Origin of the sequence: Pseudonocardia sp. NPDC049635, assembly GCF_040659795.1 — a bacterium.
Lineage (GTDB): Bacteria > Actinomycetota > Actinomycetes > Mycobacteriales > Pseudonocardiaceae > Pseudonocardia.
Genome location: NZ_JBFAON010000004.1, coordinates 1 through 56,731 on the forward strand (window position 1 = coordinate 1; position 56,731 = coordinate 56,731).

The following is a 56,731-nucleotide window of genomic DNA, read 5'->3' on the forward strand; positions in this document are numbered from 1 at the left end:
CGCATGACGTTGATGACGTGGTCGCCGATCTCGTCGAGCCGCTCCGGCGAGTGCGCGCCGTCGTCGAGCGCCCTGCTGCTCGACCGCGGTCGCCTGGTCCGGCGTCGACGGGGTCGGTTGGGCGTCGAACTCGCGTGCGGCGAGCGCCCGGACGATCCCGGCCCGCCCCTCCGACACCAGCCGGCGCAGGGCGGCCGGCTTCGACTCGTCGGCCAGCCAGTGGTCGGCGGCGTCGACGGTCTGCTGGTCCACCGCCCAGGACGGGAACAGCCCGACGACCACGTTCTGCGCCAGCTCCGAGGTGCGACGTGCCCACACGCCGTCGATCTCGGCGAAGTAGCGCTCCACGTAGCCACCCAGCAGATCCCGCTGGGCCGGGTGCGAGAAGCCGGCGATGATCGACTCGTTGACCGCGTTCGGCAGCGTGTCGTCGTGCACGGCGCGCTGCCACGCCCGCTCCTTCGCCTCGGCGGTCGGCATCAGCGCGCGGGCCCGCTCGGCGTGCCGGGCCCCGGTGGAGGTCGGGTCGCGCTGCTCCTCCTCGGCGATCTCGGTCTCGCCTGCCTTCCCGTGCGCGACGAGCGCGTGCAGCAGCCGCCAGCGCAGGTCGGTGTCGACGGTCAGCCCGTCCGGCACGCGGACGTCGAGCAGCCAGCCCTTCATCGAGTCGAGAGTGTTCTCCGGCAGCACCGACGCGGTGAGCGCGTTGACCACCGCGAGCTGGATGTCCGATCCCCCGGGGCTGGTGTCCAGCCGGAACCGCAGTGCGTCGGTCAGCAGCGGCCAGCCCCGCTCCGCCGCCCACTCCGGGGTGCAGTACGACGCCGTGGCGGTCTGCGCCTGCAGCAGCAGCCGCTGGACGACCCCGATCTCGGACTCGGTGTCGAAGCCACCGGCGACCAGGGTGACGAAGTCGCGGGCCTTCAGCTCGGCCTCGCGGGTCATCTCCCACGCCGAGGACCAGCAGAGGGTGCGCGGCAGCGGATCGGCGATGTCACCGATCCGGTCGACCAGGGTGGCCAGCGAACCCGGGTCCAGGCGCAGCGCGCAGTAGGTGAGGTCGTCGTCGTTGACCAGCACCAGCTTGCCGCGGGGCAGCCCGACCAGCTCGGGGACCGCGGTGCGTTCGCCGGAGACGTCGAGCTCCACCCGGTGGGTGCGGACGAGCTTGCCGGTCTCCGGGTCGTCGTCGTACACGCCGACGGCGAGCCGGTGGGTCCGCAGCTCGCCCGCACCCGGCCGGGCGCCGCCCTGCACCACCTCGAAGCTGGTGAACTTCCCGGCCTCGTCGACCCGGAAGGAGGGCCGCAACAGGTTCAGCCCGGTGGTGCGCAGCCACTGCGCGCCCCAGTCGGACAGGTCCCGCCCCGACGCCTTCTCCAGCGAGCCCAGCAGGTCGTCGAACGTCGCGTTGCCCCAGGCGTGCGCGGCGAAGTAGTCACGCAGCCCGGCCAGGAACGGCTCCAGCCCGACGTAGGCGACGAGCTGCTTGAGCACCGACGCGCCCTTGGCGTAGGTGATGCCGTCGAAGTTCACCTCGACGGCCTGCAGGTCCGGGATGTCCGCGGCGACCGGGTGGGTGGAGGGCAGCTGGTCCTGCCGGTAGGCCCAGGACTTCTCCAGGTTCGCGAACGTCGTCCACGCGTTGGTGTACTCGGTCGCCTCGGCCTGGCAGAGCACGCTCGCCCAGGTCGCGAACGACTCGTTCAACCACAGGTCGTCCCACCAGCGCATGGTCACGAGGTCGCCGAACCACATGTGCGCCATCTCGTGCAGGATGGTCTCGGCGCGCCGCTCGTAGAGCGTGCGGGTCACCCGGGAGCGGAAGACGTAGTCCTCCAGGAAGGTGACGGCGCCCGCGTTCTCCATCGCGCCCGCGTTGAACTCCGGCACGAACAGCTGGTCGTACTTGCCGAACGGGTAGGTCACCCCGAAGTTGCGGTGGTAGAACGCGAAGCCCTGCTTGGTCTCGGTGAAGATCCGCTCGTGGTCCATGTGCGGGGCCAGCGAGGCGCGGCAGTAGATCCCGAGCGGGATCTCGCCGAACTCGTCGCGATAGGTGTCGTGCCAGCTCTCGTAGGGCCCGGCGATCAGCGCGACCAGATAGGTGGAGAGGATCTCGGTCCGGGCGAAGCTGTGCACGGCGGCGGCGCCGGTCGTCTCGACCGTCCCCGGCGCGTTCGAGACGACCTTCCAGTCCTGCGGCGCGGTCACGGTGAGGGTGTAGCGCGCCTTGAGATCGGGCTGGTCGAAGCACGGGAACAGTCGCTTGCAGTCGGCGGTCTCGAACTGCGAGTACAGGTAGACGGCGCCGTCCACCGGGTCGACGAAGCGGTGCAGCCCCTCACCGGTGTTGGTGTAGAGGCCGGTGGCCACGATCGTCAGCTCGTTGTCGGCGGCCAGACCGGGCAGCGCGAGGCCGTCGGACTCGGTCCAGGCGGAGACGTCCAGGGCAGTGCCGTTCAGCACGGCGGAGGTGATGTCCTCGCCCACCCACTCGATCCAGGTGCTCCCACCGGGCTCGGTGGCGGTGAAGCGGACCGTCGTGGTGACCGCGAACGTCCGCTCCGACGGGGCGCCCGCGCCGTCGGTGAGGTCGACCGTGATGTCGTAGGTCGACACCGCGATCTGCGCCGCGCGCTGCTCGGCCTGGGTGCGGGTCAGGTTGGGCGGGGTCATGGAGGTGATCGGGTCCTCTCCGGGATCGGTGTCGCTGGGCATCCAATCACGTGCCCCCGGCGCGCGGCCCGCGGAATCTCCGGCCGGGGCCCGGCGTTGCTCCGATCATGACGACTGCTGCTGACGGACGTGCCCGGATCGACATCTGGTTCGACCCGCTCTGTCCGTGGGCCTGGCTCACCTCCCGCTGGGTGCTCGAGGTCGAGAAGGTCCGTGATGTCGAGGTGCACTGGCACGTGATGAGCCTCGCCGTGCTGAACGAGGGCCGTGAGCTGCCCGAGGAGTACGTGGAGATGATGCGCAAGGCGTGGGGGCCGGTCCGGGTCGCCGTCGCCGCCGCCGAGCAGCACGGTGAGCAGGTGCTCGCCCCGCTCTACACCGCGCTCGGTGAGCGGATCCACAACCAGCAGAACAAGGACTTCGACGACGTGATCGCCGGGGCGCTCAAGGAGCTGGAGCTGCCGGCGTCGCTGGCCGAGGCCGCGCACAGCACGGAGTGGGACGAGAAGCTGCGGATCAGCCACCACGAGGGCATGGACCCGGTCGGGCTGGACGTCGGCACCCCCACCATCCACGTCGACGGCGTCGCCTTCTTCGGGCCGGTCATCTCCCGGGTGCCGAAGGGCGAGGACGCGGGACGGCTGTTCGACGGCGCCCGGCTGCTGGCGGAGAACCCGCACTTCTTCGAGCTGAAGCGGACCCGGACCGAGGACCCGTCGTTCGACTACTGAGCGGCCGGGCGTGTGAGTATCGGGGAATGAGCACTCTGCAGCACTTCATCGACGGCGCCGCCACCGCAGGCACGGCCGGTGAGCGGATCGAGGTGACGGATCCGGCGACCGGTGCGGTCGTCGGGTCCGTCCCGGCGGGCACCGCCCAGGACGTCGACCGCGCGGTCGCCGCCGCCCGTGCCGCGTTCCCCGGTTGGTCCTCGACCCCGGTGGCCGAGCGTGCGGCGGTCGTGCAGCGCATCTCCGAGGGCATCGCGGGCCGGGCCGGCGAGATCGCCGCCTCGATCACCGCCGAGATGGGTTCGCCGATCACCTTCTCGCAGAAGGTGCAGGTCGCGATGCCGGTGGGTTCGTCGGCGGCGTTCGCCGCGCTGGCCGCGGACTTCGCCTGGACCGAGGAGATCGGGAACTCGCTGGTCGTCCGGGAGCCGATCGGGGTGGTCGGCGCGATCACGCCGTGGAACTACCCGCTGCACCAGATCGTCGCGAAGGTCGCCCCGGCGTTGCTGGCGGGCAACACGGTCGTGCTCAAGCCGACCGAGGTGGCGCCGCTGACCGCGCAGATCCTCGCCGAGATCACCGTCGCGGCGGGCCTGCCGGCCGGCGCGTTCAACGTCGTGCACGGCACCGGCCCCGTCGTCGGCGAGGCGATCGCGGCGCACCCGGACGTCGACATGGTCTCGTTCACCGGCTCCACCGCCGCCGGGAAGCGGGTGTCGGTGGTCGCGTCGGACACCGTCAAGCGGGTCGCCCTGGAGCTCGGCGGGAAGTCGGCGAACGTCGTGCTCGACGACGCCGACCTGACGAAGGCGGTCAAGGTCGGGCTGGGGAACGCCTGGATCAACGGCGGTCAGACCTGCACCGCGTGGACCCGGATGCTGGTCCCCGCCGCGCGCCAGGAGGAGATCCTGTCCGAGCTCGTCGCGGCGGCGCAGCGGTACACCGTCGGTGACCCGACGGATCCCTCGACCCGGATCGGGCCGATGTCCTCGGCCGCCCAGCAGGAGCGGGTGCGCTCCTATGTCGAGCGTGGCGTCGCCGACGGCGCCCGGGTCGTGTTCGGCGGGCCGGAACCGGTCGAGGGCCTGGACGGTGCCTACGTGCGCCCGACGATCTTCGCCGACGTCGATCCGGACTCGGTGATCGCGCAGGAGGAGATCTTCGGGCCGGTGCTGTCGGTGATCCCCTACGCCGACGAGGAGGAGGCCGTCGCGATCGCGAACAACACCGTGTACGGCCTGGCGGGGGCGGTCTTCGGGGAGCAGGAGCACGCGCTCGCCGTCGCCCGGAGACTGCGGACCGGGCAGGTCGACGTCAACGGAGGGGCGTTCAACGTGCTGGCGCCGTTCGGCGGGTACAAGCAGTCCGGGAGCGGCCGGGAGCTCGGCCGGTTCGGGCTGGAGGAATTCCTGGAGACGAAGTCCATCCAGCGCTGACCAGGGACGGTCATGATCGCCGTCGTGGTGCGGGAGACCGCGTGATCCGCGGACCTGCGTACCGCGACGGCGATCACCGGGGTGCGATCGCGAACCGCGTGCGCGGATCGGCCGCGGTCACGCGTGCGGGTCGGCAGGGTGCCCGGCCGTGGACACCTGGTGGGAGCGGCACCGGCCGGCGTCGGTGCTCGGAACCGTGTTGCTGGTGGTCGGCGCGCTGACGGGCGCGCAGATGGCGGTGGGGGCGGTGGCCGACCCCGGATCGGGGGAGGATCGGGCCCGGTCGGCGCTGAGCCCGTACTCCGACGGTGCCTTCACCGTCCGGGCGGCGTCGGTCGATCGGAGGGTCGACATCGCGACCGCAGAGGACGGCTCCTACGTGCTGGGGCACACCCCGGCGGGTAGTGACGTGGTGCTCGACCTGGATCTGATCGAGGGAGAGGCGGCCCGGCCCTGGTGGGTCGAACCGGTCAGCGGCCGGACGATCGAGCTCGGCACCCTCGAGAGTGCCGGGGTGGCCCGGTTCCCGGTCCCGGACGGTGGCGGCGCGGCCTGGGTGCTGGTGGTCGACGACGCCGCCGCCGGTTACCCGATGCCCGACGCCGAGGCGATCGCCGAGTTCGTGGCCGATGCGGTGCACGCCGCGACGGGGGCCGACCCCGGCACGGCCGGGGTCGGGTCCGGCGACGCGACGCCGGCGTCGGGGGAGGAGCGGCCTTGGGAGGCCCGGCCGGACCGCCCGGACGGAGACGGTGCGGACAGCGGGAACGGCTCAGGCGGCTCAGGCAGCGGGGGTGGTGCGGGTAGCGAGGACGGCTCAGGCGGCTCAGGTAGCGGGGGCGGCGCGGGGAGTGCCGGCGAGGCCGACCCCGGCAACGCGGCGCACCGCGGTGCCGAGGAGCGCGCGGCACGCGCCGGGGACGCTCCGGCGTCGGGTCGCGACCCGGACGACCGGGAGTTCCGCGCCGGCGGACCCGCCGGGGAGCCGGACGAGCGGCGCGACGACCGGTCGGGCTCCGGCTCCGACCACAGCGGTCCGGGAGCGGGAGCCGCCCCCGAGCCCGGACACCGGGACGGAGCAGGGCACACCGAGTCACCGGAACGTCGCGAACCACCGACATCACCGCAACCACCGGGATCCCAGGAGCCGGCCGAGCCCCAGCGGCAGGACCCGCCCCGCCCCGACGCCACCGCCGAGTCCACCTGGGACCGGCTCGCCCAGTGCGAGTCCTCCGGCGACTGGTCGATCTCGACCGGGAACGGCTACTACGGTGGCCTCCAGTTCGACCGGCCCACCTGGAGCGAGTTCGGCGGCACCGCCTACGCCCCGACCGCCGACGGCGCCACCCGGGAGCAGCAGATCGAGATCGCGACCAAGGTCCGGGACGCCCGCGGTGGTTACGGATCGTGGCCGGCGTGCTCCCGGAAGCTCGGTCTTCCGCGCTGAGGGTGGCACGGTGGCGTGGCCCTCGAACCGTGGAAGCGCTACCGGTCAACGCGTAGGCTGGAAGGTCCTCCGACCGGATGTCCGGGGTGGGTGCCCTGGTGGCCGTCGCCCCGGTCCGATTCCCTACCCTTGGACCCCATGAGCTCGCCCACCCCCGAGGCCCACCGGATCGGGAACCGCTATCGGCTCGACGAGCGGATCGGTGCCGGTGCGATGGGTGCCGTATGGCGTGGAACCGACGAGCTCCTGAACCGGACCGTGGCGGTCAAGGAGCTCCTCGCCGCCGCGCTGCCCTCGGCCGAGCAGCTCGAGGAGTCCCGCCAGCGAATCCTGCGCGAGGGCCGGATCGGTGCCCGGCTCCAGCACGCGCACGTCATCAGCATGTTCGACGTCGTGGTGCACGACGAGCGGCCCTGGCTGGTCATGGAGTACCTTCCGTCCCGCTCGCTGGCCGCGGTACTGGCGGAGAAGGGGCCGATGAGCCCGCGCGAGGCCGCCGCGATCGGCCGCCAGGTCGCCGACGGGTTGGCCGCGGCCCACGCCGCGGGCGTCGTGCACCGGGACATCAAGCCCGGCAACGTCCTGATCGCCGAGGACGGCCGGGCGAAGATCACCGACTTCGGCGTCTCGCGCGCGGTCGACGACGTGCAGCTGACCCGGACCGGGGTGATCGCGGGCACGCCGGCCTTCCTCGCGCCCGAGGTCGCCCGCGGCCAGCAGCCGACCGCCGCGTCGGACGTCTTCGCACTCGGCGCCACGCTCTACGCCTCGGTGGAGGGGGAGCCGCCGTTCGGTCTGGACGACAACGCCTACGCGCTGCTGCACAAGGTCGCGACCGGTGCCATCACCCCGCCCACCCAGGCCGGGCCGCTGACCGCGCTGCTGATGCGGTTGCTGTCCAACGATCCCGCGGACCGGCCCAGTGCCCCGCAGGCCCGGGACGCGCTGGCCCGGATCGCTGCCGGGCAGTCGGTCGCGGGGCTGGCCACGCCGGCGACCGCGACCGCGATGATGGACTCCGGCGACGACGTCGCGGCCGACCGGGCCGGCGGCACCGTCGTCGGTGCCCCCGCCGTCCCGGCACCACAGGTCATCCCCGGCAGGGCCGGCGCCGCCCACGGGCGGCGCACGCGGCTGCCGATCGTGCTGGGCGTGCTGGCGGCGTTGCTCGTCGTCGGCGGCGGGGTCGCGTTCGGGGTGCTGAGCACCCAGCAGTCGCAGCAGCCACCGCCGGTCGCCGCGCCGACCACGCAGGCGCCGCCACCGACCAGCGCGCCGCCGACCTCGTCACCTGCGCCCACGACGACGAGTGCCACGCCGACACCGACGCCCGCACCCACCGGCACCGGCGAGGTGCGCGATCCGGTGTCGTTCGTGCAGAACTACTACCGGATGCTGCCCGACGACATCGACGGCGCGTTCGCGCGGCTCAGCCCGGAGGCGCAGTCCCAGTCGCAGGGGATCGAGAGCTACCGCGCGTTCTACAGCGGGATGCGCACCGTCTACGCGGAGAACCTGCGCAACGCGGGGCCGAACACGGTCACCGCGACGGTGGTGTTCCTGCGCAACGACGGCACCGAGTCCCGGGAGAACTACCGGTTCGTGGTGGGCACCGACGCGCAGGGCCGCGAGGTCCTGCAGTCGTTCAGCCAGGCCTGACGCCGGTCACCTCGATCACCCACCGGACGATCCGGTCGTTCGTCGCGGCCCGGGTGTGCCGGTCGTGCACCTCGTGGCCCTCGTCCGCCATCCGCAGCAGCTCCACCGGCGCTCCGCGGGCCTCGAGCGCGGCGTGCACCGCGAGCGCCTGCCCGAGCGGCACGTTCGTGTCGTGGTCGCCGTGCACCACGAGCAGCGGCGCCCCGATCCGGTCGGCCCGGTGCAGCGGGGACAGCTCCTCCAGCAGGGCGCGGTCGGTGCGCGGGTCGCCGTACTCGGTGCGGGCGGGCCCGGCGATCCACGGCTCGGTCCCGGCGTGGAACGCGACCAGGTCCGCGATGCCGCAGACGTCGACCCCGCCGGCGTAGAGCTCCGGGAAACGAACCATCGCGGCGAGCGTCAGGAACCCGCCGTAGGACCGCCCGGCGACGACGACGCGGTCCGGGGCCACGTCCGGTATCCCGGCGAGCAGCCGCGTCGCCGCGCGCACGTCGGTGATCGACGACGGCCGCAGCGGACCGTCGTCGAGGCGGGCGAACGTCCGGCCGCGGCCGGACGAGCCCCGCACGTTCGGGGTCAGCACGGTCACACCGGCGGCGACCAGCTCGTGCAGCAACGGAGCCCAGCCGGGCCGCTCCTCGGACTCCGGGCCGCCGTGCAGCCACAGCAGTCCGGCTCCGTTCGGTGACGGCGGCCGGTGCAGCCATCCGGTGAGCCGCAGCCCGTCCTCGGCGGGGAACACGACCGGCTCGGGCTGCGGCGTGACCGGCGCGACCGGGGCGCCGCCGAGCAGCGGGGTGGCCGCACCGCCCCGCACCGGCAGCCGGACGACGTGCGGCGGGATTCCCGGGGAGTGCCCGGCGACCAGCAACGACGCGTCGTCGCGGGCGAAGCTCACGTTCGTGACGACGTCGCAGGGCACCAGCACCCGCTGCGGTCGTCCGCCGCGCAGGTCGGCGATCTCGATCTCGCTGCGCCCACCGGTGTTCCACACCAGTGCGGCCCGGGCACCGCCCGGGTCGAGCGCGACCACGTCGAGATCGGCGCCGGGGCGCACGGCGACCGGGCGGGCCGGCGCGATCAGCTCGTCACCCGCCTGACCGAGCGCCACGGCGAGCAGCGCCGAGCGCTCCCGGTCGGCGTCGGTGTGCACCCAGAGCGTGCCGGGCGCCGCACCGAACCGGGCGGTCGCGTTCAGTGCACCACCCGGGCCGCCGATCAGCTGGTCCCGGGACCCGGTGTGCAGGTCCACCAGCTCCAGGCCGCGTTCGCCGCGCCGTCCGGTGCGCAGCACCACCCGCCTGCCGTCCGCCGAGATCGCCTGGACGAGAGCGGCCTGGCCGGTCCCCAGCACCACCGACGAACCGTCCCGCACGTCGACCAGGCAGGCGGTGCCGTCGCCGTAGGTGTCGGAGTCCGGGTCACCGGTGTCGGTGAGCACCGTGATGCCGAGCCACCGGCCGGTCGGGGCCCACGCGCCGAGCACGACCGCGGTCGCGGCCGGGGCGATCTCGACCGGGGGGCCGCCGTCCGGGTCGAGCAGCGCCACCCGGGTCCGGTCACCCCCGGAGGGGGCGATCTGGACGGCGATCCGGCCGCCGTCCGGCGACCAGGCCAGCGCGGTGACGTCCGGGTGCTGCCCGCCGACGCCACCGGTGTCGAGCACGGTCGCGGTGTCGAGGTCGATCGGGCCGCGCGCAGGCAGTGGGGCGACGTGCAACCGCGGGCGACCGGTCAGGTCGGAGATCCACGCCAACCGCGTGCCGTCCGGCGACACCTGGGGAGAGTGGTGCCCGACTGCGGCACCTGGCCGGTCGCACCGATCGGCCGCGGTGGCCGTCGCCGGGGACGACGGCCCTGCGGGGCCCGGGGGTGCGGTGCGCGCCACCTCCACGCTCATCACCTCCGTCTCCGACCGTCACGACGTCCGTGGGCCTCCTGCCGATCGGCGCGCGGCTGCGCGCCGATCATCTCGTCCGGGATCCGGCCACGGCTCCGGACGGCCGGTAGGCGAAGGTACCGCCGCGCCGGGCGCCGCAGACCGGGGGCCGACGGAGATCACCGGACCCGGCGTGGCGCGGCGGCCCCGGGGGCACGGACGTCGTCGTCCGGGGACGGGCGGCGTCCGGGTGTCATGGCCGGTTCGCCGAGGTCGGGTGGATCGTGGTCGTGCACATGACCCACCTCACGTCCGTCCGGCGGCGGCCACAAGACCGCGGAGGTTTCGGGGGTGTAAAGCCTCGGGCCGGGCCCGGAGGTGCTGTGCCGGGTCAGGCCGCCTGCTGGGCGCCCGTGGTCAGCAACGGCTTCACCCGCTCGCCGAACTTCGTGATGCCGTCGACGAAGTCCGGCCACGTCAGCAGGGCTCCGTCGATCCCCGTGGTGGCGGCGATCTCGTCGAACTGGCGGGCGACCGACTCGTAGGACCCCTTGACCACCGGCAGCGACAGGAAGGCCATGTTGCCCTCCTCGGCGGGCCGGGCGAGGCTGGCGAGCAGCTGCGCGGAGGTCCCGTCGGCGTTGGTGTCGAGCGCGGCGCCGCCGAGCATCAGCGAGATCGCCTCGGTGTCGGCGTGGTCGAGGATGTGCTGGCAGAGCCGGTCGGCCTCGGCGTCGGTCTCCTCGGCGATCACGCAGTAGAGGGCGAAGGTGCCCACGTCGCGCCCGACCTGCTGGCCGAGCTGCTTCACCCCGGATGCGATCGAGGCGACCTGCGAGCGCTCGGCCATGATGAAGTTGCGGTCGCCGTGCTCGGCGGTGAACCGCTGTCCCTTCGTCGACTGTCCGGCGCAGACGATCGGGATGTCGTGCAGCGGCTTGGGCCGGACGTCGCAGTCGGTGAGCGTGAAGTACTCGCCGCGGAAGTCGGCGTTGCCCTCGCTCCAGAGCATGCGCAGGACCTGGACGTACTCGGCGGCGTAGGCGTAGCGCTTGTCGAAGTACTCGTCGCCGGGCCAGAGCCCCATCGACTCGTACTCGGGCTTGTTCCAACCGGTGACGATGTTGAGCCCGCACCGCCCCTGGCTGATCTCGTCGATGGTGGCGACCATCCGCGCGGCGAGCACCGGGTGGGTGGCCAGCGTGGTGACGCTGGGGAACAGCTGGAGCCGCTCGGTGTGCGAGGCCAGCGCCGACATCAGGGTGAACGACTCCAGGCAGGCTCCCCAGAAGTCACTGCTGCCGGGGATGCCGTGGTGCTTCATCATCGAGAGCAGGAAGTCGAGGCCCTGCTTCTCGGCCTCGTGGGCGATCGCCAGGTTGTGCGCGAAGCTCGGCCGGTACTGCGGGCTGCCGGTGGAGATGATGTAACCGTTGGTGGCGTTGGGGATGAACACGCCGTACTGCATGGAGGGCCTCCTGGTCACCTGAGACGGGTCAGGACGTCGTCGAGGTCGACGACGTCCGCGTACTTGGCGTCGAGGTCGGTGAGGTTGCGCTCGTGCAGGTCCGGGTCCCGGTCGGCGCAGGCCTGGCGGACCACGAGCGGTCGCAGTCCGTGTTGCAGGCAGTCGGTCGCGGTGGCCCGCACGCACCCGGAGGTGGACACCCCGGTGACCAGGACGCTGTCCGCGCCGAGCGCGGTCAGGGTGGCGGCGAGCGAGGTCCCGGCGAAGGCCGAGGCGTACTGCTTGACCACGACGGTCTCGCCGGGCGCCGGATCGATGCTCAGTGCCCCCCAGCCACCCGGGGCGCCCTCGGCGAACGCGGCCAGCGCGGGCACCTTCCGCACGAAGAGCCCGGCGTCGGCGAGATCGGCGGTGTAACGCACCACCGACCACAGGACCGGAACCCCGGCGGTACGGGCGGCCTGCACCAGGGCCCGGGTGGCAGCCACCGGCGGATCGGGTAGCGCGAACGGCCCGTCCGGCTCGGTGTAGGCCCGGACCAGGTCGACCACCAGGACGGCGGGGCGAGCGCCCCAGCCGACCCGGCCGGAGAAGGCGGCACCGTGAGGTCGATGCGGCCCGGTCACGAGGCGCTCCGGAGCATGACGGCGCGGGCGTTGCGCAGGTGGGCGACCATGACCGCCGCCGCCCAGTCCCCGTCCCGCACGCGCAGGGCGGCGACGAGCTCCTCGTGGTGGGCGAGGCTGCGGTGCAGCGAGTCGTCGTCGTAGCGGTGGAAGTTGCGCAGCACCACCGGCGGGCGGACCGCCCCGGCCAGGGCGGCGGCCAGCGCCGGTGAGTCGGCGGCGGCGACGATCAGGCCGTGGAACCGGCGGTTCAACGCCGCGAGCTCCTCCAGGTCCTGTCCGGGCCCCGGCGGTCCGCTGCGCAGCATCCGGTTGCTGAGCCGGGCGAGCTCGTCGGTCTCCTCCGGGGTGATCCGGTCGGCGGCCAGCGCCGCCAGCCGGGGCTCGGTGGCCTGCCGGACGTCGAACAACCCGGCCAGCTCGGCCGCGGTCCAGGTGCGGACCCGCGCACCGCGGTGCGGGACCAGCTCGATCAGCCCCTCCGCGGCCAGCCTGCCCAGGGCCTCCCGGACGGGGGTCCGGCTCACGTCGAGCCGCGCGGCCAGCTCCGCCTCACCCAGGCGCGAGCCCGCGACGAGCTCCCCCCGCAGGATCAGGTCGCGGAGGGTCTCGAGCGTGCGATCGGACTGGGTCGACTTCATTGTGTGCAATGTAGGGACCGGATGAGCTGGTCGCTAGACGTCAGCCGGACATTGCATGCAAACTGCGTGTTACGGCAGTTTTCGGTACGACTACTCGCTGACCGGCGCGATCCGGACGTCGACGAGCCGCCGGTCGGCGGGTCCGATCTCGTGCACCGGCCCGGTGAGCTCCACCGTGGACCGCAGCACCGGATCGGCGCAGGAGGTGCCGATGAACAGCTCGACCCTCCCCGGTTCGACGACGTGGCGCATCGCCCGGTCGTAGAGCGCCACCCGGTGGGTGGGCACGTCGAAGCGCACCTCGGCGGTGGCGCCCGGCTCCAGCTCCACCCGGGCGTAACCGAGCAGCACGACGACCGGACGGGTGACCGAGGCGACGACGTCGGTGCCGTAGAGCTGCACGACGTCGGCGCCGGCCCGGTCGCCGTCGTTGCGGACCCGGCAGCTGACGGTGAAGGAGCCGTCCGTCGGCACCCGGTCCTCGGGTACCTGCAGGTAGGAGTGGGTGAACGTGGTGTAGCTCAGGCCGAAGCCGAACGGCCGCACCGGTGCGGTGTCGACCGCGGTGACCGGGCTCGCCGCACCGAGCCGCGGATGCAGGTAGCTGTAGGGCTGGGCGCCCGCCGAGCGGGGCAGGCCGATCGGCAGCCGGCCGGACGGGTTCACCCGGCCGGACAGCACCCCGGCGACCGCGCCGGCGCCCTCCTGGCCGGGGAAGAAGGCCTGCACCACCGCGGCGCACCGCTCGAGCTCGCGGTCCAGCACGTAGGGCCGCCCGACGAGCAGCACCAGCACCACCGGCGTCCCGGTGCCGAGCACCTCCTCGACGAAGCGGCGCTGCACGCCGGGCAGCTCCAGGGTGTCGGTGTCGCAACCCTCGCCGGAGGTGCCGCGGCCGAACAGCCCGGCCCGGTCACCGAGCACGACGACGGCGACGTCGGCCTCCCGCGCGGCCGCCACCGCATCGGCGAACCCGGAGGTGTCGTCGGTGTCGACGTCGCAGCCCCGGGCGTGTTCGATCGGCGCGCCGGGCAGCTCGGTGCGCAGCGCGTCCAGCACGGTCGGCACGTCCAGCCCCAGTTCGACGCCCGGATGGTGCGGCAGCACGTGGTTGGCGAAGCTGTAGCAGCCCATCAGGGCGGCCGGGTCGTCGGCGTTCGGGCCGAGCACCGCGATCCGGCCGGGGGCCGCGGCGAGCGGGAGCACGCCGTCGTTGCCGAGCAGGATCACCGACTCCTCGGCGAGCCGGGCGGCCAGCGCCCGGTGCGCGGGAGGATCGAGATCGACCTCACCGGTGGGCAGCGTGTCGACGTAACCGGGATCGAGCAGGCCGAGCCGCTGCTTCTGCTCCAGCACCCGGTGCACCGCGCGGTCGACGACCGCCTCCGGCACCTCCCCGGACCGGACCCGCTCGGCGAGCGGGGACAGGTAACCGGTGCCGGTGGGCAGTTCGACGTCGATCCCCGCGGTGAGCGCCTGCGCGGCGGCCGACCCGATGCCGTCCGCCACACCGTGCAGGGTGTGCAGGAACGCCACCGAGAAGTAGTCGGCGACCACCGTCCCGGTGAAGCCCCACCGCTCCCGCAGCAGGCCGGTGAGCAGACGCTCGTCGGCGGCGACCGGCACACCGTCGATCTCGGCGTAGGAGTTCATCACCGACCCGGCTCCGGCGTCGAGCAGTGCCGTCTCGAACGGCGGCAGCAGCACCTCGGCGAGCTCCCGTGGTCCGGCGTGCACCGGCGCCAGGTTGCGGCCGGCCCGGGAGTTCGAGTATCCGGCGAAGTGCTTGAGCGTGGCGACGACACCCGCCGACTGCAGGCCGCGCACGTAGGCGCCGCCGACCGTGCCGACCAGGTACGGGTCCTCGCCGATGCACTCCTCCACCCGGCCCCACCGGACGTCGCGGACGACGTCGAGCACCGGGGCCAGCCCCTGGTGGACGCCGAGGCGGGCCAGTGTCTGACCGATCGCGGCGGCCGTCTCGCCGACCAGCTCCGGGTCGAACGACGCCCCCCACGACGGCGGGGCGGGAAACGTCGTCGCCCCCCACGCGGCCAGCCCGGTCAGGCACTCCTCGTGCACCAGGGCCGGGATGCCGAGCCGGGTCGACGACGCGAGCCACCGCTGGCGCCCGGCCAGATGGGCGAGTCCGTCGGCGGACTTCACCGGTGCCGTCCCGAACACCCGGGTGAGCTGCCCGAGACCGTGCCGGGCGTACTGCTCGAACGCGGTGTGTTCGCCCTGCATGCTGTCCTGCATCGGCGCGACAGCCGTGTCGTCCGTGTCGCCCTCGTCGGCGGCGTGGTCCCTGCCCTCCCACAGACCGACGAGCTGGGCCAGCTTCTCCTCCAGCGTCATCCGTGCGATGAGGTCGGCGACCCGGGCGCCGTCCGGTGCGGTCCGGCCCGGAGGCAGATCGGTGCTCATGGGGTCCTTTCGGATCGGTGCGGCCGGGTCAGCGACCGGCGCCTGCGGTCAGTCCGGCCAGCAGCTGGCGGCGGCCGAGCAGGTAGACGACGAGCAGCGGGAGCAGCGACAGCAGCACCGCCGCGGTGATCAGCGGGACGTTGGTGCCGTACTGGCCCTGGTAGTCCCACAGGCCCAGGGTGAGCACCCGGACCGACGCGTCCTGGGTCAGGACGAGCGGGAACAGGAACCCGTTCCACGCCTGCAGCGCGGTGAAGATGCCGATCGTGGCGAGACCCGGCCGGGCCAGCGGCAGCACCAGCGAGACCAGGGTGCGGGCCGGGCCGGCGCCGTCCAGCACGGCCGCCTCGAACAGCTCGTTCGGAATGTCGCGCAGGCTGGAGGTCAGCACCACCACCGCGAGCGGCAGGGCGAACGCCGCGGTCGGCAGGATGATCGCCAGCAGGGTGTCGTAGAGCCGCAGCTGGGTGACCATCAGGTAGAGCGGGACGATCACCGCCTGGGCCGGCACGGCCAGGCCGAGCAGCATGATCGAGAACGCCCGGGCCACCGAGCGGCTGCGGCTGCGCACGATCGCGTAGGCCGCGGGCAGGGCCAGCAGCAGCACGATCGCGACGCAGGCCGCCGCGACGATCACGTTGTTCAGGAAGTAGAGCGGGAAGTTCGAGGTGAGGACGTCAAAATAGTTCTCGGTGGTCAGGCCGGTCGGGAGCGCGAGCGGCCCGTCGGCCAGGTAGTCCGACGACGAGCGCAGGCTGGTGACGAACAGGAAGTACAGCGGCACGGCGACGAGTACGAACCACGCGCCTGCGCCGAGCCCGCCCAGCCAGTTGAACCCGCGCCGCAGTCGTCCGCGACGCGCCGGCGGGGCGGGGACCCCGGCGGGGCGGCCCGGCCCGGTGGGGACCGTCGGAGTGATGGTGGACCCGGTGGATCCGGTGGACCCGGTGGACCCGGTGGACCCGGTGGACACTGTGGTCACATCCCCTCCCGCTGGCTGGCCATCTTCCGGTAGCCGGTGACCCGTGCGATGAACAGCGACAGCGCCGTCCCGATCACCAGGAGCACCACGGCCAGCGCGCTCGCGTAACCCATGTCGAAGCTCCGGAACCCTTCGAGGTACATGTGCAGCGGCAGGATCCGGGTGGACGTGCCGGGCCCGCCGCCGGTGAGGATCAGGACCACCTCGAAGGTGGTCATCGACCCGACGACGATCAGCACCCCGGAGGTGATGATCGTGTCCCGCAGCTGCGGGACGGTGATCGACCGGAAGGTGCGCCAGCGGCCGGCCCCGTCGATCCGGGCCGCCTCGTAGAGCTGCACCGGGATCGCCCGGGCCGCGGCCTGGTAGAGCAGCGTGTGGAACGGCATGTACTGCCAGCCGATCACCAGGATCACCGCGGCGAAGGCGTAGCGGCTGTCGCCGATGACGTTCCCGTCGTCGATCCCGACCAGCGGGCCGAGCACCGAGGCGAGCCCGAAGTTCGGGTCGAGCAGGGTGCCCCACAGCACGGCGATGGCGGCGCTGGACATCAGCAGCGGGACGAAGAAGATCGCGGCGAGCAGCGCGCGGGACCGGCCGCGCCGGGCCAGCCAGACCCCGAGCGGCAGCGCCACCGCGGTCTGCAGCACCCAGGACGCGACCGTCAGCACGAACGACAGCCGCAGCGTCTCGACGAACAGCGGATCGGATCCGAGCCGGGTCCAGTTCTCCAGGCCCACCCACCGCGGTGGGTTCAGGCCGTCGTAGGCGGTGAAGCTGAGGTACACCACCACGACCATGGGCAGCAGCGCGAACAGCCCGAAGAAGGTCAGGGCGGGGGCGACCCAGACGAATCCGGGCCGCCCCACCCGAACCGCGGTGGCGGTGCTCACCGGCTCGCCGAGTCCATCGCGTCGGCGAACTGCTCGGGGGTGAACTCCTTGGTGAACACCTTCGACAGGTTGGTCAGCATGGTCTGCGCCTCGGCGGCGGGCAGCGCCTGGTCCCAGGACTGCACGAAGGTCGGCGCGGCCTTGGTCTGCTCGTAGGTGTAGGTGTTGAAGTCGGCGAACGGGCCGGTGGAGGCCACCTGGTCCTCGATGCCGGTGAGGCCGGGGACCTGGCCGTTCTCCAGCATGCCCTGCACGTACTCGGGGCTGGTCAGCTCGGTCATCAGGAAGTCGGTGGCGGCCTCGACGTTCGCGGAGTTCGCGCTGACCGAGTAGTAGTTCGACGGGTTGCCGATCACGTTGCGCGGGTCGCCCGCGCCGCCCTCGATCGCCGGGAACGGTGCCCAGCCCAGCTTGCCCTGTTCCAGGAAGTCCGGGAAGTTGTCGTTCAGGCTGGTGACCTGCCAGGAGCCCATCAGCTCCATCCCGGCCCGGCCGCTGGTCAGCAGCGCCTGGGAGGCCTGGTTGTCGTAGTCGACGGCGGTGAAGTTCGTGCCGAACGCCTCGCGGTCGACCAGGTCCTGCACCATCCGCATCGACTCGATGACGGCCGGGTCGCGCCAGGCGCCGGGTTCGCCGTCGGCGATGGCCTGGAACTTCTCCGGGCCACCGATCCGGTCCAGGAAGTACTCGGGATACATCATCGAGGTCCAGGTCTGCGCGCCGGCGAGTGCGATCGGCTGGATGCCCGCGGCCTTGAGCCGGTCCACGGCCTCCAGGAATCCGGTCCAGGTGGTCGGGAACTCCGCGATGCCCGCCTCGGCGAACGCGTCGGTGTTGTAGAAGAACGACAGCGGCTGGACGCCCTGCATCGGGATGCCGGTGACCTTGCCGTCGATGGTGCCGGTCTCCAGGACCTGCGGGATGAAGCTCTCCTTGATCTCGGGGTTCGCGTCGAGAGCCCCGGTGAGGTCGGCGACCTGGCCGGCGTCGACGTAGCCCTTCAGGTTCCCGCCGCCCCAGTTGTAGAAGATGTCCGGACCGTTCGGCGAGCCGAGCGCGGTCTGCAGCGCGGACTTGTAGGGGTCGTTCAGGTAGGTGGTCAGCTCGATCTGCGGGCCACCCGCGGCGTTGAAGCGGTCCACCGCGGCCTGCTGGACGGTGTTGATGCCCTCGTTCTGCAGCGTCCAGAGCCGGAGCTCTTCACCTCCTCCGGCTTCCTGCGGGCCTGCGGTGCCGCAGGCCGCGGTGACGGCCAGTCCGGTGGCAAGTGCGGCAGCGACGAGGGCTCTGCGTACGCGTGACGAGGTCGACATGGGCTCTCCTTCGAGCGGGCCGATCGAAAGTTTCCGAGACTTGCGAAGGCGCTGGCGAAAAGCTAGGCCCATCACAACCTGCCGTCAAGGAGCAAAAGTGCCGCGTTTCAGCCGAGACTTCGGCTGAAAGTTTCGATACCTTCGCGCTGTGAACTCCCGCAGTCGTGTGACGATCGCCGACATCGCCGAGCAGGCGGGCGTGTCGGTGCCGACCGTCTCCAAGGTCCTCAACGGCCGGGCCGACGTCGCCGTCGCCACCCGGGAACGGGTGCAGCAGGTGGTCGCCGAGAGTGGTTACCGCAGGCGAGGTGCCTCGGCGCCCCGGCGCCGCACCGGGCTGGTCGACGTGGTCCTCGACCGGCTCGACTCGTTCTGGGCGATGGAGGTTCTGCGCGGCGCCGAGACCGAGGCGCGGCGCACCGATCGCCAGATCGTGCTCAACACCTCGGAGAACGACGAGCCGGGCTCGCGGGCCTGGCTCGACCGGCTCGCCGGCCGCGGCACCGACGGCGTGGTCGTGGTCGTCGGCGACCAGGACCCGGACACCGCGGCCACCCTGGTGGCGCTGGACGTCCCGGTGGTGCTGCTGGACCCGGTCGGCGGGACCGACCCGTCGTTCGCGACGGTCGGCGCGACCAACTGGGCCGGCGGGTTGAGCGCCGTGGAGCACCTGCTCTCGCTGGGGCACCACAGGATCGGGGTCGTCTCCGGGCCGCCCCGGCTCTCCAGCAGCCAGCAGCGGGTCGACGGCTACCGCGCGGCGTTGCGCCGGGCCGAGATCGCGGTGGACGAGGACCTGATCCGCTACGGCGACTTCCTGGTCGGCGGCGGACGCCGCGGCGCGGTCGACCTGCTCGATCTCACCGACCCGCCGACCGCGATCTTCGCCGGGTCCGACATGCAGGCGGTCGGGGTCTACCAGGAGGCGGCGCGGCGCGGCCTGCGGATCCCCGACGACCTGAGCGTCACCGGGTTCGACGACATCGCGCTCTGCGAGTACCTGCGGCCGACGCTGACCACGGTCCGTCAGCCGCTGGCCAGGATGGCGGCGGAGGCGGTCCGGCTGGTCGTCGAGGAGCCGCGCACCGACGCCGACGGGACCGCCCCGCGCCTGGAGCTCGCCACCGACCTGGTCGTCCGGGCGAGCACGGCGCCACCGCGGGCCTGACCGGCGCGGTGGGTCCGACCGGTTCGACCGGTTCGACCGGCCCGACCGGCGTGGTCGCGGCGGGCCGCTCAACCGGTGAGCCACCGGCCCGGGTCCGCGACCAGCGCGGCGACCGCGGCGGCCCCGGCACCACGCATCACCGCGTCCGGGCCGAACCCGGAGCGTCGCAACCGGTCCGCGGTGATCCCGTGCCGGGCGAGCTCACCCGCGACCGCGGCGACGAACACGTCGTCGGCGGTGGTGAACCGTCCGGCCAGGACGACCTGGAACGGGTCCAGCGGGGCGGCGAACCCGGCCAGCGCGCGGCCCAGTGCCCGCCCGGCCCGGCGGACCTCCGGCCCGCCCGGCCCGCCCGCTCGGCCCGGCTCGCCCGCTCCGCTCGGCTCGCCCGCTCCGCCCGCTCCGCTCGGCCTGCTCGGCCTGCTCGGTCCGCCCGGCCCGCCCGGCGCGCCCAGCCCGGTCGGTCCGCCCGGCCCGCCCGGCCCGCCCGGCCCGCCGGGCCAGGCGGGGTGTGCGGGCTCCGGGCCGGTCCCCACGCGGGTCGGGTGGGCCTCGACGGTCACGCAGCCCCGCCTGCCGCAGTGGCAGTGGCCCCGGCCGCCCGGGACCGGGAGGTGGCCGAACCGGGTGGCCGTGTCACCGTCGTCGGTCCGGCCGTCGCGGACCAGGACCACACCGGTCTCCGACCGCCCGCCGACGAACACCGTCACCCCCGGTGTCCGTGGTTCCGCCCCGGCGGCCAGCGGCACCCCGCACCGCACCGACAACCCGATCCCGCCGACGCCGAGGGCCTCCGCCTCGGCCGCGAGCAGCGCCGTGGTCGGGGCGTCCGGTTCGGCCGGCAACCCGGCCACGATCCCGGCCGCCGGCCGGTCGCCGGCCGCCGCGGCGAGCAGCAGCTCGCCCAGCACCGGGCCGGCGGCGGCCGCGATCTCGGCCGGGCCCGCGCCGCCGAGGTCGGCCCGCCGCCACCGGCGGGCCCCGGCACGCCCGGACAGGTCCACCAGGCAGCCGCCGACCCCGTCGGTCTCGATCTGCAGTCCGATCCCGACCGGCCCGGCCGGATCGGGGACCAGGCGCTGGCCCGGGCGCCCGGTACCGGTCTCCGCCCCGGCCCCGATGTCGCGCACCAGGCCGCCCTCGACCAGGTCGGCGGTCAGGCCGGACACCGTCGAGCGGGTCAGCCCGATCCGCGCGGCGACCGCCGCGCGGGTGATCGGCGCGTTCCGCACGATCGTGCCCAGCACCAGTCCCAGGTGATGTCTGCGCAGGTCCCCCGAGGCGATCCGGCCGCTCGCGACGATGACGACCTCCCCGGCGAGTTCGTATGGTCGATGAACAAATGCTAGTGGCGGAGGCCACGGCGCGGCTAGACATCTCCCGCCGGCACCGCAGCCGGCCCGCGACGAGAGGACCGACGAACATGGCCGAGGTCGCCTACCGGGCCGCGTCCCGCATCTATCCCGGCCCGCCGCCGGTACGCGCCGTCGACAAGCTCGACCTGGAGATCGCCGACGGCGAGTTCCTGGTGCTCGTCGGGCCGTCCGGGTCCGGCAAGTCCACCGCCCTGCGGATGCTCGCCGGCCTGGAGGAGGTCGACGAGGGCGGGATCGAGATCGGTGGCCGCGAGGTCAGCGCGCTCGAACCCAAGGACCGCGACATCGCGATGGTCTTCCAGAACTACGCGCTCTACCCGCACATGAGCGTCGCCGACAACATGGGCTTCGCGCTGAAGCTGCAGCGGGTCGGCCGCGACGAGATCACCCGGCGGGTCCGCGAGGCCGCCGCGCTGCTCGATCTCGTGCCCTACCTGGACCGCAAGCCCAAGGCGCTCTCGGGCGGGCAGCGTCAGCGGGTCGCGATGGGCCGCGCCATCGTCCGCGAACCCGCCGTGTTCCTGATGGACGAACCGCTGTCCAACCTGGATGCCAAGCTGCGGGTGGAGACCCGCGCCGGTGTCGCCGCGCTGCAGCAGCGGCTCGGCGCCACCACCGTCTACGTCACCCACGACCAGGTCGAGGCGATGACGATGGGGCACCGGGTGGCCGTCCTGCGCGACGGGCTGCTCGAGCAGTGCGCGACGCCGCGCGAGCTCTACGACCGCCCGGCGACCGAGTTCGTCGCCGGCTTCATCGGCTCGCCCGCGATGAACCTGCGCTCCGCGCCGCTGGTGCCCGACGGTGCCGACCTGGCCGGACTGACCGTGCCACTGGCGCGCGAGGTGCTGCAGCGGGCGCACCGGGCGGGCCTGGCCGAGGTCACCGTCGGGGTGCGTCCCGAGGGGATGCGGGTCGCCGCCGACGACGAGAAGGCCCTCGACCTGACCGTCGAGCTGGCCGAGGAGCTGGGCTCGGACACCTACCTGCACGGCCGGGTCGGGTCCGACGCCGGCGCCCGCCGGTTCGTGGTGCGCACCGGCGGGGGCGAGGCACCCCCGGTCGGCCGGGAGGTCCGGGTGACACTGCGCGATCCGGGGGCGGTACACGTGTTCGACCCGACGACCGGGATGCGGCTCGGATGAGCGCCGTCCGCAGCTTCCCGCCCGGTTTCGACTGGGGCGCCGCCACCGCCGCCTACCAGATCGAGGGTGCGGTCGACGAGGACGGTCGCACCCCGTCGATCTGGGACACCTACGCACACACCCCCGGTCGCACCGCCCGCGGGGACACCGGTGACGTCGCCGCCGACCACTACCACCGGGTCGACGCCGACGTGGCGCTGATGCGCGAGCTCGGCCTGCACTCCTACCGGTTCTCGATCAGCTGGAGCCGGATCACACCGCAGGTCGACGCCGACGGGACGGGCCCGGTGAACCCCGCCGGGCTCGCGTTCTACTCCCGCCTGGTCGACACGCTGCTCGCCGCGGGCATCACGCCGGTGGTGACCCTCTACCACTGGGACCTGCCCCAGGCCCTGGAGGACGCCGGCGGCTGGACCTCGCGCACGACCGCCTACCGGTTCGCCGAGTACGCCGCCGTCGTCGCCACCGAGCTGGGCGACCGGGTCCGGTTGTTCACCACGCTGAACGAGCCGTGGTGCAGCGCGTTCCTCGGGTACGCCGCCGGGGTGCACGCACCGGGGCGGACCGACCCGGCCGCCGCCCTGGCGGCGGTGCACCATCTCAACCTGGCGCACGGACTGGCCGCGCGGGCGATCCGGGAGCGGGTCCCCTCGGCCAGGATCGCGGTCAGCCTGAACCTGGCCTGGGTGGTTCCGGAGACCGGCTCCGCGGCCGACCTGGACGCCGCGCGCAGGGTCGACGGGCTGCAGAACCGGTTGTTCCTGCAGCCGATGCTGACCGGTGGCTACCCGGCCGACGTGGTCGCCGACACCGCGGGCGTCACGGACTGGTCGTTCGTCCGTCCCGGTGACGAGGAACTCGCCCTCGCCCCACCGGACGTGCTCGGGGTGAACTACTACACCCCCACCCACGTCCGGCACTGGACCCGCGAGCGGCCCCGCGAGACCGCCGACGGACACGGCGACGGCACCGGATCGCCCTGGATCGCCTGCGACGACGTCGAGTTCCCCCGGCCGGTCGGTCCGCTGACCGACATGGGCTGGGGGATCGACGCGCGCGGGCTGGCCGAGGTGGTCCGGCGGATCACCCGCGAGTTCCCCGGACTGGAGATGGTGGTGACCGAGAACGGTGCCGCCTTTCCCGACGAACCCGGTCCGGACGGGACCGTGGCCGACCCGCAGCGGGTCGACTACCTGCGCCGGCACCTCGCCGCGCTGGCCGAGGTGATCGCCGAGGGCGCACCGGTCCGCGGCTACTACGTGTGGTCGCTGCTCGACAACTTCGAATGGGCCTGGGGGTACGCGAAACGGTTCGGCGTGGTGCACGTCGACTACGGCACCCAGGTGCGCACCCCCAAGGACAGCGCCCGGTTCTACGCCGGCGTCGTCCGCACGAACACCCTCACCCTCGACCGCACACCCGACTCAGGAGATGCCGCATGAGCGTGCCAGCCCCCACCCCGGCCGACCGCTTCTCGTTCGGGCTGTGGACCGTCGGCTGGCGCGCCGCCGACCCGTTCGGCGACCCGACCCGCCCGGGCGTGGACGTCGTCGAGGCCGTCGAGCGGCTGGCCGGTCTCGGTGCCTGGGGACTGACCTTCCACGACGACGACCTGTTCGGCTTCGGTGCCGACGCGGGCACCCGCGACAAGCAGGTCGCCCGGCTCCGGGAGGCCTGCGAGGCGACCGGGATGACCGTCCCGATGATCACCACGAACCTGTTCTCGCACCCGGTGTTCAAGGACGGCGGGTTCACCTCCAACGACCGCTCCGTCCGCCGGTTCGCGCTGCGCAAGGTGCTGCACAACGTGGAGCTCGCCGCCGAGCTGGGCGCGCGCACGTTCGTGCTGTGGGGCGGCCGGGAAGGCTCGGAGTACGACTCGGCGAAGGACGTCCGGGCGGCCCTGGACCGTTATCGGGAGGCGATGGACCTGCTCTGCTCACACGTGCTGGACCGCGGTCACGACATCCGGTTCGCGATCGAACCGAAGCCCAACGAGCCGCGCGGCGACATCCTGCTGCCGACCGTCGGGCACGCGCTGGCCTTCGTCGAGCAGCTCGCGCATCCCGAGCTGGTCGGGGTGAACCCGGAGGTCGGGCACGAGCAGATGGCCGGGCTGAACATGGCGCACGGGGTGGCCCAGGCGCTGTGGGCCGGCAAGCTGTTCCACATCGACCTGAACGGCCAGCGCGGGATCAAGTACGACCAGGACCTGGTGTTCGGGCACGGTGACCTGCTCAACGCGTTCGCACTGGTCGACCTGCTGGAGACCGCGGGGTACGACGGGCCGCGGCACTTCGACTACAAGCCCTCGCGCACCGAGGACCTCGACGGGGTGTGGGCCTCCGCCGAGGCGAACATGCGGACCTACCTGTTGCTGCGCGAGCGGGCGGCGGCCTTCCGGGCCGATCCGGAGGTGGTCGCGGCGCTTGCCGAGGCGGGCGTCCCGGAACTGTCCGAGCCGACGCTGGCACCCGGTGAGACCGCCGCCGAGCTGCTCGCCGACCCCTCCGCGGGGGCCGGTTTCGATCCCGGGCCCGCCGGGCGGCGGGGGTACGGCTTCGTCCGCCTGCACCAGCTCGCGCTGGAACACCTCACCGGGGCACGATGACCGGGTGGCCCTCTCCTCCGCGACAGCGCCGGTACGCAGCGCGGAGCTCCGCCGACACAACCTGGGTCTGCTGCTGGGGCAGCTGCGCCGGGCACCGTCGTCGCGGGCCGTGCTGGCCGCGACGACCGGTCTGACCCGGGCGACCGTGGCGAGCCTGCTCGATCCGCTGGTCGCCGCAGGCGTGTTGGCGCAGGGCCCGCCGAGCAGGGGTGGGATCGGGCGGCCGGGGCGGCCGCTGTGGTTCGCCCCGACCGGCCCGGTCGTCGTCGGGGTGTCGGTCGAGGTGGACGGGCTGGTCGCGTGCGTGGCGGGGCTGGACGGCGGCGTCGTCCACCGGATGCAGCGGCACCGCGACCACGCGGGGATGGAGGCCGCCGAGGTGTTCGGCCGGGCCGCCCGGGACGTGCGGGCGCTGTGCGCGCGGGTCGGCCGCCCGGTCGTCGGTGCCGGGGTGGCGGTGCCCGCACCGGTCCGCGGCACCGGCCCGGACGCGGAGCTGCTGCGGGCGCCGAACCTGCCGCTGCTGGCCGGGGCCCGGCCGGCGGAGCTGTTCGGTCGGGTCGCCGACCGTCCGGTCCTGGTCGGGAACGAGGCCACCCTCGGTGCGCTCGCGCACCTGGGGGTCGCGTCCGACTTCGTCTACGTCTCGGCCGGGATCGGGATCGGCGGCGGCATCGTGGCCGGCGGGCGGGTGCTGCCGGGGGCGGCCGGTCTGGCCGGGGAGATCGGGCACGTCGTGATCGAACGGGACGGCCGCTCCTGCGGTTGCGGCGGTACCGGCTGCGTCGAGCAGTACGCGGCGCTGCCCGCGCTCCTCGCCGACGCCGGTGCCGGTACGGCGGCCGAGCTGCGGGTGGCGGTGCGGGCCGGTGAGCCCGCGGCGCTGGCCGCCCTCGGCCGGGCCGGGGCGGCGCTGGGCACCGCTCTCACCTCGGTGCTGCACGTCGTCGACCTGCCGGTGGTGGTGCTCGGCGGCAGCTACACCCCGCTCGGTGACCGGCTGGCCGGCCTCGTCCGGGACGAGATCACCCGGCGCCGTCCGTCGGCGGCGGTCGAGGTGCTGGTGTCCGGGCACGGCCGCCCCGCCGCGGCCCTCGGCACCGCCCGGGCGGTCACCGACCGCGTGCTGGCCGAGCCGGACCTCCTGCTGACCGCGCCGCACACCCCCTGACCCGACCTCACACCTGTTGCAACAGGTGTGAGGCGGGGCTCCGGGGTGTGCGGCGGACCGGCCGGCCGGGGATCAGGCCAGGATCCAGGTGTCCTTCGCGCCACCGCCACGGGACGAGTTGACGATCATCCCGCCCGGCGGGGCGACCCTCGACAGCGCCGAGGGCAGCACGTCCACCTCGGGCAGCGGACCGTGCCCCGCCGACTGGACCGCGAACACCCGCAGGTCGACGGCCTGCGGCTGCAACGTCCCGTCGGTGAACGTCGGGTGTGTGGAGATCCGCACCATGTCCTGGGCGACCCAGCCCGCGGGACGCTCGCGGATCGCGGCGGCGGCCCGCTCCAGCTCGCCCGCGCCGGCGTTCGGGCCGATCACGATGCCGGCGCCGCCGTACCCGTCGACCGGCTTGAGGACGAGCTCGCCGAGCCGGTCGAGCACCTGCTCGCGGGCGGCCGGGTCGACGCACGCCCAGGTCGGGACCGAGGCCAGCACCGGCTCCTCGTCGAGGTAGTAGCGGATCATCGCCGGGACGTAGGCGTAGACGAGCTTGTCGTCGGCGACCCCGTTGCCCGGCGCGTTGCGCAGCGCGACCCGCCCGCGGGCCATCGCGGCCAGCAGCGCCCGCCCGATCGGCCGGTGGTCGGCGCCCCGGGCCAGCGCCAGGTCCTTCTCGTCGATCCGGCGGTAGAGCGTGCTGAGCCGGCGGCGGCGGCCGCCGCCGACCAGGAACACCGCACCGTCGGTGACCTGCAGCCGGCCGGGGGTGACCAGCGGGATCTCCATGGCCTCGGCCAGCAACCGGTGCTCGAAGTACGCCACGTCGCTCTCGCCCGCGGTGAGCAGCGCGGCCTCACCGTCGGGGCCGGCGGGGTCACCGTCGGTGAGCGCGGCGCGCAGCCGGGCCGGGACGTCGTCGAGACCCAGTACCTCCGACGGGGACTCCAGATCGGGCAGCACGCTGCGGATCAACCGGCGGCCGGTCAGCGAGAACCCGATCCCCGACGGCACCCGCAGGTTGTCCTCCAGGACGACCCAGCCGTCGTCGGAGTCGCGGACCAGGTCGATCCCGCCGACCGCGATCCGGACCGCGTCCGACGCGACGAGGGACCCGGAGCGGGTGTGACCCGGCGAGTTGTCCACGACGGCGGCCGGCACGATCCGGTCGCGGATGATCTCGCGGGGCCCGTAGACGTCACGCAGGAACAGCTCGAGCGCCCGGATCCGCTGGGTCAGCCCGTTCGACAGGTGCGCCCAGGAGTCGGGGCCGATGATCCGCGGCACCAGGTCGAGCGGGAACAACCGCTCGCCGTCCTCCCCGGGTTCCACACCCGGCACCGGGAAGGTGACACCGCGCGCCCGCTGCTCGGTGCGCAACGCCGACTCGGCCGCGGTGAGGCCGCGCGGACCGAGCCGTTCCAGCGCCCGGAACAGCCACCCGTAGGCCGGCCGGACCTTGCCGTCGTCGTCGACCGCCTCGTCGTAGCGTGGGGGGCGGTAGTCCGCCAGCAGCTCGGGCGCGACCGGGACGGTCAACGGCGGGGTGCTGCGCGGCTCCTCGCCCTGGGTGCGGGCCACCAGGTCGTCGACCACGTCGGCGAGGGAACCGCGCCGCCCGAAGGCGCGCCGCTGGGCGGCGGCCCCCGACCCGCGGGCCAGCACCGCCTCGGCGAGCTCGGCGACCTGCTCGGCGTCTCCGGTCTGCTCCAGCCACGGCTGCAGCTCGGCGACCAGCGCGCGCAGCTGCACCGCCGGGGAGGCGAGCACCGGCCCGCTGACGTCGACCAGGTCACCCTCCAGCCCGGAGCGGGCGGCCCGCCAGACCGCGGCGCGCAGCAGCTCGTGCCGGACCCGGGGCAGCGGCATCCCGGCCTCGGTGTCGGAGCGAGCCCGCCCGACCAGCGCCCGGAACAGCCCGGCGACCAGCACCACGTCGTCGACCTCGGGGCAGGCGTCGCAGAGCCGCAGCTCGACGGTCGGCAGGTGCGCACTGGGCCGGACGTCGAAGTACAGCATTCCGGCGTCGCTGATCGTGCCGGACGCGATCAGCTCGGCGACCATGGCGTCGTAGTCGGCGGCGGTGGTGACGTCACCGGGCGGGCCCGCGGTGGGCCAGCGCTGCCAGATCATGCTGCGGTAGCTGGCGTAACCGGTGTCGTGGCCGCGCCAGTACGGCGAGCTGGCGGTGATCGCCAGCAGCGTCGGCAGCGCCGGCGCGACCCGGCGCGAGACCTGCACGGCGGTGTCCCGGTCGGGCACGTCGACGTGCACCTGGACCCCGCAGATGTGCTGCTCGCGCACCAGGATCTGGTACTCGTGCTGCATCCGCTCGTAGCGGGCACCCGCGGAGATGTCGTCACCGGAGAGATCGACCAACGGCACCGTCCCGGCGGCGACGACGCCCAGCCCGAGCGGCTCGGCAGCCTCCCGCAGCCGGCCGCGCAACCGGCGCACGTGGTGGCGCAGCTCGTCCAGCGACGGTGTCGCCGGTGAGTTCGTCTCGACCAGCGACCGCTGCAGCTCCGGGGAGAACTCCTTGCCGTCCAGACGTTCCAGCAACCGGTCCACCTCGGGAGCCGCCCGCCGGTCGGCCAGACCGACGACGTGGAACTCTTCCTCGACACCCATCAGCGGCACGCCCCCCATCCGCGTGACGCTAGAGCCGGACTGTTACGAGGGCATGTCGAAGCACGTCGACGTCGGCGCGCCGGACGGTGGCTCAGAGCAGCGACTGCCGCCGGCCCGCCGCGACGGCCTCGCGCCGGGTGCTGACCTCCAGCTTGCGGTACAGGTTCCGCAGGTGGGTGCGGACCGTGTTCGCGCCGATGCCGAGGTCCGGGCGATCTCCTCGGCGGGCGCTCCCCTCCGGGGCCCGGGCGCCGAGGCGGCGCCAGGATCCGTGCTCGATGTCCCCGCGGCGTCACCCGTTGCGGATGAGGCGAGAGTCCGCTGCCGAGGTGGTACGGGCACCCCGGCCCGCAGCGCACCGCGGGGGCGTTCGCCCACTGCGGGTGCAACCGTGACCGCGGTGATGTCGCCGGGGGCAGGCGCGGGCACCCGACTCGGGGGATCGCGGGCCCGTCCGTAGTACCGGTTCACACCGCGATCGCACCGGCGCCCGGCCCGCCGAGCAGCTCGGCGGTGTCCCTGGTGACCCGCTCGGCGGTCCAGGCGCAGGCCAGCGCGTCCAGCACGTCGTCGAGCCGGGCGGCTCCGGGCAGGTCACCCAGCAGGCGGGCCGGATCGATCCACCCGGCGAGCGCGGCGATCCGCTGCCCGGCGCCGCGGGCGGTCTTCTTGGCGGCGAACCGGGTGCCCGGCGCCATCGTCCGGAAGGACAGCTCGGGATGCGCCTCCACCACCGACTCCGGCAGCTCCACCTGCTGGAACTCACGGATCTTCGGCACGATGTTCCAGGTCTGCACGCTGATCCTGCGGCCGGTGACCTGCTGGGCGGCGGCACAGGCATCGGCGTAGGTCCGCGCAGCCAGTACCTGCTCCGGCGGGGTGGGGAACAGCGACGATCGCGCCGTCCCCAGCCGGGCGGCCGCCTGCACCTCGGCCGGGCGGCGCGTCCCGCCGGTCGGGAGCGCCAGCGGGATGTCGACGCCGACCGCGTCGCACCCGGTGGTCAGTTCCAGCACCGCGGGCGCGTCCGGGACCACCGACCAGCTCACCCGGCGTGCCCGGCCGGCACCGGAGAGCACACACACCACCCAGCCCCCGGGGACCCCGTCCACGCCGCCGACGCGCATGGGGGAGGATCCTGCCCCGTGCGCGTCTACCTGGGCAGTGACCACGCCGGTTTCGAGGTCAAGGGCAAGCTCGTCGACCACCTGAGCGGGCAGGGCCACGAGGTGGTCGACGTCGGGGCCCCGACGTACGACGCCCTCGACGACTACCCCGCCTGGTGCATCGAGACGGCCCGCCGGGTCGTCGCGGACCCGGGATCGCTCGGGATCGTGCTGGGCGGCTCCGGCAACGGTGAGCAGATCGCCGCGAACAAGGTGCGGGGGATCCGGGCCGCGCTGGCCTGGAACGAGGCCACCGCGCGGCTCGCCAGGGAGCACAACGACGCCCAGATCATCGGGGTCGGTGCCCGCCAGCACCCGTTCGACGAGGTCGTCGCGATCGTCGAGGCGTTCCTGGCCACCCCGTTCTCCGGCGACGAACGTCACCAGCGGCGGATCGACCAGATGCTCGACTACGAGCGGACCGGCGAGATCGAGCTGCCGAGCTAGTGCCGGAGGGGCACACGCTGCACCGCATCGCGCGGCTGCACCGCAGGCTGTTCGTGAAGCGGCCGGTCGCGGTGTCCAGCCCGCAGGGCCGGTTCGCCGCCTCCGCCGAGCTGCTGGACGGCCAGGTGATGACCGGCGCCGAGGCGCACGGCAAGCACCTGTTCCACCGCTACGGCCCCGGCCGGGTCGTGCACGTGCACCTCGGGCTGTACGGGACCTTCGCCGAGCACGAGCTCCCGGCCCCGGAGCCGGTCGGGGCGCTGCGGATGCGGCTGGTCGGGGAGACGCACTACGCCGACCTGCGCGGCCCGACCGCCTGCGAGCTGCTCACCACGGCCGAGGCGCGAGCGCTGCGGGCCCGGCTCGGGCCGGACCCGCTGCGCCGCGACGCCGACCCGGAACGGGTGTGGGCGCGGATCTCACGCTCCCGCAGCCCGCTCGCCACGCTGCTGATGGACCAGGCGGTGATCGCCGGGGTCGGGAACGTGTACCGGGCCGAGCTGCTGTTCCGGCACGGCCTCGACCCGCTGCTGCCCGGCCGGTCGCTGGACCGGGAGACCTGGGACGCGATGTGGCCCGACCTGGTCGCGCTGATGCGCGACGGCGTCCGCACCGGGCGGATCGACACCGTCGCCCCCGAGCACGACCCGCGCCGCCGCGGAGAGCCCGGCCGGCGCGACCGGCACGGCGGCGAGGTCTACGTCTACCGCCGCGCCGGCCTGCCGTGCCTGGTCTGCGGGACGCCGGTGCGGCACGCCGAGCACGCGGCGCGGAACCTGTTCTGGTGCCCCACGTGCCAGCCGGAACACCGTTAGGGTCCGGCCCGTGGTGGAACAGAAGGCGATCGAGTGCTGGATGACCGACATGGACGGTGTCCTCGTCCGCGAGGGCAGCATCGTCCCGGGTGCGGACACGTTGCTGTCCCGGCTGCGCGACAAGGGCGTCCCGTTCCTCGTCCTGACCAACAACAGCATCCATACCCCGCGTGACCTGCGGTACCGGCTGCAGGCGACCGGGCTGGACGTGCCCGAGGAGTCGATCTGGACCTCGGCGCTGGCGACCGCGGCGTTCCTGTCCGAGCAGCGCCCGCAGGGCAGCGCGTACGTGATCGGCGAGGCCGGGCTGACCACCGCGCTGCACGACGTCGGCTACGTCATCACCGACCGGAACCCCGACTACGTGGTGCTGGGGGAGACCCGCACCTACAGCTTCTCCTCGATCGCGACCGCGATGCGGCTGGTCGAGAAGGGCTCCCGCTTCGTCGCCACCAACCCCGACGCCACCGGGCCGTCGCCGGAGGGCATCCTCCCGGCGACCGGATCGGTCGCGGCGATGATCTCCAAGGCGACCGGGGTGGATCCCTACTTCGTCGGCAAGCCGAACCCGCTGATGATGCGCGCCGCGCTGAACCGGCTGGGCGCGCACTCGGAGTCCACGGTGATGATCGGCGACCGGATGGACACCGACATCCTCGCCGGGCTGGAGGCCGGGATGCGCACGGTGCTGGTGCTCACCGGGATCACCCGGGAGTCCGAGATCGACCGCTTCCCGTTCCGCCCCTCGCGGGTGGTCCCGTCGGTCGCCGATCTGGTCGACGACGTCTGAGCCCGGCGCGGGCGCTTGCGAATCACACGGTTGTGGTTCACCCTCGAACGCATGTACGGAAACGAGGTGTCCTGGTGCCGGTGCGACGGTTGCGGCGCCGAGGCCGAGCTGCCCGCGGCGGAGACCGTCGGGATCGCGGTGCCGTGCCCGGACTGCGCCGACCCGATGGAGCCCGAGTGGACCTGGGAGTCCGCCGCCTGAACGCCGGCCCGATCCGCCGCCCGTCGAGCCCGTGGGCCCGGCGGGCGGCCGGTCCCGTCAGACGCGGAAGCCCAGCGCGCTCTCCTCGCCCCGGCCCGGCGCGGCCACGTGCTCGTCGACGGTGGTCAGCGAGTGCAGCTCGTGCCCGTTGCGCATCGCCGACACCAGTGCGCGCTCCGCGGCCTCGATGCCCTCCGCGACGTCGATGACCGCGGCGAACCGGTCCGGGGCGGCGATGAGCAGCCCGTCGTCGTCGCCGCAGACCAGGTCACCCGGGCCCACCACGATGCCGCCGAACGAGACCGGTTCGTCGATCGTGCCGGGGTCCCGGGTGCTGCCCGAGGCAGGGCAGGTGCCGCGGGCGAAGACCGGCAACCCGAGCGCGCGCAGCCCGCGCAGGTCGCGGACCAGGCCGTCGACGACGATCCCGGCCAGCCCGCGCCGCTTCGCCTCGCTCGCGAACAGCTCGCCCGCCACCGCCCGGGTGCCGCCGGAACCGGCCACCACCAGCACCGACCCCGGTGCGGCCGCGCGCAACGCCGCGAACATCGGCAGGTGGTCGTCCACGCAGGACACGGTGACGGCGGGCCCGACCATCCGGACGTCCGGGACGAGCGCCCGGATGGCCGGGTCCACCACCGGGAAGGTCTTGTCCGCGTCGCACAACGACGACACCTGCATGTCGCGAAGCCGCCCCAGGAGATCCGCCATCACACCATCCTGGCGCCTGCGGGCAGGTGGTGCGAACGCGGAGCGGTGGGGCCCGCCCGCCCCCGTCGCGAGCAGCCACCGGTAGACGATCCGGTGGCTGTGCCGACGCCGCCGGTGACCTAACCCGAGGGCCGGGCACGCCCGATGTAGTCGATCATCGCCTGGTCCGGCCCGCCGGCCGCGATCACCTCACCGGTGTTCTCCACCCGCATCCGGTCGAGCCGGGCACCCAGCTCGGGGTCCCCGCGGTGGAACGACTCCAACAGGCGGTCCCAGCGGGCCGCGAGCTCCCGCACCCGCGGGTCGGCCGGGTCGGTACCGGCGTCCATCTCGGCCCGGACGGCCGCGATCAGGCCCGGCCACTCGGCGGCCGTCGCCTCGCCCTCGGCCCGCCTCGCCTGCAGCTCCGCGACCTGCTCGGGCGTGAAGTACTGCGCGAACGTGTCGTTCACCCTGCTCACCTCGTCGATCATCTCCAGTACGTCCGACAGGGCCGGGTCCGGCACGTCGTGCAACCGCTCGACGACACCGGCCAGGGTGCCGCGCAGCGAGTGCAGCGCGGCGAGCCTGGCGTCGACCTGCTCCAGGTGCGCGGCGAGCACGGCGCCGAACGACCCGGAGGCCAGGAGCCCGCTGATCGCCTCCAGCGGGAGACCCAGCTCCCGCAGGGCGACCACCTGGTAGACGCGGCGGACGTCGCCCTCGTCGTAGACGCGATGCCCGGAGGCGGTCCGCGCCGATGGCACGACCAGGCCGCGCTCCTCCCAGTGGTGCAGCGTGCGCACCGTCAACCCGGTCGCCGCGGCGAGCTCGCCGACCTTCACCCGGTCCTCCTCGTGTCGGGCCGCCACCTCGTGACGGCAGGATCGACGATGCGGCCTCACGTCGCGTGAGGATCAAGCCGATCGGGCCCGGATGTTCGCACCGGGCCCGTGTCACGACACGCGGATGCTGCGACACGCCGTGAGGGAATCACTCCACCGGGTGGCGGCCGAGGTGGTCCACCACGCGCTGCCCGGTCACCCCGGGCGACGGCCCGGGCCCGGGCGGGGACGTTCCGTGGCCGCCGTCGTGGGAGAACCGGTCTCTGCCGTCCCACACCACACTTTCGATGTCCGACGGTGATCGGGTCACCCGTACGGGTCCCGGCCGTATCCCCGGCCGTGACCGCCTGCCTACCGTCCGCTTGCCGTGACGCACAGGGGTCCCGGCAGTGCGCACGAAAGGGGAGAGACATGCGCAGGAAGCTCGCGGTCACCGGCATCGCCGTCGTCGCGGCACTGGTCGCCTTCAGCCCGCTCGCGTCCGCGGCTCCGGCCACCCAGGACGACGACGGCGACTCGTTCGTCCAGGACGTCGGCAACACGAGGGGCGACCAGTTCGGACTGGTGAACCTCGATGACGTCAACGTCCTCAACAACGTCGACGTCTGTCCCGGCATCAACGCCGCCGTGGGCAACGTGCTCGGGATCCTCGGCGGCGGTGCCGCCCAGAACCGGGACAACCCGACCAGCTGCTGACACCCGACCCGCCGGTGTGACGCCGGCGCACCTCCGCCCCGCACCCCGCCGCCACGGGGGCGGGGCGGACGTGTGTTCGGTGGAAGCCGGACACACCCCTTCGCCACGCTGCACACCCGTTGCAGCAGGTGTGCAGCGCGGCGAAGGGGTGTGAGCCGGCTAGTGGAAGACGTAGTCGGCGGGATCCACCCGGCGGGTGCGCTCGTCGTACTCGCGCATGTAACCGGGCCAGTTGGTGACGATCCGGCCGTGCTCGTCGCGGTACCAGGAGTCGCAGCGGGTCCAGGCGGTCCCGGTGAACCGCGCCTGGATCTCGGCGTCGTAGGCCCGCTCGACGTCACCGCGCACCTCCACCGCCCTCACCCCGCGCCGCTGTGCCTCCTGCAGCGTCTCCCGGACGTAGCGGACCTGGTGCTCGAGGTAGCGGATGATCGAACCACCCGAGGTGTTCGTGTTCGGTCCGTAGAGCACGAACATCGACGGGAAGCCGGGCACCGTCATCCCCAGGTAGGCGTGCGCCCCGCCGGCCCACTCGTCGGTGAGCGAGCGCCCACCGGGGCCGGTGATCTCCATCGGGAACATGAAGTCGGTGGCCGCGAACCCGGTGCCCCAGATGATGGTGTCCACCTCGTGCGTCCGGCCGTCGGCGGTGCGCACGCCCTCCGGCACGATCTCGGTGATCTTCTCGGTCTCCAGCGACACGTTGTCCCGCTGCAGGGCGGGTAGCCAGTGCGAGCTGAACAGCACCCGTTTGCAGCCGAAGGTGTAGTCCGGCCACACCGCGCGTCGCAGCTGCGGATCGCGCAGCTGCGAGCGCATGAACAGCGTCGAGTACAGCTTCCCGAGCCGGCCCCAGGTGGCCGGGTGCCGGATCATCAGGGTGATCGACTCGCAGTACTCGGTGATGAACCGGCGGCGCCACCGGGCCAGGCCCGGGACGTGCTCGATCGCCGCCCGCCACCACCGGGGGAACGCACGGTTGCGGCGCGGCAGGAACCAGTTCCCGCTCCGCTGGAAGACGCTCAGGTGGCCGACCTGCGGCGCGATCGCGGGCACGAACTGGACCGCGCTCGCCCCCGTCCCGATCACGGCGACCCGGCGGCCGCGCAGGTCGTGCCCGTGGTCCCAGCGGGCCGAGTGGAACGCGTGGCCGGCGAAGCTCTCCACACCGGGGATGTCGGGAACGACCGGGCGGTTCAGCTGGCCGGTCGCGACGATCAGCACGTCGGCGCTCCAGGTCCGGCCGTCCTGCGCGGTGAGTGTCCAGGGGGCTCCGGTGTGCGGGCGGTCGGCGGCGACGATCCGGACACCGGTCTCGACCAGCTCGTCGACGCCGAACTCGCGTGCCACGTCCTGCAGGTAGGCGAGGATCTCCGGCTGCGGGGAGCACAGCCGTGACCAGTCGGTGCGCTGGGCGAACGAGAACGAGTACAGGTGGCTCGGGACGTCGCACGCCGCACCCGGGTAGGTGTTGTGCAGCCAGGTGCCGCCGAGCCCCGGGGCGGCGTCGAGGATCGTGACGTCCCGGATGCCGTGCGCGCGCAGCTCGATCGCTGCGGCGATTCCGCCGAACCCGGCGCCGACGACGAGAACGCTCGGTGCGTGCATGGGACCTCCCTGTCACCGACTGCGGGGGTCACCGTATCGATCACCGGGTGGGTCACGAATGCCCGGTTCGGCCCGCGCGGGCCGAACGGGTACCGGGCGCAGGATGCGGGGGGCCCCGCGGTAGAGCACTGTGGAGCACAGTGGCGCACGACGGTCCGGCCGCAGCGGTGCCGGCCGGGAACTGGGGGACGTGGACGATGAGTGCGGTCGTGGTCGGTGTGGACGGATCGGACGCGGCGCTCGACGCGGTCCGGTGGGCCGCCCGGGAGGCCGCGGCCCGGCACGCCGAGCTGGAGCTGGTGTACGCCTACGACGTGGCCGGGCTCTACGCCGACGCGTCGATCGCGCCGCTGCTCGACGACGTCGAGACCGCCCTGGGTGAGGAGGCCCGGACGGTCCTCGACGCCGCCACCGCGGTGGCGGCGCAGACCGCCCCGGGTGTGCCGGCCCGGGCCCGCGAGGACCGCGAGTCACCGTCGGCGGCGCTGCGCGAGGCGTCGCGGACGGCGGAGCTGCTGGTGCTCGGTTCGGGGAGCAGGGGCCGGATCGGCACCGCTCTCGGTTCGGTGACGCTCGCCGTGGTGTCGCACGCCGAATGCCCGGTCGTCGTCGTCCGCGGTACCGAGCACGTCGACGCCCCGGTGCTGGTCGGGGTGGACGGCGGCCCGCTGTCGGACACCGCGCTGGCGCACGCGTTCGCGATGGCCTCGGCGCACGGCGCCGGCCTGGTCGCGCTCTACGCCTGGCACGACGGCAGGTCCCCGGCCCTGCGCGCGGCAGGGGCCTTCGACCGGCTCCGCGACACCGAGGAGCGCGCGCTCGCCGAGCGGCTCGCCGGCTGGTCGCAGCGCTACCCGGAGGTCGCCGTCGAACGGGTCATCGAGCGGGCGGAGCCGGGGCGGGCGCTGGCGCAGCGCAGCGCGTCCGCCCGGTTGGTGGTCGTGGCGACCCGGGGCCGGGGCGGGTTTACCGGACTGCTGCTGGGCTCGACCGGTCTGTCGCTGATCCAGCACGCCGAGTGCCCGGTGATGCTGGTCGGGCCGGAGGCGAGCTGATCCCGGGGCGCACCCGGCAGCGGTGACCGGCGCACTCCCCGAGGACGCCGGTCCGGGGGACCGCAGGCCCGCACCGGCCGGCCCCGCAGGTGCGGGACGCCCGGTTCCGGGCCCTGCACCCTCAGGAGCCGGTCGGATGCTGTTCCAGTGCGGCGGCGAGGTCGTCGACGGTGATCTCCCCGCGGTACTGCTCGCCGTTGACGAACAGGGTCGGCGTGCCACGCACCCCGCTGCGGACCGCGGCGTTGAACCCGGCCTCCACCCGGTCCTCGACGGCGCGGGTGGCCGGCCAGAGCACCCGTTCCGGTCGTACCCCGGCGGTCTCGGCGTGCCCGGCCAGATCGGCCTGGCTCAGCCGGGGCGGGCCCGGCGTGAACATCGCGTCGTGCATCTGCCAGAACCGGCCCTCCAGCGCCGCCATCTCGGCGGCCAGTGCCGCGGCGATCGCGTGCGGGTGCAGCTCGTGCAGCGGGAAGTGCCGGAACACGAACCGGAGCCGCTCACCCAGCCGTTCCCGGACCTGCCCGATCACCGGCACGGCGGCCCGGCAGTAGGGGCACTCGTAGTCGCCGTACTCGACGAGGGTGAGCTCAGCACCCGGCGGACCCAGCGTGTGGTCGTAGGGGCCGACCGGGGGATCGAGCGAGCCGATGGGACACCTCCTGCAGACGGGGTGCACGGTGCAACGGCAGGATCGTCGCATGGCGGTCACCACCCTGGTCGAGCGCGGCGATCTGTCCGACGCCGCCCGGCGCTTCCTCGGCACCGAGTCCGGTTCGGCGGTGCTGCTGATCGTCGCCGCACTCGCCGCGCTGATCTGGGCGAACAGCGGCGCGGACTACGAGGCCTTCTGGCACACCGAGCTGGCGATCCGGCTCGGCAGCGGCGAGCTGGCGCTCGATCTGCGGCACTGGGTGAACGACGGCCTGATGGTCCTGTTCTTCCTGTCCGTCGGTCTGGAGATCGCCCGCGAGACCACGCTCGGCGAGCTGCGGGGCGCGCGGGCGATCGCGGCTCCGGCAGCGGCGGCCGCCGGCGGGCTCGTGGTGCCCGCGCTGGTGTTCCTCGCGCTCAACGCCGGTGGGGAGGCGGCCGGCGCCTGGGGCATCGCGATCTCCACCGACACCGCCGTGATGCTCGGTGTGCTGGCGCTGCTCGGCCCGCGCTGCCCGGACCAGCTGCGGGTGTTCCTGCTGGCGTTGGCGATCGTCGACGACATCGGTGCGGTCGCGGCGATCGCGCTGTTCTACACCGACGAGGTCGACCTGGTCGCGCTGCTGGTGGCGGTGGTGCTGCTGGCCGGGCTGCTCGGACTGCGGCACGTCCGGTTCTGGCGGACCCCGTGCTACGCCGTGATCGGGATCCTGACCTGGCTGGCGGTGCTGCGCTCCGGGGTGCACCCCAGTGTCGTCGGCGTCGCGCTCGGCCTGCTGGTGAACGCCTACGCACCGCGTCGCCAGGAGATGACGGCCGCTATCGGGGCCGGCAAGAACTTCCTGCTCGACCCGACCCCGCAGCGGGCCCGGGCCGCACAGGTCGTCGCGGTCGCCGCGGTCTCCCCGAACGAGCGCCTGCAGCAGCGGATCCAGCCGTGGAGCAGCTACGTGATCGTGCCGCTGTTCGTGCTCGCCAACGCCGGCGTGCTGCTGAACGCACAGACCCTGTCCGCTGCGGCGTCCTCCCTGCTGACCTGGGGAATCATCCTCGGTCTGGTGGTCGGGAAGCCGATCGGCGTCGCCGCGGGGACCTGGGTCGTGCTGCGCACCGGCCTGGGCCGGGTGCCGGACACGCTGCGCTGGGGGCAGCTGCTCGGTGGGTCCGCGTTGTCCGGGATCGGGTTCACGGTGGCGCTGTTCGTCACCGAGCTGGCCCTCGACGACGAGCTGCTGATCGCCGAGGCGAAGATCGGGATCCTGGCCGGGTCGATCCTGGCGGCGCTGTCGGGATGGCTGGTGTTCCGGCTGGCGGGGGAGCGGGGCGGCCAGTGCTCACCGAGCGGGCTGCCGACGTTGCCGCCGCGGCCGTGGCGCCCGGTGGACTGACTACGGGCCGATCCGTGCGGTCCCGGCCGCCGCGCCGGTCAGGAAGCCGCGCAGCCGCTCCGCCTCGGCGGCCACGGCGTCGGTCTCGGCCCGGGTGAACGGGCGCAGCGGGTGCACCGTGAGATCGTCCCCGGAGGTCGTCCAGGTCGCGGCCACCCGGCCGTCGAGGAGCACGAACCGGGCACCGGTGACGCTCAGGCCGCGGTGCGCGTCGTCGATGATCCGGCTGCGGTCGTCGAACCCGAGCACGACGTTGTCGAAGGCGGGCAGGAACCGCGGCGGCGCCGGGGTGTCCGGACCTGGCAGGGGAGCGTCGTCGACGTCGAGCAGCGTGCGGCCGCGCTCGTCGCGGAAGGTCCGCAGCTGCGGGCGCAGTCGCGTGACGACGGCGGGCAACCCGGTCAGGCCGCACCAGGCGCGCAGGTCGGCGCCGGCGGCCGGGCCGAACGCGCGCAGGTAGCGCAGCACCAGCGCGGCGGCGTCCGGTTCCGGATCGGGCTCGCGCCCCAGCCAGGCACCGACGGTCGTGAGCCGGGCCGGTCCGGTGCCGTCCCAGGTGCCCCGGGGCGGTACCTGGACCAGCGGGATCACCGAGACGGCGGCGTCGGCGAGTGCTGCGTGGCTCGCCCCCGGGAACCGGCCGGCGACGAGCCGGGCGACCTCGGCGCCGGTGCGCGGGCTCTCGGCGAACCACGGGCGCACGGCCTCGGCGAGCTCGGCCGGGTCCACCCCGGGCAGCTCGGCCCGGCGCGCCCCCCAGGTCCGCTGGGTGATCATCGGTTGGCACAGGCCGCGGAAGGCGAGGCAGTCGGCGGCCGTCACTAGGTGCACGGTCCGGCGGATCAGCACGGTGCGCACCAGCGTCCGCTCGTGCAGAGCGGCGGAAACGGGCGCCGGGTCGAACTCCGCCACGCGGGACCACAGTCCGGTGTACGGCTCGCGGGGCTCCTGGGCCTGCAGGCCACCGAGCCGGTCGACGATCCCGGCGGGATCCGGGCCGTGCCGGTCGAGCAGGTGCTGGCGGGCGAGGGTCGCCCGGGTCAGTGCCCGCCGGTCCAGCACGGTCACCGGGCGGACCGCAGAGTGTCGACAACCGGGCTGCGCAGCCGGTCGGGCCCCGCGTCGATCCACCGGACCGGGATCTCGGGCCGCCCTGTCCCCGGTCCGAACGCCCCGGGTGCGGAGGCGGTCACCACCACCGGTGGTCGAGCGGGTCGACGGGCGAGGGTGGGGTGCGGATCATGGCGGGAAGCAGAGCAGAGCCACCTCCTTCGGGCAACTGCACACACGTTCGAGGAGGACTGTGACTTACATCACCCATAAGACCCCGTGAGGATCTGTGGACGCATGTGTCCCACTGATGCCGAGGAAGGGGATCGACGCCCCGTGAGCCACCCGGGGGGTGTCACGGGCCTCGGACCGGCCGGGCCCACCCGGGGGCGGGCCCGGCCGGGGTTATCGAACGAGGGGGCTCCGAGTTGCCGCGGGTGGGGGAGAACGATCGGCTCGACGCGGCCGCCGACGACTGGCTGATCAGGAAGGTCAAGGACGGTGATGTCGACGCCTACGAGGAGCTGGTGCGCCGGCACCGGGACCGGATCTACCGGATCGCGCTGCGGATGGTGGGAAATCCGCACGACGCCGAGGACGTCGCCCAGGACGTCGTCGTCTCGCTGTGGACCGCGCTGACCGGGTTCGCCGGGGACAGTCTGTTCACGACCTGGCTGTATCGGGTGGTGGTGAACCGGTGCATCAACCTGATCAACCGGCGGCCCCGGTTCGAACCGCTGGACGACCCGGATGTGACCGTCTCGCCGGGGGCGGACCTGCAGGTCGAGGCCAGGGGACATGCCCACGCGGCGCTCGCGGCGGTCACCGCGCTGCCCGCCGAGTTGCGTGCGCCGGTGGTGCTCGTCGACATCGAGCAGATGACGTACCAGGAGGTGGCAGCCATCCTGAACGTGTCCGAGGCGACGGTCCGGGGGCGGCTGTACCGGGCGCGACGGCGACTGCTCGACACGTTGCGGGAGTGGGCATGACCAGCCACGACGAGCACTCCGTGACGGGCGACCGGCTGGCCTGCGGGCGTCCGGTGGACGAGCTGCTCGATCAGGTCGCCGCCGGGCGCGCCGACCGGCGTGACGACCACCAACAGGGCTGCGTGCACTGCCAGGCCGCTCTGGGCGAGTACCGGCGATTGTGGTCGCCGGTCCACGAGCTCGCCGCCCAGCCGGTGGCCGCGCCACGGGGCCGGATCGACCGGATCCTGCGCCAGATCCGCGGCGTGCTCGCCGAGCCCGACCACGCCGTGCTGGCCGGCCCGGACGGTGTCACCCGGATCGCCGCCCGGGTGATCGTGGTGACCGCCCGCCGCTCCGCGCAGTCGGTGCCCGGCGTCCGGGTCGCGCTGAGCCGGACGCTCGGTGCGGGCGGTGCGGAGCGGGCGGGCGGTGCCGGGGGCACGGACGGTGACGTCGTCGCGGGCGTCGCCGGAGCGAGCACGGCGATCGAGATCGTGCTCGCCGCCGACTACGGCCAGGACCTGCACGCGCTCGCCGACCGGGTCCGGCGGACCGTCGCCGAGCGGGTCAGCCGGTTGACCGGCCTGTCGACGACCGAACTGACCGTCGTGATCGACGACGTGCTGGAATGACCGGCCCCCGGGTGGAGACCGACGAGCTCACGGCCGACCCGTTGCGGGCGACCGCCGAGTGCCGCTCGGACGGTTCGGTCGTGGTTCGGTGCCGGGGCGGGATCGACGCGGCCACCGCGCCGCCGCTGACCGACTTCCTGATCCACTGGGTCGACCGGTGCTGCTGCGTCGAGCTGGATCTGTCCGGGGTGGACCACCTGGCGGCTGCCGGGGTCACCGCCGTCCTGACCGGTTGTGGGCACGCCGACCGGGAGGGACGGCACCTGCGGCTGGGGCCGGACCGGCCCCGCGCGGTGGGGCGGGTGCTGGCCGCAGCCCGGATCGTCGTCGGCGACCGCCCGGTGGCGACGTGCCCGCGGCACCGGGAGCCCGCCGCCTGACGGTCACCGGGCACCGGGCCCGCGCGCTTCACCCCGGGGTCGCGGCGGTCTCCCCCCATCTCCATGCCGATCGCAGTTCCTGGTGGCGCCAGAACTCGGCGAACCGGCCGCCCGCCGCCCGCAGCCCGGCCACCGTGCCGTCCTCGACGATCCGGCCGTCCTCGACGAACAGCACCCGGTCGGCGTGCCGGATGCTCGCGAGCCGGTGCGCGACGACCACCCGGGTACGCGGGTACGGGTCGGCGGAGAGCGCCTGCACGACGGCGGTCTCGGTCTCCGTGTCCAGTGCGCTGGTGGCCTCGTCGACGAGCAGCAGCGGCGCGGGTTTCAGCAGCGCCCTGGCGATCCCGATCCGCTGACGCTCGCCGCCGGACAGCGTCGTCCCGGCCTCCCCGATGCGGCTGCGGTCGCCGTCGGGCAGCCGGTCGACGATCTCCCGAACCCGGGCCGCGCCGGTCACCGCCGCGAGGGTGGCCGGGTCGGCGTCCGGGGCGCCGACGAGCACGTTGTCGCGCAGCGTGCCCTCGAACAGGTACGGATCCTGGAACACCATCGAGACCAGGGCGCGGCGCTGCCCGGCGTCGAGCCGGGCGACGTCGACGCCGTCCACCCGGATGGTGCCGCGGTCGGGATGGTGCAGCCCGGCGAGCAGCGCGAGGATCGTGCTCTTGCCCGACCCGGAGGGCCCGACGATCGCGGTGGTGCTGCCCGGCTCCAAGGTGAGGTCGAGCCGGTCGAGCACCGGTGGGCCGTCCGCCCGGTAGCCGAAGGTGACGCCGTCGAGCTCGACCCGCGGCGCCGCGGCCGGCAGCGGGCCACCGGGGCCCGCCGGGTCGGTGGGGGCGTCGAGCACCGCGCGGATCCGCCGCAGCGTCGCGCGGGTCGTGCCGATCCCGCCTGCCAGGTCGGCCAGCGCGGTGAAGGGTTCGAGGAAGCGGGCGAGCACGACGACCAGCGCGATCGCCTCCGGCGCGGACAGCGTGCCGCGCACGGCGAGCAGCGTCGTCGTACCGGCCAGCAGGATCAGCGCGATCTGCGCGGCGATCCCGAACAGCAGCTGGCCCGGCACGTGGAACAACAGCAGCCGCAGGGTGGCGCCGTGCTGAGCACCCAGTGCCCGCCCGACCTCGCTGCGGGCCGGGTCGACCCGCCGGGCAGCACGCAGCGCCTGCTGGGTGCGGGCGAACTCGACGATCCGCTCGGTGAGCTCCCGGTTGGTGGCCGCCGCCTCCTCGTCGGACCGGCGGGTGATCCGACCGCTCGCCCACAGCACGCCGAACAGCACCGGCACCGCCGCTGCGGCGGCGAGCCCGAGCGGCCAGGCGACCCAGAACAGCGCGACCGCGATCGCCGCGGGCAGCAGCAGCGCCGAGGCCAGCGGCGTGACCAGGTAGACGATCAGCCCCACCAGCTCCGGCCCACCGGACCCGATCGACGCGCGGGCGGTCGCGGTGTTGTCCGCGTCGAGCCAGCCGAGCCGGATCCGGGTCAGCCGGTCGGCCATCGCGTGCTGGGTCCGGTCCAGCAGCGAGAAGCCGATCCGGAACCCGAGCCGGGCGACGACGACGTCGGTCGCCCAACCACCGACGGTGACCGCGGTGAGCACCGCCAGCCAGGGCAGCGCGGCCGACGGGTCCGGGCCGAACAGGGCACCCACCAGCGGGACCAGCAGCACCGCCGCGGCGGCCCGCAGCAGCACCGTGAGCACGGTGAACGCCGCGTGCGCGACGACCGTGCGCCGGCTGCCGTCGGGCAGCAGGGACAGCAACGTGCGGATCACCGGTGCGCCTCCTCGGTCACGGTCGCGCCGGACTCCCAGAGCCTGCGGTAACGGCCCTCGGCGGCGAGCAGCTCGTCGTGCGTGCCGGTCTCGACGATCCGGCCCCCGTCGAGGACGACGATCCGGTCCACCCCGGTGACGGTGTGCAGCCGATGCGCGACGAGGAGGACCGTCCGGTCCCGGGTGAGCCGGTCGAGCGCCTGCTGGACCAGGAACTCCGACTCCGGGTCGGCGAACGCGGTCGCCTCGTCGAGCACCAGCACGGGCGTGTCGGCGAGGATCGCGCGGGCGATGGTGATCCGCTGGCGTTCCCCGCCGGACAGCGCGACGTCGTCACCCAGCATCGTGTCGTAGCCGCGGGGCAGCTGCAGGATCCGCTCGTGGATCCGGGCGTCGCGGGCGGCGGCCTCGACCGCGGTGTCCGGCGCGTCGGGCACGGCGAGCGCGATGTTCTCCCGGACGGTGCCGCGCACGAGCTGCGCGTCCTGCAGCACGAACCCGACCCGGGCGTAGAGCTGGTCCGCGCTCAGTGAGCGGACGTCGTCACCACCGACCCGGACCGCACCGGAGCCGACGTCGTGGAAGCGGGCGAGCAGTGCCGCCAGGGTCGACTTGCCGGAGCCGGACGGGCCGACCAGCGCCGTCACCGTCCCGGGGCGCAGGGTGAGCGTCACGTCGTCGAGCACCGGTACGCCCGGCCGGTAGGCGAAGCCGACGTGGTCGAACTCGACCACACCGGGTCGGGCGTCGTCGGTGCTGCCGGGGCGGGTCTCCAGCTCGGGCTCGTCCAGCGCGACGGCGATCCGACGGGCGGCAGTGCGGCCCTCCCGGATCCCAGCCATGCCGTAGCCGATGCCGAGCAACCGGGCGCCGAACGTCGTCCCGAGCAACAGGAACGGCAGCAGCGCCACCGGATCCAGGGCCCCGGTGACGACCATCGGCGTGCCCACGACCAGCACCAGCCAGAGGAACGTGCCCGGCCGGGTCGCCACCTCCATCACCGTGCGGGCGCCGACGAAGGGCCGCTGCCAGGCGTGCAGGAACGCGAGGTACTCGTCGAGCCGGTGACGGAACGGCGAGGCCGCGGCACCACCGAACACCCGGATCACCGGTTGCCCGGCCAGGAAGCCACCTGCCTCGTCGGCCATCCGCTCGAACCAGCGCAGCGCCTGCGGGATCCGCGCCCCGGACACCGCGATCATCGACGCGGTCGCGCCGACGTAGACCAGCACCGGTACGAGCAGTACCAGCGCGAGCCGCCAGTCCACGGCGAACAGGTAGACCAACACCGCGACCGGCGCGACGACCGCGGCCACCGCGTCCGGTACGGCATGTGTCACCAGGTGGTGCAGGGTGAGGGTGTCGCCCTGCACCAGGTGGGACACCGATCCGGAGCCGCGGGCGGTGAACCAGCCCAGCGGCAACCGGGAGAGTCGGTCCAGCAGCCGCTTCCGCAGGTCCCGGGAGAACCGGGCGTCGACCAGGTGCAACCAGAGCGCCAGCAGCGCGGCGAGGCCGGTGCCGATCCCGAGCAGGACCAGCGCGGTGATCCCGAGCGCCCACAGCTCGTCGGGGGTCGCGCCGGCGAGCAGTCGCGAGCCAGCTCGACCAGCAGCAGGTAGGGGGCGAGCTCGACGAGGGTGACGACGGCCTGCAGCACGCCGGCGACGATCAGGGTGCCGCGCAGCGGAGCGAGCAGCCGCCCGGCGGCACCGGCCCGCCACCGTCCACAGGGCGCGGTCGGCACCGGGGCCTGCGGGGGGCCGTCACCCGGGCCCCGCGTCGGTTCCGGCACCGGATCCGGTTCGGGCCCCCGCGGCGGCTCAGGTGTCGGTTCCGGTGCGGGTCCCTGTGCCGGTTCCGGTGCCTGCTCGTGGTCGCGCTGGGATCCCATCGCCTTGCCCGCCACCCAGTAGGCCTGTGCGTGGATCTCCGATTTCGGGAACCCGAAGTCCTCGCGCAGCCGGGTGCGGAGCTGTTTGAGCGACGCCGACTCCGGTGCCACCCAGGCGTACCAGTCCGACCAGTCCCGGTGCTCGATCGCCGCGGCGATCGAGCCGGGGCCCTCCCGCTGCACCCGGTGCACCCGCAGCCGCGGATGGGTGGCGAGCGGGATCAGCCGGTCCTCCGGGTGCGCCTGCTCCAGGTACAGCTCGACCGGGATGTCCGGCGGCACGGCGCCGAGGATCCCGTTGATCGCCGGTACCGAGGCCGGGTCGCCCACCAGCAGGTATCCCGCGGGCGGGTCGGGTGCGACGGTGAAGGGCCGCGATCCGAGCACGACGACGGGAACGCTGTCCCCCGGGACGGCGCGCGCCGCCCAGGCCGACGCCGGACCGGCCGGCTCGTGCAGCAGCACGTCGATCGCGAACGCGCCGGAGCCGGGGTCGGCCTCGCTGAGGGTGTAGGCGCGCTGGAACTCCGCCGTCCCGCCGTCGGGGTCGGGGAACCAGAACCGCAGCCAGGCGGTGGGGCCGGGCGTCGCGTCCTCGAACAGGGTCGGCGAGGTCATCCGGATCCGCACCATGTGCGGGGCGACCCGCTCGGTCCCGGTCACGGTGGCGAGATGGTCGCGGGCACCGAGACCGCGCAGCAGCGCGCCCTGGAAGCCGCGGGGCATCAGCGCCCCCCGGTCGGGTCGACACCGAGGGCGGCCATCGTCTCGGCGACGGAGCGATCGGGGCGGACCTCGGCGAGCAGGCCGCGGATGCAGGCGGTCATGATCATGCGGAAGTAGTCCTCCATGGTGATCTCGGGCAGGCCGGGCGGCGCCGCGGTGACCTGGTCGTGCAGCTCCCGGGCGCGCACGGCGAGGCGGGCCAGCGCCGGTGACTCCTCGAGCCGGATGCTGTGCAGCTCCTCGACGGCGGCCCGGCCGACGGCGAGCCCGGCGACCGAGCTCGCGAGCACCGAGCCGAGATGCGGCGGGTAGCCGCGCCGCCCGAGCGCGTCGATCTCGGCGGCCAGCAGCGCCGCGCCGGACTCACCGCGCGGGAACAGCGTCTGCAGGTAGGCGGCCATGCCCCGGTGCTCCAGGCAGAACCCGCGCAGGGCCAGGGCGAACCGGAGCAGCTGACCGGCGGTGTCGTCGCCGGGGTCGTCCGGGATCCGGAGCTCGGCGAGCAGGCTCTCTCCGACCAGCGTCTCCAACCCGATCCGGCCGTCGACGTGCCGGTACAGCGCAGCCGGGGTGACGCCGAGCGTGTCGGCGACGCCCTGCACGGTCAGCCCGTCCAGCCCCGTCGCGCGCCCGGCCCGCTCGATCTGCTCGATCGTGATCCGGGGCGGGCGTCCACCCGTCCGCATCGCGCCCCGCCCCTCTTAGGTCACCCTTTGTTATGGCCTTAACTTAGAGGGGCGGGGCCCGGCCCGGCAAGCGTCGGGTTCGCGGAGACGGCCGACAGCAGATGCCAGCCGGCGAAGTAGGTGAAGCCCGGCACCAACCCGATCTCGTTCGCCGGTTGCCGCGTGGATCCGGCGTGGGCCGATTGACAGGCAAGTCGTGACTTGCCTATAAAGGGCACCGTGGACGCGGACCTGTTCCGGGCGATCAGCGACGCGACCCGGCGGACCATCCTGGACGAGCTGACCGAGAGGGACGGCCAGACCCTGTTCGAGATCTGCGGACGGCTGACCATGAGGCACGGCCTGACGTCGTCCCGCCAGGCCGTGTCACAGCATCTCGCGGTGCTGGAGCAGGCCGGCCTCGTGCACACCCGGCGGCACGGCCGCTACAAGTTCCACCACATCGACACGAGCCCGCTGCGCGCGATCGTCGAACGGTGGCCCATCGACCGAGAGGGACCGGACCCATGATCCGCATCACCGTCACCAGCGTGTTCGTCGACGACCAGGCCACGGCGCTCGCCTTCTACACCGACACGCTCGGCTTCGTGAAGAAGACCGACGTGCCCGCGGGTGAGTACCGCTGGCTCACCGTGGTGTCCCCGGCCGACCCGGACGGCGTCGAGCTGCTGCTGGAGCCGGCCGGGCACCCCGCGGTCGGCCCGTACCGGCAGGCCCTGGTCGCCGACGGCATCCCGGTCACCCAGTTCGCCGTCGACGACGTGTACGCCGAGGTCGAGCGGCTCAAGGGGCTGGGCGTCGAGTTCACCCAGGACGCGACCGACCTCGGACCGGTCGTCACCGCCGTGCTCGACGACACCTGCGGCAACCTGATCCAGATCGCCACGATGAAGGTCTAACCGGCGGCCCGCCACTGCTCGAGCACCGGGACCAGGTAGTCGGCCAGCACCGGCAGCTGCGGGGTGAGCGCGAGGGTGGCGATCGCGCGCAGCGTCCCCACGGTGTCGACGAAGGCCACCACGTCGTCGTCGAGCGGGCGCAGACCGGCCCGCCGGGCGCCACGCTCGTAGGCCGACCGCATCTCCGGGCCCAGGGTCGCCAGATCCCACTCGACCGGGCCCGTGGTGACCAGCTCGAAGTCGGCGAACAGCGGCCCGTCGGTCCCGGCGAAGGTGTTCGCGGGCGGGGAGTCGCCGTGCACCGGCTGGACCTCGACACCGGGGAACGCCCGCTCGAACGCCGCCCGGGAGTGCACCAGCGGAGCCAGGGCCCGCCATTCCCGGCGGGCGCGCTCCAGGTCGTCACCCGTGAGCAGGTCGCCGCGCTCGGCGAGCTGGTCGAGGGCCTCCGGCACGTGCCGCGGTTCGTCGGAGGTCAGGAACGGCAGCGGCCCCGGGTACCCGTGCAGCGCCGCGTGCAGGTCGGCGACGCGCTCGGAGTTCGCCGCGTAGTCGGGCTCGGAGCTCTGGTCCTCCTCGGTGAGCTGCCAGAACGTCATCGAGAAGCCGTTGCGCCGCACCGGTTCCCGCGCGACGAGCGGGCTCGGCGGGATCACCGGGGTACCGCGGGCCGCGAGCCACCCGGTCACGTCCAGCTCCGCCTGCTGCCGGCCCGCCAGGATCTCCGGCGTCGTCGAGTGCGGGAGAACGACCGGCATCCGGGCCACCACGGGCGCCGGGGCGAGGTGCACGACCACCGAGAACAGGTCGTGCAGCACGGCGGCGTCGGTCACCGTGAGCCCGAGCCCGCGGGCCGCCCCGACGGCGGCGTCGACCGCGGCCGCGGTGCGTGCCGAGTGATCACTCATGCCGTCACGGTAGGACAGCCCGCGCGGCGTCAGACGGGCAGCACACCGAGCGTCGTCACGGCGATCGAGACGATGAGCAGGGGCGCCAGGTTGCGCACCCCTGGCCGCATCGTCGTTCACCAGGTGGGTCACGACCGCACCCACGAAGTACAGGGCCGCTCCGACGGCGGCCGCTACCCCGAGTGGCCGGAGCCGGATCCCGGCGACCAGCCCGGCCGCGCCGGCGAACTCCGCGGTGGCCCGGTGGCGGATCTGCGGAGGTCAGGCTACTCCGCGCGGCGCCCGCCGAGGTGCTCGGCGAGGCGGCCGTGCGCCGGCGCGAGGTAGGCGATGCGGGTGCCGTCCGGGGAGATCGACGGGGGGGGGGGGGGACTCCGGGTCGGCGAAGAGCGTCTCGACGTCGACCAGGGCCGGCTGCTGCTCCGTGGAGCGTCCGGTCACGCTCATGTCGTACTCCGATCGTCGGTTCCCGGACCCGTCCGACAGCATGCCGCTGCGGCACGGTCGAGCCCGGACCCGCGCGTCAGCCGATCGAGGGGAGCCGCAGCTCCCGCAGCGGCGCGCCGCCGTCGACGAACAGCCGTCCGGCCGGGCTCAGGGCGGCCGCGATCCGGTGCAGCGCGGCCCGACCGGCCGCCGGGTGCCGCCCGTCGAGGGCGCCGACGCGGACGGCGAACGCCAGGTCGAACGGGGCCTCGCCGTCACCGAGCACCAGGTCCTCGACCGCAACCTGGCGGACGCTCAGCCGCCCGGCCTCGATCTCGGCCGCGGCGTTACGGCGGGCGAGCGCGACGCTGCGCCCGGAGCGGTCGATCATGAGGACGTGGCCGTCGCCGATCCGGCCGGCGACGGCCCTGGCCGCGGCCCCGGGGCCGCCGCCGATCTCGAGCACCCGAAGCCCCGGCCGCAGCGGGAGGGCGTCGACGATCGCGGCGAGGCGGGGCGAGAGCGGGTTCGCACCGGGCCGGTTCGTCGACATGCACGGATCAGAGCAGCCCGCGACCCGCGCGGTCCACACCTGCGATCAGTGCGCCGATCCCAGCTCCAGGGCGAGCACACCGGCGATGACCAGCCCGATCCCGCCGAACTGCACGGGGGTCAGCGTGTCGCCGAGGAAGACCGCACCGATGATCGCGACCAGCGCGACGCCGGCGGCGGCCCATATCCCGTAGGCGACGCCGACCGGCACCCCGGCCTTGAGTACCTGCGCGAGCAGGCCGAACGCGCCGAGGTAGCCGATCACCACCAGGACCGACGGGACGAGACGGGTGAACCCGTCGGACAGGCGCAGGTTGATCGTCGCCATGACCTCGAGCAGGATCGCCCCGGCGAGCAGCAGATAGGCCACGGTCACGCCTCACCGGCGCTGCGCCCGCCGAGGTGGCGGGCGAGGAAGCGCTCCATGGTGCGGTACAGCTCGATGTTGCTGTCCGGGTTGATGAACCAGTGGCCCTCGCGCTCGTTGAGCAGGTACTCGACCTCGACGCCGCGGGCCCGCAGCGCCTCGGCGACCCGGTCGGAGTGGCTGCGGTGCACCCGCAGGTCGTTCGCGCCGTGCACGAGCATCACCGGTGCGGTGATGTCGTCGACCCGGGTGATCGGGGACCGGGCGAGCATGTCGGCCCGCTGGGCCGGGTCGCTCGGGTCGCCGAAGTAGCGGACATAGCTGTTCACCAGCATCTTCCGGGCGAACGGGACGATCCGTTCACTGAGGTCGGCCAGGTCGGACATGCCGGTGTAGCTGATCGCGGCGGCGAACCGGTCCGGGGTGAACGCGGCGCCGACGAGTGCGGCGTAGCCGCCGTAGGACGAGCCGTAGACGGCGACGCGGTCGCGGTCGGTGTAGCCCCGGGCGATGGCCCAGTCGAGGGCGTCGATGACGTCGTCGTGCATCCGGCCGGCGAACTGGCCGATCGCGGCCTGCATGTGGGCCTTGCCGTAACCGGTGGAGCCACGGAAGTTGACCTGCAGCACCGCATAGCCGCGGTTGGCCAGCAGCTGCACCTCCGGGTCGTAGGTCCAGCTGTCGCGGTACCAGGGGCCGCCGTGCAGCAGCACCACGGTCGGCAGGTCGCGGTGTTCGATCCCGACCGGCAGGGTGAGGTGGCAGGGCAGGTCGATGCCGTCGCGGGCGGTGAGCGTGACCGGGGTGACCGGCGCCAGCTGGGCGGGATCGAGGTGCGGGTAGGGGCGGAACAGTCGTCGTGCGGTTCCGGTGGTGTGGTCGTAGAACCAGGTGGCCCGGTGGTCCCGGTCGTGGGTGAAGTCGACCACCCAGCGCATGGCGGTGGTGTCGCAGGAGACGTGGGCGAGGTCGCCGTCGGACAGCTCGGCCAGCCGGGGGAGGACCTCGGCGAAGCGCGGGTCGAGGGCGTGGATCTCCTGACGGGCACCGAGATACCGCGCGCCGAGCAGCTCTCCGTCCCCGGGGTGGACGATCAGCGAGGACGGGAAGCGCGGGTCGGCCTCGGGGCGCGGGGTGTCGAGGTCGAACACCGGGTGGCTGTCGACCCCGATCTGCTCGCCGGTGTCGAGGTCGACCCGGACCAGGCGGGTGCGGTCCGAGCCGCGCGGCGACCCGATCCACAGTCCAGTCCCGTCCGGGGTCGGGACGAACGGGGAGATGCCGAAGGGGTGGTCGAGCCCGGAGAACCGGCTGATCAGACGGGGCTCACCGGCGTTCCAGTCGGACAGCAGGTGGGTGCCGTCCTCGGTGATGCCCCAGGTGAGGATGCGTCCGGTCGGCGTGTACACCCAGCCGACGACGTCGCCGGGGTTCGCGGCGAGCATGCTCAGCCGGCCGCTGTCGAGGTCGAGCTCGTGCAGGTCGATCAGCTCGGGGCTGCGCCCGTTGAGTTCGACGACCACCGTCGCCGGGTCCGGGGTGAGATGGATGCGGGCCACCCGCACGCCCTCGATCGGGGTGAGGTCGGCCGCGGGCCGTTCGGGGTCGGCCGGATCGGCCCGGTACAGGTGGACGTTCTCGTCACCGTCGTCGTCCTGGAGGAACAGCAGGTACCGGGAGTCGGCCGACCAGAAGAACGTCTCGATGCTGCGGTGGTCGTCGGAGGTGACGCGGTGCGAAGCCGGGTCGTCGACCGCCGGGGTCTCCGGCCAGTCGCCGTCCAGGTCGCGGACGAACACGTTCAGCCGGTCCCGCCACGGGGCGAGGTAGGCGACCTTCGTGCCGTCCGGCGAGAGCTGGGCGCTGCTGCGGACGGGAGGGCCGAAGAACTCCTCGACGGTGATCAGCGGTGTGGTCATCGGCGCTGTGGTCGGTGGGGCGGTCATCGCGAGACCTCCGGGTGTGTCGTCGTGCGGACACCCACGAGTCCAGACCCGGACGTCGCGTCGGACTCAAGCCCGACCTGAGTGATTCGCACCACACTCGGTCACGGCTCACCGGGCCGCGCCAACCGCTGCTCGACCAGACGAAGCACACGGTGCTGCACCGGCCGCAGGTTGTGCCCGCTCAGCTCGTCCAGCAGCACCGACGCCCGCCCGTCCAGCCCGGGCAGCCCGTCCAGCTGCCCCGCGACGCTGGTGAGCTGCGCGGCCAGGTCCTCGACCAGCGCGGTGACGACGTCCTCGGGCGTGTCGTGGTCGAGCGCGTAGAAGCGGGCCGCGAGCGGGGCCGTGGCCGTGCCGCCGGCGCTGAGCAGGGTCACGAGGTCTGCGCGGCTCGCCTCGTCGAGCAGGTGCCCCAGCAGCAGGAGCTGTTCGTGTTCGTGACGCGCCATGCCGGCCTGCAGTTCCTCCGGCGCGGACCGGAGGGCCGCGAGCTCCGGAGGGAGGTCCGGCGGGGACCCGGTGCGGCGCAGCACCGCGATGCTGTCCCGCCGGGCCGTCAACCGCTCGATCTCGGTGGCCGCCTCCCGGTCGAGCTCGTCGAGCAACCGCTCGGCGGCCACCGGATCGTCCAGCACCGCCGGCACCTGCGACAGCGGGACGCCGAGCGCGGTCAGCCTGCTGATCCGCAGCAGCCGGACGAGGTGGCCGACGTCGTAGTGCCGGTAGCCGCCCGACGTGCGCGGCGGCTCGGCCAGCAGGCCGATCTGGTGGTAGTGCCGCAGCGTGCGGACGGTGACGCCGGCGATCTCGGCGAGTTCACTGCTGCGCAACGGCCGCTCCTTCGACCCGGCAAGCGTACGCACCCGCGCCCGGCCGTTCATGATCCGCGTCCGGGGAGTGTTCGTACCGCTCCGGCACGCCGGCACTCCCGAGACGCGGATCATGGTGGCGGCGAGCACCGGGTCGGCGCACGACCAGGGAACGCCGTCCGCCCTCCACCAGGGTGACTCGGGTGCGCACGGCCGGCTCGCCACCGCACCGTCGACGTCGCCGACTCCGCCCGGGCCCGCACCTTCTTCGCTGCCGCGTACGGCCGGACGTTCAGCGCCGGCGACCATGAGGACGGCTGGCAGGTCGACGGGATGCGCCCGATGACAGGACTGCACGGTGGGCACCGGATGCCGACCGTCGTGCCGATGTACGCCGTCGACGACATCGACGCGACGGTGCACGCGGCGCGCTCGGCCGGTGGCACCGCGACCGACCCGGAACGGCGGCCCCACAGGCTCCTGTCGAGCTGTGCCGACGATCAGGGCACTCGCTTCTACCTGGGGGAACCGGCCTGACCTGCGAACCGGACGGGTCCGGTCGGCCACACCGGCGCTGCGACCAGGGCCCGGTTAGAGTCCCGGTCGGAGCCACATCGCCCCGTGCCGGCACGGCGAGTCCGTTGAGGACGCCCGCGTACGGACACCCCATGCATCGCGCCGTGCTCCGTCCCTGCCGCCCGTGCGAGGAGAAGTCCCATGCCCAACCAGGACCGCGCCGTCCGGGTCGGCCGGATCGCACGCCGCTGGGGACGGGCACAGCAGACGTGGAAGATGCGCGTCGAGCAGTCCACCGGCCGGGTCCGGTACCGGCGCTCGCGGTCACGGGTGAAGCTGATGACCAACGGCGGCCGGGGCTGGATCGCGGTCAACGACGGGCCGGCGTTCGCCGCCGGCCTCGCCCGCTACCTCGACCAACTCGCCCACTGCTCAACAGGAAGCCGGCTGTCTTCTGTCTCCCCGCCCACCGGAGGTGCTACCGCCGCAGGTGGCCGGCGGGGAGACACCCCCCCGGAGAGGTCGCCCGAGGTGTGGGGCGCGGCGAGCGCCCCACGAGCTATCGGCGTTATCGACGTTGATGCCAGGTTGATCGAAGAAGTTCGATTTTTCCAATCCACTGTGCGACACGGGTCTTAGCCTGCAGTTATGACGACGACGAGCATTCACGGCACGGTCGGTTACGCGGCCCTGTGGGTCGCCGATCTGGAACGCGCGGCGACGTTCTTCGCGACGGCGCTCGGCTGGTCCTACGACAACGAGGGGCCGCAGCACCGAATGGTTGCGGGCGCGTCGCCGCCGCAGAGCATCGTCTCCCTGGAGGCGCTGCCCGCGGGCGTGTGGGACGACTGGCCGCGGCACAACACGATGTTCCTGAGCCAGGGCGTAGACGATGCCGACGCCGTCGTCGAGCGCATCCGGTCGGCCGGTGGGCGGGCCGAGGACCCTGTCGACACCGACCACGGGCGGTCCGCGAACTGCATCGACGACCAGGGACTGCCGTTCGCCGTTCATCAGGGCGATTCGCGCGAACACGGCCGGCTCACCTACCTGACCTTCGAGGTCGCCGACTCCGCCCGCGCTCGCGCCTTCTTCGGCGTCACGTTCGGCTGGACGTTCAGCGCCGGCAGCCACGAGGACGGCTGGCAGGTCGACGAGATGTACCCGATGGCAGGCCTTCACGGTGGGCATCGACAGCCGACCGTGGTGCCGATGTACGCGGTGGACGACATCGAGGCGACCGTGAACCGGGTGCGCGTGGCCGGCGGCACCGCCACCGATCCGGACCGCCAGCCCTACGGGCTCCTGTCGAGCTGTGCTGACGATCAGGGCACCCGCTTCTACCTGGGTGAGCTGGCCTGAGCTACGTGTCGATCAGGTCAGCGCGGCACATTTCCACCAGTGCCATCGGTCCGTCAAGCTTGTGGAGCGCGGCGAGCGCCCCATGATCCGTGGTCAGTTGTCGCTGAGTCCGATACGATGGGAGATATGACCCGTCGAAAGGTCGATGTCGCGTAAGGCGCCCACCGAAGTCCGCCGCGAGCGGACGCGAGTTCAGTTGAGCTCGCCGAGGACTCTGCCGCGCGCTCTCGCTGCTGAGCTTCGACGTACCGGTCGCGCTGACCTCAGCCCCGAGCGAGTCGCCGTTGCTCTCGCTGACTGGAAGCGGATGTCTCAGCAGTCTCGGCGCGATTTGGACGACGCCAGCAATGACTACGTCGGGTATTCGGGGCCGACCGCGCGTGATGTACTCGATGCAGCTATCCGAGCCCTGTCCAAGCGTTTCGCCCGGGAACTACGCAAGCTTGTCAGTCCGTTGGATGAGGCGGTTGCGGCCAAGACCTTGCCCGACCCGTTCGCCGATCCTGCTCGGCCATGGTGGCATCGTCGGCTCACCGACCTCTATCAGGGGCGGGCGCTCACTGGACGTGAGCGAGAGCGTGCCTATCGGCAGGCGGGCCTGGTACCGCCGACATGGTGACCTCCGGCAGTCAACTTCTTCGCGCACGACGAAGATCGTCGGCAAGGTGGTCATCCGTCTCGGTGCTTAGAAGTCGAGCGACTGAGTACCGTCGTGTGTGCGCACACTGACACCTGGCTCGAACGCATCTAATACACGTATTGCGTAGGCCGGAGAGAAGGCGGCAGTCACCTCAGGCAGTGAAATCCACCTGACATCAAGGGACTCATCGGTCGCTCGTTCCTGCCCGGCGACAGGTTCACACCGAAATACAAGTGCGATGATTCCACGACTCATATTCTTGTAGATTCCGGATAGTTGGCCGACTTCGACTTTGATTCCGGTCTCTTCGAGGACCTCACGGGCGACGCCCGCTTCTGGTGACTCATCAAGTTCGAGGACGCCACCCGGTGGCTCCCAGCGGCCGTTGTCACGCCGCTGGATCACGAGCACCTGGTCATCATCGTTCACGACGACGCCTGCGACGCTCACGGAGTGCTTGGGTGTGTCCGTCATGGCAGAGCCTCGCGTTCGACGGCGTTCGGTAACGTTCGCTGTCAATCTGTGGGTCGGCACGGCCTACGTCCCGACCAGCTCCGGGAAGATCAAGCGGCAGCCGGTCTACGGCCGCAGCCAGGAGGAGGTCTGGGAGAAGCTCGACGGGCTCAAGGCTCGGGCCGTGAACGGCGGCCTCGTCGACGACCGCCGGGCCACCGTGGTGGAGTTCCTCGCCGACTGGCTCGACGACATGCGCCACGAGAAGCTGCGCCAACGGCTGGGACGCCCGCCGGCCCGAGAAGGAGCAGTGCTGCTCTGCCGGCCGCTGCTGCGGGCGCCACCCTTCGGTCCGCCAGCTCCAGTTCGTGCACGCCGTGCTCCGCAACGCGCTCGTGCATGCCGAGCGCCTGGAGCTGGTGAACCGCAACGTCGCCAAGCTCGTGCGGGTCAAGACGCCCGAGTACTCGGTGGGGAAGGGACTGCCCGTGGAACAGGCACGCGCATTGCTGACCGCGGCCGAGGGCACCCGGTTCCACCCGCTCTACGTCGTCGCGGCCACGCTCGGCCTCCGCCGCGGCGAGCTGCTCGGCCTGCGCTGGTGCGACATCGACATGGACGAGGCGACGGTCCACGTCCGCCAGACCGTCCAGCGGGTCGGAGGCAAGCTCGTCGTCGAGCGCACCAAGACGCGCGCCTCCGAGGCGGTGATCCCGCTACCGAAGATCACCCGCACCGCGATCCTCACCCGGCGCCGGGCCTGGGCCGACGAGCGCACGGCGGCAGGGGAGTGCTGGCAGGACCACGACCTCGTGTTCTGCACCCAGATCGGTACGCCCGTCGAGCCGCGGGCGCTGAACCGCGACTTCGACAAGCTCCGCCAGCGCGCCGGCCTTCCCGGCGTCCGGCTGCACGACCTGCGCCACACCGTCGTGAGCCTGCTGCTCGCGCTCGGAACACCGCCGCACGTCGTGCAGGCCATCGCCCGGCACGCGGACATCGACGTCACGATGACGATCTACGCGCACACCAACCTGGACGCCATGCGCCAGGCGCTCGACGCCATCGACTGGGAGGCGTCATGACCGGACACTGCTACAGG

General features: G+C 73.3%; 51 protein-coding genes and 3 pseudogenes. 25 read left to right on the forward strand and 29 right to left on the reverse strand.

Features of this window, described 5'->3' with window-relative positions; genetic code table 11:
• Window positions 1–2,679: aminopeptidase N (gene pepN / locus AB0J24_RS06615; RefSeq protein WP_358677353.1), on the reverse strand; the 2,679-nt coding region annotated here is incomplete at its 3' end.
• 107 nt (window positions 2,680–2,786) lie between these two features.
• Between pepN and AB0J24_RS06620 the strand changes: the two genes are divergently transcribed.
• The 4 genes from AB0J24_RS06620 to AB0J24_RS06635 all read left to right on the forward strand — a co-directional run bounded on the left by AB0J24_RS06620 (window position 2,787) and on the right by AB0J24_RS06635 (window position 7,952).
• Window positions 2,787–3,410: a DsbA family protein gene (locus AB0J24_RS06620; protein ID WP_358676482.1), complete on the forward strand. Its 624-nt coding sequence runs from the start codon at window positions 2,787–2,789 to the stop codon at window positions 3,408–3,410.
• Between the two features lie 26 nt (window positions 3,411–3,436).
• Window positions 3,437–4,846, forward strand: a complete 1,410-nt coding sequence (locus AB0J24_RS06625; RefSeq protein ID WP_358676485.1) for an aldehyde dehydrogenase family protein — start codon at window positions 3,437–3,439, stop codon at window positions 4,844–4,846.
• A gap of 148 nt (window positions 4,847–4,994) precedes the next feature.
• Complete coding sequence (locus tag AB0J24_RS06630) at window positions 4,995–6,293, forward strand: transglycosylase family protein (RefSeq protein WP_358676488.1); 1,299 nt, start codon at window positions 4,995–4,997, stop codon at window positions 6,291–6,293.
• Window positions 6,294–6,431: 138 nt separating this feature from the next.
• Entirely contained in the window at window positions 6,432–7,952 is a 1,521-nt protein-coding gene (locus AB0J24_RS06635; protein WP_358676490.1) for a serine/threonine-protein kinase, read from the forward strand.
• On the opposite strand, the gene AB0J24_RS06640 is transcribed toward AB0J24_RS06635, so the two are convergent.
• The 8 genes from AB0J24_RS06640 to AB0J24_RS06675 form a co-directional block, all read right to left on the reverse strand.
• Window positions 7,939–9,729, reverse strand: coding sequence for a prolyl oligopeptidase family serine peptidase (locus tag AB0J24_RS06640; RefSeq protein ID WP_358676493.1), 1,791 nt, complete (start codon window positions 9,727–9,729; stop codon window positions 7,939–7,941). The genes AB0J24_RS06635 and AB0J24_RS06640 overlap by 14 nt on opposite strands.
• Window positions 9,730–10,222: 493 nt before the next feature.
• A complete protein-coding gene (locus AB0J24_RS06645; RefSeq protein WP_358676496.1) occupies window positions 10,223–11,299 on the reverse strand; it encodes an LLM class flavin-dependent oxidoreductase in 1,077 nt (358 codons plus the stop codon).
• Window positions 11,300–11,313: 14 nt separating this feature from the next.
• The gene (locus AB0J24_RS06650; protein WP_358676499.1) at window positions 11,314–11,925 is read right to left on the reverse strand and encodes an isochorismatase family protein; all 612 of its coding nucleotides are present in this window, start codon (window positions 11,923–11,925) and stop codon (window positions 11,314–11,316) included.
• Window positions 11,922–12,566 carry a GntR family transcriptional regulator gene (locus tag AB0J24_RS06655; protein WP_358676502.1) on the reverse strand — a complete coding sequence of 215 codons (645 nt, stop codon included), beginning with the start codon at window positions 12,564–12,566 and terminating at the stop codon, window positions 11,922–11,924. The genes AB0J24_RS06650 and AB0J24_RS06655 overlap by 4 nt, the downstream gene beginning before the upstream one ends.
• Window positions 12,567–12,656: 90 nt before the next feature.
• Window positions 12,657–14,993, reverse strand: a complete 2,337-nt coding sequence (locus AB0J24_RS06660) for a glycoside hydrolase family 3 N-terminal domain-containing protein (RefSeq protein ID WP_358676505.1) — start codon at window positions 14,991–14,993, stop codon at window positions 12,657–12,659.
• Between the two features lie 28 nt (window positions 14,994–15,021).
• Window positions 15,022–15,975, reverse strand: coding sequence for a carbohydrate ABC transporter permease (locus AB0J24_RS06665; protein ID WP_358676508.1), 954 nt, complete (start codon window positions 15,973–15,975; stop codon window positions 15,022–15,024).
• Entirely contained in the window at window positions 15,972–16,868 is an 897-nt protein-coding gene (locus AB0J24_RS06670; RefSeq protein WP_358676510.1) for a sugar ABC transporter permease, read from the reverse strand. The genes AB0J24_RS06665 and AB0J24_RS06670 overlap by 4 nt, the downstream gene beginning before the upstream one ends.
• Complete coding sequence (locus AB0J24_RS06675) at window positions 16,865–18,181, reverse strand: extracellular solute-binding protein (RefSeq protein WP_358676513.1); 1,317 nt, start codon at window positions 18,179–18,181, stop codon at window positions 16,865–16,867. Before AB0J24_RS06675 ends, AB0J24_RS06670 begins: the two co-directional genes overlap by 4 nt.
• A 148-nt stretch (window positions 18,182–18,329) precedes the next feature.
• On the opposite strand from AB0J24_RS06675, the gene AB0J24_RS06680 reads away from it, so the two are divergent.
• Complete coding sequence (locus AB0J24_RS06680; protein WP_358676516.1) at window positions 18,330–19,349, forward strand: substrate-binding domain-containing protein; 1,020 nt, start codon at window positions 18,330–18,332, stop codon at window positions 19,347–19,349.
• Between the two features lie 68 nt (window positions 19,350–19,417).
• Here AB0J24_RS06680 and AB0J24_RS06685 read toward each other — a convergent pair whose 3' ends face one another.
• Window positions 19,418–20,596: a helix-turn-helix domain-containing protein gene (locus AB0J24_RS06685; RefSeq protein ID WP_358676519.1), complete on the reverse strand. Its 1,179-nt coding sequence runs from the start codon at window positions 20,594–20,596 to the stop codon at window positions 19,418–19,420.
• Between the two features lie 176 nt (window positions 20,597–20,772).
• On the opposite strand from AB0J24_RS06685, the gene ugpC reads away from it, so the two are divergent.
• The 4 genes from ugpC to AB0J24_RS06705 are packed head-to-tail and all read left to right on the forward strand — an operon-like array spanning window position 20,773 to window position 25,652.
• Window positions 20,773–21,870 (forward strand): sn-glycerol-3-phosphate ABC transporter ATP-binding protein UgpC, encoded by a 1,098-nt coding sequence (gene ugpC / locus AB0J24_RS06690; RefSeq protein ID WP_358676522.1) that lies wholly within the window; start codon window positions 20,773–20,775, stop codon window positions 21,868–21,870.
• The gene (locus tag AB0J24_RS06695) at window positions 21,867–23,312 is read left to right on the forward strand and encodes a GH1 family beta-glucosidase (RefSeq protein ID WP_358676525.1); all 1,446 of its coding nucleotides are present in this window, start codon (window positions 21,867–21,869) and stop codon (window positions 23,310–23,312) included. Before ugpC ends, AB0J24_RS06695 begins: the two co-directional genes overlap by 4 nt.
• A complete protein-coding gene (xylA, locus tag AB0J24_RS06700) occupies window positions 23,309–24,481 on the forward strand; it encodes a xylose isomerase (protein ID WP_358676527.1) in 1,173 nt (390 codons plus the stop codon). The genes AB0J24_RS06695 and xylA overlap by 4 nt, the downstream gene beginning before the upstream one ends.
• A 4-nt stretch (window positions 24,482–24,485) precedes the next feature.
• Window positions 24,486–25,652 carry an ROK family protein gene (locus AB0J24_RS06705; protein ID WP_358676530.1) on the forward strand — a complete coding sequence of 389 codons (1,167 nt, stop codon included), beginning with the start codon at window positions 24,486–24,488 and terminating at the stop codon, window positions 25,650–25,652.
• Between the two features lie 72 nt (window positions 25,653–25,724).
• On the opposite strand, the gene AB0J24_RS06710 is transcribed toward AB0J24_RS06705, so the two are convergent.
• From AB0J24_RS06710 to AB0J24_RS06720, 3 genes are all read right to left on the reverse strand, one after another.
• Entirely contained in the window at window positions 25,725–28,295 is a 2,571-nt protein-coding gene (locus tag AB0J24_RS06710; protein ID WP_358676533.1) for a carboxylate--amine ligase/circularly permuted type 2 ATP-grasp protein, read from the reverse strand.
• Window positions 28,296–28,368: 73 nt separating this feature from the next.
• Entirely contained in the window at window positions 28,369–28,557 is a 189-nt protein-coding gene (locus AB0J24_RS06715) for a LuxR C-terminal-related transcriptional regulator (protein WP_358677356.1), read from the reverse strand.
• 187 nt (window positions 28,558–28,744) lie between these two features.
• The gene (locus tag AB0J24_RS06720) at window positions 28,745–29,404 is read right to left on the reverse strand and encodes a DUF429 domain-containing protein (protein WP_358676536.1); all 660 of its coding nucleotides are present in this window, start codon (window positions 29,402–29,404) and stop codon (window positions 28,745–28,747) included.
• An 18-nt stretch (window positions 29,405–29,422) separates the two neighbouring features.
• On the opposite strand from AB0J24_RS06720, the gene AB0J24_RS06725 reads away from it, so the two are divergent.
• Genes AB0J24_RS06725 through AB0J24_RS06740 form a run of 4 tightly spaced genes read left to right on the forward strand, consistent with a single transcriptional unit; the run spans window position 29,423 to window position 31,696 of the window.
• On the forward strand, window positions 29,423–29,890 hold the full coding sequence (locus tag AB0J24_RS06725) for a ribose-5-phosphate isomerase (RefSeq protein ID WP_358676538.1): 468 nt from the start codon (window positions 29,423–29,425) through the stop codon (window positions 29,888–29,890).
• Window positions 29,890–30,705 carry a DNA-formamidopyrimidine glycosylase family protein gene (locus AB0J24_RS06730; RefSeq protein ID WP_358676543.1) on the forward strand — a complete coding sequence of 272 codons (816 nt, stop codon included), beginning with the start codon at window positions 29,890–29,892 and terminating at the stop codon, window positions 30,703–30,705. The genes AB0J24_RS06725 and AB0J24_RS06730 overlap by 1 nt, the downstream gene beginning before the upstream one ends.
• Before the next feature lie 49 nt (window positions 30,706–30,754).
• On the forward strand, window positions 30,755–31,495 hold the full coding sequence (locus AB0J24_RS06735; protein WP_358677359.1) for an HAD-IIA family hydrolase: 741 nt from the start codon (window positions 30,755–30,757) through the stop codon (window positions 31,493–31,495).
• Window positions 31,496–31,546: 51 nt separating this feature from the next.
• Window positions 31,547–31,696 carry a hypothetical protein gene (locus AB0J24_RS06740; RefSeq protein ID WP_358676546.1) on the forward strand — a complete coding sequence of 50 codons (150 nt, stop codon included), beginning with the start codon at window positions 31,547–31,549 and terminating at the stop codon, window positions 31,694–31,696.
• 57 nt (window positions 31,697–31,753) lie between these two features.
• Here the strand turns inward: AB0J24_RS06740 and AB0J24_RS06745 are convergent, their stop codons facing one another.
• Together AB0J24_RS06745 and AB0J24_RS06750 are read right to left on the reverse strand one after the other, a co-directional pair.
• Window positions 31,754–32,407 (reverse strand): RraA family protein, encoded by a 654-nt coding sequence (locus AB0J24_RS06745; protein WP_358676549.1) that lies wholly within the window; start codon window positions 32,405–32,407, stop codon window positions 31,754–31,756.
• 119 nt (window positions 32,408–32,526) lie between these two features.
• Window positions 32,527–33,258: a MerR family transcriptional regulator gene (locus AB0J24_RS06750; protein ID WP_358676552.1), complete on the reverse strand. Its 732-nt coding sequence runs from the start codon at window positions 33,256–33,258 to the stop codon at window positions 32,527–32,529.
• A 384-nt stretch (window positions 33,259–33,642) separates the two neighbouring features.
• Between AB0J24_RS06750 and AB0J24_RS06755 the strand changes: the two genes are divergently transcribed.
• Entirely contained in the window at window positions 33,643–33,927 is a 285-nt protein-coding gene (locus AB0J24_RS06755) for a hypothetical protein (protein WP_358676555.1), read from the forward strand.
• Window positions 33,928–34,086: 159 nt separating this feature from the next.
• Here the strand turns inward: AB0J24_RS06755 and AB0J24_RS06760 are convergent, their stop codons facing one another.
• Entirely contained in the window at window positions 34,087–35,535 is a 1,449-nt protein-coding gene (locus AB0J24_RS06760) for an NAD(P)/FAD-dependent oxidoreductase (protein WP_358676558.1), read from the reverse strand.
• Window positions 35,536–35,732: 197 nt separating this feature from the next.
• Between AB0J24_RS06760 and AB0J24_RS06765 the strand changes: the two genes are divergently transcribed.
• On the forward strand, window positions 35,733–36,590 hold the full coding sequence (locus AB0J24_RS06765) for a universal stress protein (RefSeq protein WP_358676560.1): 858 nt from the start codon (window positions 35,733–35,735) through the stop codon (window positions 36,588–36,590).
• A gap of 121 nt (window positions 36,591–36,711) precedes the next feature.
• On the opposite strand, the gene AB0J24_RS06770 is transcribed toward AB0J24_RS06765, so the two are convergent.
• Window positions 36,712–37,269 (reverse strand): DsbA family protein, encoded by a 558-nt coding sequence (locus AB0J24_RS06770; protein WP_358676563.1) that lies wholly within the window; start codon window positions 37,267–37,269, stop codon window positions 36,712–36,714.
• 22 nt (window positions 37,270–37,291) lie between these two features.
• On the opposite strand from AB0J24_RS06770, the gene nhaA reads away from it, so the two are divergent.
• Window positions 37,292–38,632, forward strand: coding sequence for a Na+/H+ antiporter NhaA (gene nhaA, locus AB0J24_RS06775; RefSeq protein ID WP_358676566.1), 1,341 nt, complete (start codon window positions 37,292–37,294; stop codon window positions 38,630–38,632).
• Here the strand turns inward: nhaA and AB0J24_RS06780 are convergent, their stop codons facing one another.
• Window positions 38,633–39,700, reverse strand: a complete 1,068-nt coding sequence (locus tag AB0J24_RS06780; protein ID WP_358676568.1) for a winged helix DNA-binding domain-containing protein — start codon at window positions 39,698–39,700, stop codon at window positions 38,633–38,635.
• A 419-nt stretch (window positions 39,701–40,119) separates the two neighbouring features.
• Between AB0J24_RS06780 and AB0J24_RS06785 the strand changes: the two genes are divergently transcribed.
• From AB0J24_RS06785 to AB0J24_RS06795, 3 genes are read left to right on the forward strand one after another with little or no spacing between them, the layout of a single operon-like run.
• Window positions 40,120–40,671, forward strand: a complete 552-nt coding sequence (locus AB0J24_RS06785) for an RNA polymerase sigma factor (RefSeq protein ID WP_358676571.1) — start codon at window positions 40,120–40,122, stop codon at window positions 40,669–40,671.
• Window positions 40,668–41,285 carry an Asp23/Gls24 family envelope stress response protein gene (locus AB0J24_RS06790; RefSeq protein WP_358676573.1) on the forward strand — a complete coding sequence of 206 codons (618 nt, stop codon included), beginning with the start codon at window positions 40,668–40,670 and terminating at the stop codon, window positions 41,283–41,285. The genes AB0J24_RS06785 and AB0J24_RS06790 overlap by 4 nt, the downstream gene beginning before the upstream one ends.
• Window positions 41,282–41,665, forward strand: a complete 384-nt coding sequence (locus AB0J24_RS06795) for an STAS domain-containing protein (RefSeq protein WP_358676576.1) — start codon at window positions 41,282–41,284, stop codon at window positions 41,663–41,665. The genes AB0J24_RS06790 and AB0J24_RS06795 overlap by 4 nt, the downstream gene beginning before the upstream one ends.
• 28 nt (window positions 41,666–41,693) lie before the next feature.
• On the opposite strand, the gene AB0J24_RS06800 is transcribed toward AB0J24_RS06795, so the two are convergent.
• The 4 genes and pseudogenes from AB0J24_RS06800 to AB0J24_RS06815 form a co-directional block, all read right to left on the reverse strand.
• Complete coding sequence (locus AB0J24_RS06800; RefSeq protein WP_358676579.1) at window positions 41,694–43,445, reverse strand: ABC transporter ATP-binding protein; 1,752 nt, start codon at window positions 43,443–43,445, stop codon at window positions 41,694–41,696.
• Window positions 43,442–44,935: an ABC transporter ATP-binding protein gene (locus AB0J24_RS06805; RefSeq protein ID WP_358676581.1), complete on the reverse strand. Its 1,494-nt coding sequence runs from the start codon at window positions 44,933–44,935 to the stop codon at window positions 43,442–43,444. The genes AB0J24_RS06800 and AB0J24_RS06805 overlap by 4 nt, the downstream gene beginning before the upstream one ends.
• 473 nt (window positions 44,936–45,408) lie before the next feature.
• Window positions 45,409–46,065, reverse strand: a pseudogene (locus tag AB0J24_RS06810) (SIP domain-containing protein); the annotation flags it as partial.
• A complete protein-coding gene (locus AB0J24_RS06815; protein WP_358676583.1) occupies window positions 46,065–46,751 on the reverse strand; it encodes a hypothetical protein in 687 nt (228 codons plus the stop codon). The pseudogene AB0J24_RS06810 and the gene AB0J24_RS06815, both read right to left, overlap by 1 nt.
• Before the next feature lie 219 nt (window positions 46,752–46,970).
• On the opposite strand from AB0J24_RS06815, the gene AB0J24_RS06820 reads away from it, so the two are divergent.
• Complete coding sequence (locus AB0J24_RS06820) at window positions 46,971–47,261, forward strand: metalloregulator ArsR/SmtB family transcription factor (RefSeq protein ID WP_358676586.1); 291 nt, start codon at window positions 46,971–46,973, stop codon at window positions 47,259–47,261.
• The gene (locus AB0J24_RS06825; protein ID WP_358676589.1) at window positions 47,258–47,650 is read left to right on the forward strand and encodes a VOC family protein; all 393 of its coding nucleotides are present in this window, start codon (window positions 47,258–47,260) and stop codon (window positions 47,648–47,650) included. The genes AB0J24_RS06820 and AB0J24_RS06825 overlap by 4 nt, the downstream gene beginning before the upstream one ends.
• Here AB0J24_RS06825 and AB0J24_RS06830 read toward each other — a convergent pair.
• From AB0J24_RS06830 to AB0J24_RS06855, 6 genes and pseudogenes are all read right to left on the reverse strand, one after another.
• Window positions 47,647–48,558 (reverse strand): phosphotransferase, encoded by a 912-nt coding sequence (locus AB0J24_RS06830; RefSeq protein ID WP_358676592.1) that lies wholly within the window; start codon window positions 48,556–48,558, stop codon window positions 47,647–47,649. The genes AB0J24_RS06825 and AB0J24_RS06830 overlap by 4 nt on opposite strands.
• 105 nt (window positions 48,559–48,663) lie before the next feature.
• A pseudogene (locus AB0J24_RS06835) lies at window positions 48,664–48,810 on the reverse strand (DoxX family protein); the annotation flags it as partial.
• Between the two features lie 271 nt (window positions 48,811–49,081).
• Window positions 49,082–49,537, reverse strand: a complete 456-nt coding sequence (locus AB0J24_RS06840; protein ID WP_358676595.1) for a methyltransferase domain-containing protein — start codon at window positions 49,535–49,537, stop codon at window positions 49,082–49,084.
• Window positions 49,538–49,582: 45 nt separating this feature from the next.
• Window positions 49,583–49,906 (reverse strand): multidrug efflux SMR transporter, encoded by a 324-nt coding sequence (locus tag AB0J24_RS06845; protein ID WP_358677361.1) that lies wholly within the window; start codon window positions 49,904–49,906, stop codon window positions 49,583–49,585.
• A gap of 2 nt (window positions 49,907–49,908) precedes the next feature.
• The gene (locus tag AB0J24_RS06850; RefSeq protein WP_358676597.1) at window positions 49,909–51,849 is read right to left on the reverse strand and encodes a S9 family peptidase; all 1,941 of its coding nucleotides are present in this window, start codon (window positions 51,847–51,849) and stop codon (window positions 49,909–49,911) included.
• Window positions 51,850–51,950: 101 nt separating this feature from the next.
• A complete protein-coding gene (locus AB0J24_RS06855; RefSeq protein WP_358676600.1) occupies window positions 51,951–52,679 on the reverse strand; it encodes a MerR family transcriptional regulator in 729 nt (242 codons plus the stop codon).
• A gap of 219 nt (window positions 52,680–52,898) precedes the next feature.
• Here AB0J24_RS06855 and AB0J24_RS06860 point away from each other — a divergent pair.
• From AB0J24_RS06860 to AB0J24_RS06870, 3 genes and pseudogenes are all read left to right on the forward strand, one after another.
• A pseudogene (locus AB0J24_RS06860) lies at window positions 52,899–53,195 on the forward strand (glyoxalase); the annotation flags it as partial.
• Between the two features lie 180 nt (window positions 53,196–53,375).
• A complete protein-coding gene (locus AB0J24_RS06865) occupies window positions 53,376–53,813 on the forward strand; it encodes a hypothetical protein (protein ID WP_358676603.1) in 438 nt (145 codons plus the stop codon).
• Between the two features lie 9 nt (window positions 53,814–53,822).
• The gene (locus tag AB0J24_RS06870) at window positions 53,823–54,536 is read left to right on the forward strand and encodes a VOC family protein (RefSeq protein ID WP_358676606.1); all 714 of its coding nucleotides are present in this window, start codon (window positions 53,823–53,825) and stop codon (window positions 54,534–54,536) included.
• Window positions 54,537–55,221: 685 nt separating this feature from the next.
• Here the strand turns inward: AB0J24_RS06870 and AB0J24_RS06875 are convergent.
• Window positions 55,222–55,626, reverse strand: a complete 405-nt coding sequence (locus AB0J24_RS06875) for an NUDIX domain-containing protein (protein ID WP_358676609.1) — start codon at window positions 55,624–55,626, stop codon at window positions 55,222–55,224.
• A gap of 371 nt (window positions 55,627–55,997) precedes the next feature.
• On the opposite strand from AB0J24_RS06875, the gene AB0J24_RS06880 reads away from it, so the two are divergent.
• On the forward strand, window positions 55,998–56,714 hold the full coding sequence (locus tag AB0J24_RS06880) for a site-specific integrase (protein ID WP_358676612.1): 717 nt from the start codon (window positions 55,998–56,000) through the stop codon (window positions 56,712–56,714).
• Window positions 56,715–56,731: the final 17 nt, after the last annotated feature.

Bases quoted from the DNA above. Each gene is read 5' to 3' on its own strand.
- AB0J24_RS06620 (WP_358676482.1), top strand. From the start codon at position 2,787: ATGACGACTGCTGCTGACGGACGTGCCCGGATCGACATCTGGTTCGAC.
- AB0J24_RS06625 (WP_358676485.1), top strand. From the start codon at position 3,437: ATGAGCACTCTGCAGCACTTCATCGACGGCGCCGCCACCGCAGGCACG.
- AB0J24_RS06635 (WP_358676490.1), top strand. From the start codon at position 6,432: ATGAGCTCGCCCACCCCCGAGGCCCACCGGATCGGGAACCGCTATCGG.
- AB0J24_RS06645 (WP_358676496.1), bottom strand. From the start codon at position 11,299: ATGCAGTACGGCGTGTTCATCCCCAACGCCACCAACGGTTACATCATC.
- AB0J24_RS06655 (WP_358676502.1), bottom strand. From the start codon at position 12,566: ATGAAGTCGACCCAGTCCGATCGCACGCTCGAGACCCTCCGCGACCTG.
- AB0J24_RS06660 (WP_358676505.1), bottom strand. From the start codon at position 14,993: ATGAGCACCGATCTGCCTCCGGGCCGGACCGCACCGGACGGCGCCCGG.
- AB0J24_RS06675 (WP_358676513.1), bottom strand. From the start codon at position 18,181: ATGTCGACCTCGTCACGCGTACGCAGAGCCCTCGTCGCTGCCGCACTT.
- ugpC (WP_358676522.1), top strand. From the start codon at position 20,773: ATGGCCGAGGTCGCCTACCGGGCCGCGTCCCGCATCTATCCCGGCCCG.
- AB0J24_RS06695 (WP_358676525.1), top strand. From the start codon at position 21,867: ATGAGCGCCGTCCGCAGCTTCCCGCCCGGTTTCGACTGGGGCGCCGCC.
- xylA (WP_358676527.1), top strand. From the start codon at position 23,309: ATGAGCGTGCCAGCCCCCACCCCGGCCGACCGCTTCTCGTTCGGGCTG.
- AB0J24_RS06710 (WP_358676533.1), bottom strand. From the start codon at position 28,295: ATGGGGGGCGTGCCGCTGATGGGTGTCGAGGAAGAGTTCCACGTCGTC.
- AB0J24_RS06720 (WP_358676536.1), bottom strand. From the start codon at position 29,404: ATGCGCGTCGGCGGCGTGGACGGGGTCCCCGGGGGCTGGGTGGTGTGT.
- AB0J24_RS06735 (WP_358677359.1), top strand. From the start codon at position 30,755: ATGGACGGTGTCCTCGTCCGCGAGGGCAGCATCGTCCCGGGTGCGGAC.
- AB0J24_RS06740 (WP_358676546.1), top strand. From the start codon at position 31,547: ATGTACGGAAACGAGGTGTCCTGGTGCCGGTGCGACGGTTGCGGCGCC.
- AB0J24_RS06745 (WP_358676549.1), bottom strand. From the start codon at position 32,407: ATGGCGGATCTCCTGGGGCGGCTTCGCGACATGCAGGTGTCGTCGTTG.
- AB0J24_RS06755 (WP_358676555.1), top strand. From the start codon at position 33,643: ATGCGCAGGAAGCTCGCGGTCACCGGCATCGCCGTCGTCGCGGCACTG.
- AB0J24_RS06760 (WP_358676558.1), bottom strand. From the start codon at position 35,535: ATGCACGCACCGAGCGTTCTCGTCGTCGGCGCCGGGTTCGGCGGAATC.
- AB0J24_RS06765 (WP_358676560.1), top strand. From the start codon at position 35,733: ATGAGTGCGGTCGTGGTCGGTGTGGACGGATCGGACGCGGCGCTCGAC.
- nhaA (WP_358676566.1), top strand. From the start codon at position 37,292: ATGGCGGTCACCACCCTGGTCGAGCGCGGCGATCTGTCCGACGCCGCC.
- AB0J24_RS06790 (WP_358676573.1), top strand. From the start codon at position 40,668: ATGACCAGCCACGACGAGCACTCCGTGACGGGCGACCGGCTGGCCTGC.
- AB0J24_RS06795 (WP_358676576.1), top strand. From the start codon at position 41,282: ATGACCGGCCCCCGGGTGGAGACCGACGAGCTCACGGCCGACCCGTTG.
- AB0J24_RS06815 (WP_358676583.1), bottom strand. From the start codon at position 46,751: ATGCGGACGGGTGGACGCCCGCCCCGGATCACGATCGAGCAGATCGAG.
- AB0J24_RS06825 (WP_358676589.1), top strand. From the start codon at position 47,258: ATGATCCGCATCACCGTCACCAGCGTGTTCGTCGACGACCAGGCCACG.
- AB0J24_RS06830 (WP_358676592.1), bottom strand. From the start codon at position 48,558: ATGAGTGATCACTCGGCACGCACCGCGGCCGCGGTCGACGCCGCCGTC.
- AB0J24_RS06840 (WP_358676595.1), bottom strand. From the start codon at position 49,537: ATGTCGACGAACCGGCCCGGTGCGAACCCGCTCTCGCCCCGCCTCGCC.
- AB0J24_RS06850 (WP_358676597.1), bottom strand. From the start codon at position 51,849: ATGACCGCCCCACCGACCACAGCGCCGATGACCACACCGCTGATCACC.
- AB0J24_RS06865 (WP_358676603.1), top strand. From the start codon at position 53,376: ATGCCCAACCAGGACCGCGCCGTCCGGGTCGGCCGGATCGCACGCCGC.
- AB0J24_RS06870 (WP_358676606.1), top strand. From the start codon at position 53,823: ATGACGACGACGAGCATTCACGGCACGGTCGGTTACGCGGCCCTGTGG.